Source organism: Haloferax elongans ATCC BAA-1513, from assembly GCF_000336755.1.
Taxonomy (GTDB): Archaea; Halobacteriota; Halobacteria; order Halobacteriales; family Haloferacaceae; genus Haloferax; species Haloferax elongans.
The window spans coordinates 112,493-166,191 of sequence record NZ_AOLK01000011.1 but is presented as its reverse complement, the minus strand read 5'-3'; the positions used below and the strand labels follow the sequence as shown (position 1 = coordinate 166,191).

General features: G+C 63.0%; 61 protein-coding genes, 1 pseudogene and 1 CRISPR repeat array (2 of these 63 running past the window's edge). Of the genes and pseudogenes, 27 read left to right on the top strand and 35 right to left on the bottom strand.

The window, feature by feature from the left end:
• The 3 genes from C453_RS03145 to larB form a co-directional block, all read right to left on the bottom strand.
• Positions 1-534, bottom strand: partial view of a phosphoglucomutase/phosphomannomutase family protein gene (locus C453_RS03145; RefSeq protein ID WP_008322656.1) — the 5' end (the start) only. The gene continues 840 nt to the left of window position 1, outside the view; the window shows 534 of its 1,374 coding nt (coding positions 1-534); its start codon is at positions 532-534; its stop codon lies off the left edge, out of view.
• A gap of 68 nt (positions 535-602) precedes the next feature.
• Complete coding sequence (locus C453_RS03140; RefSeq protein WP_008322655.1) at positions 603-845, bottom strand: GIY-YIG nuclease family protein; 243 nt, start codon at positions 843-845, stop codon at positions 603-605.
• Between the two features lie 5 nt (positions 846-850).
• Positions 851-1,606, bottom strand: coding sequence for a nickel pincer cofactor biosynthesis protein LarB (gene larB, locus C453_RS03135; protein ID WP_049907521.1), 756 nt, complete (start codon positions 1,604-1,606; stop codon positions 851-853).
• A gap of 184 nt (positions 1,607-1,790) precedes the next feature.
• Between larB and C453_RS03130 the strand changes: the two genes are divergently transcribed.
• Positions 1,791-1,958: a DUF1931 family protein gene (locus C453_RS03130; protein ID WP_007544286.1), complete on the top strand. Its 168-nt coding sequence runs from the start codon at positions 1,791-1,793 to the stop codon at positions 1,956-1,958.
• Between the two features lie 122 nt (positions 1,959-2,080).
• On the opposite strand, the gene rpiA is transcribed toward C453_RS03130, so the two are convergent.
• The 4 genes from rpiA to C453_RS03110 form a co-directional block, all read right to left on the bottom strand.
• Positions 2,081-2,767: a ribose-5-phosphate isomerase RpiA gene (gene rpiA / locus C453_RS03125; RefSeq protein ID WP_008322653.1), complete on the bottom strand. Its 687-nt coding sequence runs from the start codon at positions 2,765-2,767 to the stop codon at positions 2,081-2,083.
• A 114-nt stretch (positions 2,768-2,881) separates the two neighbouring features.
• On the bottom strand, positions 2,882-4,006 hold the full coding sequence (locus C453_RS03120) for an ORC1-type DNA replication protein (RefSeq protein ID WP_007544282.1): 1,125 nt from the start codon (positions 4,004-4,006) through the stop codon (positions 2,882-2,884).
• A gap of 178 nt (positions 4,007-4,184) precedes the next feature.
• Positions 4,185-4,889: an SDR family oxidoreductase gene (locus tag C453_RS03115; RefSeq protein WP_049907484.1), complete on the bottom strand. Its 705-nt coding sequence runs from the start codon at positions 4,887-4,889 to the stop codon at positions 4,185-4,187.
• Between the two features lie 123 nt (positions 4,890-5,012).
• Entirely contained in the window at positions 5,013-5,276 is a 264-nt protein-coding gene (locus C453_RS03110) for a hypothetical protein (protein ID WP_008322651.1), read from the bottom strand.
• A gap of 87 nt (positions 5,277-5,363) precedes the next feature.
• Here C453_RS03110 and C453_RS03105 point away from each other — a divergent pair, with 87 nt between their 5' ends.
• Complete coding sequence (locus C453_RS03105; RefSeq protein ID WP_008322650.1) at positions 5,364-5,918, top strand: GNAT family N-acetyltransferase; 555 nt, start codon at positions 5,364-5,366, stop codon at positions 5,916-5,918.
• Between the two features lie 9 nt (positions 5,919-5,927).
• Here C453_RS03105 and C453_RS03100 read toward each other — a convergent pair whose 3' ends face one another.
• The gene (locus tag C453_RS03100; protein ID WP_008322649.1) at positions 5,928-7,919 is read right to left on the bottom strand and encodes a MutS-related protein; all 1,992 of its coding nucleotides are present in this window, start codon (positions 7,917-7,919) and stop codon (positions 5,928-5,930) included.
• 139 nt (positions 7,920-8,058) lie between these two features.
• Here C453_RS03100 and larE point away from each other — a divergent pair, with 139 nt between their 5' ends.
• Positions 8,059-8,937 (top strand): ATP-dependent sacrificial sulfur transferase LarE, encoded by an 879-nt coding sequence (gene larE / locus C453_RS03095; RefSeq protein ID WP_049907483.1) that lies wholly within the window; start codon positions 8,059-8,061, stop codon positions 8,935-8,937.
• 17 nt (positions 8,938-8,954) lie between these two features.
• On the opposite strand, the gene C453_RS03090 is transcribed toward larE, so the two are convergent.
• Positions 8,955-9,599 carry a histidine phosphatase family protein gene (locus C453_RS03090; protein ID WP_008322647.1) on the bottom strand — a complete coding sequence of 215 codons (645 nt, stop codon included), beginning with the start codon at positions 9,597-9,599 and terminating at the stop codon, positions 8,955-8,957.
• 74 nt (positions 9,600-9,673) lie between these two features.
• Here C453_RS03090 and C453_RS03085 point away from each other — a divergent pair, with 74 nt between their 5' ends.
• A complete protein-coding gene (locus tag C453_RS03085; RefSeq protein WP_049907520.1) occupies positions 9,674-10,147 on the top strand; it encodes an SRPBCC domain-containing protein in 474 nt (157 codons plus the stop codon).
• Positions 10,148-10,264: 117 nt separating this feature from the next.
• On the opposite strand, the gene C453_RS03080 is transcribed toward C453_RS03085, so the two are convergent.
• Positions 10,265-11,689 (bottom strand): twin-arginine translocase subunit TatC, encoded by a 1,425-nt coding sequence (locus tag C453_RS03080; RefSeq protein ID WP_008322645.1) that lies wholly within the window; start codon positions 11,687-11,689, stop codon positions 10,265-10,267.
• 131 nt (positions 11,690-11,820) lie between these two features.
• On the opposite strand from C453_RS03080, the gene tatC reads away from it, so the two are divergent.
• From tatC to C453_RS03065, 3 genes are all read left to right on the top strand, one after another.
• Positions 11,821-13,974 (top strand): twin-arginine translocase subunit TatC, encoded by a 2,154-nt coding sequence (gene tatC, locus C453_RS03075; RefSeq protein ID WP_008322644.1) that lies wholly within the window; start codon positions 11,821-11,823, stop codon positions 13,972-13,974.
• Between the two features lie 99 nt (positions 13,975-14,073).
• Positions 14,074-14,250, top strand: a complete 177-nt coding sequence (locus C453_RS03070) for a ribbon-helix-helix domain-containing protein (RefSeq protein ID WP_007544261.1) — start codon at positions 14,074-14,076, stop codon at positions 14,248-14,250.
• Entirely contained in the window at positions 14,243-14,962 is a 720-nt protein-coding gene (locus tag C453_RS03065) for a queuosine precursor transporter (RefSeq protein WP_008322643.1), read from the top strand. Before C453_RS03070 ends, C453_RS03065 begins: the two co-directional genes overlap by 8 nt.
• Positions 14,963-15,279: 317 nt before the next feature.
• Here the strand turns inward: C453_RS03065 and C453_RS03060 are convergent, their stop codons facing one another.
• The 5 genes from C453_RS03060 to C453_RS03040 all read right to left on the bottom strand — a co-directional run bounded on the left by C453_RS03060 (position 15,280) and on the right by C453_RS03040 (position 18,589).
• Positions 15,280-16,053 (bottom strand): 23S rRNA (uridine(2552)-2'-O)-methyltransferase, encoded by a 774-nt coding sequence (locus C453_RS03060; RefSeq protein WP_008322641.1) that lies wholly within the window; start codon positions 16,051-16,053, stop codon positions 15,280-15,282.
• A gap of 170 nt (positions 16,054-16,223) precedes the next feature.
• A complete protein-coding gene (locus tag C453_RS03055; RefSeq protein WP_008322640.1) occupies positions 16,224-17,306 on the bottom strand; it encodes a hypothetical protein in 1,083 nt (360 codons plus the stop codon).
• A gap of 1 nt (position 17,307) precedes the next feature.
• Positions 17,308-17,745 carry an arsenate reductase/protein-tyrosine-phosphatase family protein gene (locus C453_RS03050; RefSeq protein ID WP_008322639.1) on the bottom strand — a complete coding sequence of 146 codons (438 nt, stop codon included), beginning with the start codon at positions 17,743-17,745 and terminating at the stop codon, positions 17,308-17,310.
• On the bottom strand, positions 17,742-18,200 hold the full coding sequence (locus C453_RS03045) for an arsenate-mycothiol transferase ArsC (protein WP_008322638.1): 459 nt from the start codon (positions 18,198-18,200) through the stop codon (positions 17,742-17,744). The genes C453_RS03050 and C453_RS03045 overlap by 4 nt, the downstream gene beginning before the upstream one ends.
• Entirely contained in the window at positions 18,197-18,589 is a 393-nt protein-coding gene (locus C453_RS03040; RefSeq protein WP_008322637.1) for an ArsR/SmtB family transcription factor, read from the bottom strand. The genes C453_RS03045 and C453_RS03040 overlap by 4 nt, the downstream gene beginning before the upstream one ends.
• 234 nt (positions 18,590-18,823) lie before the next feature.
• On the opposite strand from C453_RS03040, the gene C453_RS03035 reads away from it, so the two are divergent.
• Both C453_RS03035 and C453_RS03030 read left to right on the top strand, forming a co-directional pair.
• Complete coding sequence (locus C453_RS03035) at positions 18,824-20,569, top strand: histidine kinase N-terminal 7TM domain-containing protein (RefSeq protein WP_008322636.1); 1,746 nt, start codon at positions 18,824-18,826, stop codon at positions 20,567-20,569.
• Positions 20,570-20,593: 24 nt separating this feature from the next.
• Complete coding sequence (locus C453_RS03030) at positions 20,594-21,337, top strand: DNA polymerase sliding clamp (RefSeq protein WP_008322635.1); 744 nt, start codon at positions 20,594-20,596, stop codon at positions 21,335-21,337.
• 58 nt (positions 21,338-21,395) lie between these two features.
• Here C453_RS03030 and C453_RS03025 read toward each other — a convergent pair whose 3' ends face one another.
• The 3 genes from C453_RS03025 to C453_RS03015 all read right to left on the bottom strand — a co-directional run bounded on the left by C453_RS03025 (position 21,396) and on the right by C453_RS03015 (position 25,196).
• The gene (locus C453_RS03025; protein ID WP_049907482.1) at positions 21,396-23,093 is read right to left on the bottom strand and encodes a sensor histidine kinase; all 1,698 of its coding nucleotides are present in this window, start codon (positions 23,091-23,093) and stop codon (positions 21,396-21,398) included.
• A 73-nt stretch (positions 23,094-23,166) separates the two neighbouring features.
• The gene (locus C453_RS03020) at positions 23,167-24,531 is read right to left on the bottom strand and encodes an MFS transporter (protein WP_008322633.1); all 1,365 of its coding nucleotides are present in this window, start codon (positions 24,529-24,531) and stop codon (positions 23,167-23,169) included.
• 71 nt (positions 24,532-24,602) lie between these two features.
• Positions 24,603-25,196, bottom strand: coding sequence for a DUF7474 family protein (locus C453_RS03015; protein WP_008322632.1), 594 nt, complete (start codon positions 25,194-25,196; stop codon positions 24,603-24,605).
• A 120-nt stretch (positions 25,197-25,316) separates the two neighbouring features.
• On the opposite strand from C453_RS03015, the gene C453_RS03010 reads away from it, so the two are divergent.
• Complete coding sequence (locus tag C453_RS03010) at positions 25,317-26,378, top strand: DNA primase large subunit PriL (protein ID WP_008322631.1); 1,062 nt, start codon at positions 25,317-25,319, stop codon at positions 26,376-26,378.
• Positions 26,379-26,508: 130 nt separating this feature from the next.
• Here C453_RS03010 and C453_RS03005 read toward each other — a convergent pair whose 3' ends face one another.
• On the bottom strand, positions 26,509-26,712 hold the full coding sequence (locus C453_RS03005; RefSeq protein ID WP_008322629.1) for a DUF7472 family protein: 204 nt from the start codon (positions 26,710-26,712) through the stop codon (positions 26,509-26,511).
• Between the two features lie 211 nt (positions 26,713-26,923).
• Here C453_RS03005 and C453_RS03000 point away from each other — a divergent pair, with 211 nt between their 5' ends.
• Positions 26,924-27,571: an SWIM zinc finger family protein gene (locus C453_RS03000; protein ID WP_008322628.1), complete on the top strand. Its 648-nt coding sequence runs from the start codon at positions 26,924-26,926 to the stop codon at positions 27,569-27,571.
• 18 nt (positions 27,572-27,589) lie between these two features.
• Here the strand turns inward: C453_RS03000 and hjc are convergent, their stop codons facing one another.
• Positions 27,590-28,012: a Holliday junction resolvase Hjc gene (hjc, locus tag C453_RS02995; protein WP_008322627.1), complete on the bottom strand. Its 423-nt coding sequence runs from the start codon at positions 28,010-28,012 to the stop codon at positions 27,590-27,592.
• A gap of 95 nt (positions 28,013-28,107) precedes the next feature.
• Positions 28,108-28,896, bottom strand: a complete 789-nt coding sequence (locus C453_RS02990; protein WP_008322626.1) for a TrmB family transcriptional regulator — start codon at positions 28,894-28,896, stop codon at positions 28,108-28,110.
• Between the two features lie 111 nt (positions 28,897-29,007).
• On the opposite strand from C453_RS02990, the gene C453_RS02985 reads away from it, so the two are divergent.
• From C453_RS02985 to C453_RS02975, 3 genes are all read left to right on the top strand, one after another.
• Entirely contained in the window at positions 29,008-29,340 is a 333-nt protein-coding gene (locus C453_RS02985; RefSeq protein WP_008322625.1) for a DMT family transporter, read from the top strand.
• 257 nt (positions 29,341-29,597) lie between these two features.
• Positions 29,598-31,133, top strand: a complete 1,536-nt coding sequence (locus C453_RS02980; protein ID WP_008322624.1) for an ATP-binding protein — start codon at positions 29,598-29,600, stop codon at positions 31,131-31,133.
• A gap of 44 nt (positions 31,134-31,177) precedes the next feature.
• Positions 31,178-31,873, top strand: coding sequence for a hypothetical protein (locus C453_RS02975; protein ID WP_008322623.1), 696 nt, complete (start codon positions 31,178-31,180; stop codon positions 31,871-31,873).
• Positions 31,874-31,900: 27 nt separating this feature from the next.
• On the opposite strand, the gene C453_RS02970 is transcribed toward C453_RS02975, so the two are convergent.
• Positions 31,901-33,187 carry an adenosylhomocysteinase gene (locus C453_RS02970; RefSeq protein WP_008322622.1) on the bottom strand — a complete coding sequence of 429 codons (1,287 nt, stop codon included), beginning with the start codon at positions 33,185-33,187 and terminating at the stop codon, positions 31,901-31,903.
• 100 nt (positions 33,188-33,287) lie between these two features.
• On the opposite strand from C453_RS02970, the gene C453_RS02965 reads away from it, so the two are divergent.
• The gene (locus tag C453_RS02965; RefSeq protein ID WP_007544232.1) at positions 33,288-33,599 is read left to right on the top strand and encodes a helix-turn-helix domain-containing protein; all 312 of its coding nucleotides are present in this window, start codon (positions 33,288-33,290) and stop codon (positions 33,597-33,599) included.
• Positions 33,600-33,620: 21 nt separating this feature from the next.
• Here the strand turns inward: C453_RS02965 and C453_RS02960 are convergent, their stop codons facing one another.
• Positions 33,621-34,913: an amidohydrolase gene (locus C453_RS02960; RefSeq protein ID WP_008322621.1), complete on the bottom strand. Its 1,293-nt coding sequence runs from the start codon at positions 34,911-34,913 to the stop codon at positions 33,621-33,623.
• Positions 34,914-35,052: 139 nt separating this feature from the next.
• On the opposite strand from C453_RS02960, the gene C453_RS02955 reads away from it, so the two are divergent.
• The 3 genes from C453_RS02955 to hisG all read left to right on the top strand — a co-directional run bounded on the left by C453_RS02955 (position 35,053) and on the right by hisG (position 36,819).
• A complete protein-coding gene (locus C453_RS02955; protein ID WP_008322620.1) occupies positions 35,053-35,403 on the top strand; it encodes a DUF7471 family protein in 351 nt (116 codons plus the stop codon).
• Positions 35,400-35,912, top strand: a complete 513-nt coding sequence (locus C453_RS02950; protein WP_008322619.1) for a winged helix-turn-helix transcriptional regulator — start codon at positions 35,400-35,402, stop codon at positions 35,910-35,912. The genes C453_RS02955 and C453_RS02950 overlap by 4 nt, the downstream gene beginning before the upstream one ends.
• A gap of 61 nt (positions 35,913-35,973) precedes the next feature.
• The gene (gene hisG, locus C453_RS02945; protein ID WP_008322618.1) at positions 35,974-36,819 is read left to right on the top strand and encodes an ATP phosphoribosyltransferase; all 846 of its coding nucleotides are present in this window, start codon (positions 35,974-35,976) and stop codon (positions 36,817-36,819) included.
• Between the two features lie 11 nt (positions 36,820-36,830).
• Here the strand turns inward: hisG and C453_RS02940 are convergent, their stop codons facing one another.
• The 4 genes from C453_RS02940 to C453_RS02925 form a co-directional block, all read right to left on the bottom strand.
• Complete coding sequence (locus C453_RS02940; protein WP_008322616.1) at positions 36,831-37,781, bottom strand: CPBP family intramembrane glutamic endopeptidase; 951 nt, start codon at positions 37,779-37,781, stop codon at positions 36,831-36,833.
• A gap of 83 nt (positions 37,782-37,864) precedes the next feature.
• Complete coding sequence (locus tag C453_RS02935; protein ID WP_008322615.1) at positions 37,865-38,245, bottom strand: DUF7473 family protein; 381 nt, start codon at positions 38,243-38,245, stop codon at positions 37,865-37,867.
• A 49-nt stretch (positions 38,246-38,294) separates the two neighbouring features.
• A complete protein-coding gene (locus C453_RS02930) occupies positions 38,295-38,861 on the bottom strand; it encodes a TATA-box-binding protein (RefSeq protein WP_007544216.1) in 567 nt (188 codons plus the stop codon).
• A 58-nt stretch (positions 38,862-38,919) separates the two neighbouring features.
• A complete protein-coding gene (locus tag C453_RS02925) occupies positions 38,920-39,231 on the bottom strand; it encodes a DUF5658 family protein (RefSeq protein ID WP_049907481.1) in 312 nt (103 codons plus the stop codon).
• A 154-nt stretch (positions 39,232-39,385) separates the two neighbouring features.
• Here C453_RS02925 and C453_RS02920 point away from each other — a divergent pair, with 154 nt between their 5' ends.
• The gene (locus C453_RS02920; RefSeq protein WP_049907519.1) at positions 39,386-40,348 is read left to right on the top strand and encodes a methyltransferase domain-containing protein; all 963 of its coding nucleotides are present in this window, start codon (positions 39,386-39,388) and stop codon (positions 40,346-40,348) included.
• A gap of 63 nt (positions 40,349-40,411) precedes the next feature.
• Positions 40,412-40,708: direct repeats of the CRISPR family, unit length 30 nt; unit sequence GCTTCAACCCAACTAGGGTTCGTCTGTAAC.
• Positions 40,709-40,925: 217 nt separating this feature from the next.
• Here the strand turns inward: C453_RS02920 and C453_RS20520 are convergent.
• The 4 genes from C453_RS20520 to C453_RS02900 all read right to left on the bottom strand — a co-directional run bounded on the left by C453_RS20520 (position 40,926) and on the right by C453_RS02900 (position 43,490).
• Entirely contained in the window at positions 40,926-41,348 is a 423-nt protein-coding gene (locus C453_RS20520) for a hypothetical protein (RefSeq protein WP_241430657.1), read from the bottom strand.
• A gap of 123 nt (positions 41,349-41,471) precedes the next feature.
• Complete coding sequence (locus C453_RS02910) at positions 41,472-41,741, bottom strand: DUF7571 family protein (RefSeq protein ID WP_008322609.1); 270 nt, start codon at positions 41,739-41,741, stop codon at positions 41,472-41,474.
• A 120-nt stretch (positions 41,742-41,861) separates the two neighbouring features.
• Positions 41,862-42,464 (bottom strand): protein sorting system archaetidylserine decarboxylase, encoded by a 603-nt coding sequence (locus tag C453_RS02905; RefSeq protein ID WP_008322608.1) that lies wholly within the window; start codon positions 42,462-42,464, stop codon positions 41,862-41,864.
• Positions 42,465-43,490, bottom strand: coding sequence for an AAA family ATPase (locus C453_RS02900; RefSeq protein WP_008322607.1), 1,026 nt, complete (start codon positions 43,488-43,490; stop codon positions 42,465-42,467).
• 184 nt (positions 43,491-43,674) lie between these two features.
• Here C453_RS02900 and rnz point away from each other — a divergent pair, with 184 nt between their 5' ends.
• Together rnz and C453_RS02890 are read left to right on the top strand one after the other, a co-directional pair.
• Positions 43,675-44,607 carry a ribonuclease Z gene (gene rnz / locus C453_RS02895; RefSeq protein ID WP_193788052.1) on the top strand — a complete coding sequence of 311 codons (933 nt, stop codon included), beginning with the start codon at positions 43,675-43,677 and terminating at the stop codon, positions 44,605-44,607.
• A gap of 69 nt (positions 44,608-44,676) precedes the next feature.
• Positions 44,677-45,561, top strand: coding sequence for a PhzF family phenazine biosynthesis protein (locus C453_RS02890; protein ID WP_008322605.1), 885 nt, complete (start codon positions 44,677-44,679; stop codon positions 45,559-45,561).
• A gap of 28 nt (positions 45,562-45,589) precedes the next feature.
• On the opposite strand, the gene C453_RS02885 is transcribed toward C453_RS02890, so the two are convergent.
• Together C453_RS02885 and C453_RS02880 are read right to left on the bottom strand one after the other, a co-directional pair.
• Positions 45,590-45,934 (bottom strand): hypothetical protein, encoded by a 345-nt coding sequence (locus C453_RS02885; RefSeq protein WP_008322604.1) that lies wholly within the window; start codon positions 45,932-45,934, stop codon positions 45,590-45,592.
• A 2-nt stretch (positions 45,935-45,936) separates the two neighbouring features.
• A pseudogene (locus C453_RS02880) lies at positions 45,937-46,869 on the bottom strand (prohibitin family protein); the annotation flags it as partial.
• A gap of 161 nt (positions 46,870-47,030) precedes the next feature.
• Between C453_RS02880 and C453_RS02875 the strand changes: the two are divergent.
• On the top strand, positions 47,031-49,025 hold the full coding sequence (locus C453_RS02875; protein ID WP_008322602.1) for a DUF460 domain-containing protein: 1,995 nt from the start codon (positions 47,031-47,033) through the stop codon (positions 49,023-49,025).
• 44 nt (positions 49,026-49,069) lie between these two features.
• Positions 49,070-50,395, top strand: a complete 1,326-nt coding sequence (locus C453_RS19875) for a hypothetical protein (RefSeq protein WP_152418004.1) — start codon at positions 49,070-49,072, stop codon at positions 50,393-50,395.
• A 19-nt stretch (positions 50,396-50,414) separates the two neighbouring features.
• On the opposite strand, the gene C453_RS02870 is transcribed toward C453_RS19875, so the two are convergent.
• Positions 50,415-50,714 carry a hypothetical protein gene (locus C453_RS02870; protein ID WP_008322601.1) on the bottom strand — a complete coding sequence of 100 codons (300 nt, stop codon included), beginning with the start codon at positions 50,712-50,714 and terminating at the stop codon, positions 50,415-50,417.
• A gap of 191 nt (positions 50,715-50,905) precedes the next feature.
• On the opposite strand from C453_RS02870, the gene C453_RS02865 reads away from it, so the two are divergent.
• Positions 50,906-51,892 (top strand): tyrosine--tRNA ligase, encoded by a 987-nt coding sequence (locus C453_RS02865; protein ID WP_008322598.1) that lies wholly within the window; start codon positions 50,906-50,908, stop codon positions 51,890-51,892.
• A 27-nt stretch (positions 51,893-51,919) separates the two neighbouring features.
• Here the strand turns inward: C453_RS02865 and C453_RS02860 are convergent, their stop codons facing one another.
• On the bottom strand, positions 51,920-52,099 hold the full coding sequence (locus C453_RS02860) for a DUF7470 family protein (RefSeq protein ID WP_007544189.1): 180 nt from the start codon (positions 52,097-52,099) through the stop codon (positions 51,920-51,922).
• Between the two features lie 105 nt (positions 52,100-52,204).
• Between C453_RS02860 and eif1A the strand changes: the two genes are divergently transcribed.
• The 3 genes from eif1A to C453_RS02845 all read left to right on the top strand — a co-directional run.
• Positions 52,205-52,495: a translation initiation factor eIF-1A gene (gene eif1A / locus C453_RS02855; RefSeq protein ID WP_007544187.1), complete on the top strand. Its 291-nt coding sequence runs from the start codon at positions 52,205-52,207 to the stop codon at positions 52,493-52,495.
• A gap of 98 nt (positions 52,496-52,593) precedes the next feature.
• Complete coding sequence (rio1, locus tag C453_RS02850; protein ID WP_008322597.1) at positions 52,594-53,457, top strand: serine/threonine-protein kinase Rio1; 864 nt, start codon at positions 52,594-52,596, stop codon at positions 53,455-53,457.
• A gap of 3 nt (positions 53,458-53,460) precedes the next feature.
• Positions 53,461-53,699, top strand: the 5' end (the start) of a protein-coding gene (locus C453_RS02845) for a CPBP family intramembrane glutamic endopeptidase (protein WP_008322594.1). The gene runs 565 nt beyond the window's last position; only the first 239 of its 804 coding nucleotides appear in the window; it begins with the start codon at positions 53,461-53,463; its stop codon lies off the right edge, out of view.

Genomic DNA, 53,699 nt, shown 5'->3' with positions numbered 1-53,699 from the left:
GTGCATGGCGTCGTAGACGACCGTCAGGTTCGAGAGGTCGCTGCCGACGAGGTCGATGGCGTGGTCGGCGTGCGGCGAGACGATATCGACGCGCTCGATGGTGCCGCGCTCCGATTCGGGGAGCAGGTCCGGTTCGGCAAGACGGTCGGCGACGGCGTCAGTTATCTCCGGCAGGGCGGGTGCACCGTCGGAGGGGATGAATTTCACGCCGTTGTACTCGGGCGGGTTGTGCGACGCCGTGACCATGAGCGCCCCCGAGAGGCCGCGTTCGACGATGGCGTAAGCGACGAGCGGGGTCGGGCAGTCCCGCTCGGGAAGCAAGACGTCGAAGCCGTTTCCGGCGAGCACTTCCGCGAGCGACTCGGCGAATCCGGGCGACGTCTCGCGGGCGTCGTAGCCGACGAGAACCGGGTCGGTGTGACCCTCGTCCGCGAGATAGTCGGCGACCGCCTGTCCGACGATGCGAACGCGGTCGTCGGTGAACGTATCCAACGTGGCTCGCCACCCATCGGTCCCAAAGGAGATTTCGTCCATGTTCGCACGTCGCCGCCGCGAGGCAAAAAACTACGTTACGACGCCAGAGGGACCTGCCAAAAGAGTTGCTAGGACTGGTCGATGAGGTCGAGTTTCTGCCGTCTGGAGAGCTGTTTAATCTCGTACTCGCGGGACATCGCGGCCGACTTCGAGTCGTACGACTCGACGTGGACGAGTTCGACTGGCGTGCGCCCGCGCGTGTACTTCGCTCCCTCCCCGGCGTCGTGTTCCGCAACGCGGCGCTCGACATCGGTCGTGTAGCCGGTGTACAGCGAGTCGTCGCTGCACCGGAGCACGTAGACGAAGTGCACAGGTGTTACTCGGCTCTAGCAGCCGCCACAGCCCGCGCAATCAACCCAGCCTGCGAACCGGCGATGTATCCGGCGTCCGTGTTCACGACAGAGAGGACGGTACAGGACTGAATCATCCCGAGCAGTGCTGCCTCGCCGTTGCCGCCGTGACCGTAGCCGGTCGAGATAGGCAGCCCGATGACGGGCGTATCCACGAGTCCGGCGACGACGGTCGGGAGCGCGCCCTCGCGACCGGCGGCGACGATGAGCACGTCAACCTCGCGGAGCAAGTCGAGATGGTCGAGCACGCGGCCGAGGTGGGCCACACCCACGTCTTCGAGCAGTTCGACAGAGACACCCATCTGTTCGAGGACAACCGCCGCTTCGCCTGCGGCCTCCGCGTCGGAGGTGCCGCCGGTGACGACGCCGACTGTCGCATCGATATCGGGTGCTTCGTAGCCGGACTCGCAGGCGACGATAGTCCGAGCGCGGGCGTCGCGGTCGATGTCGCAGTTCGGAAGCGCGTCGGCGACGGCCTCCGCGTGGGCGGGACTCGCTCGGGTGACGAGCGCACGACCGCTCGTTTCGACCGCTGCGACGGCGAGCGTCGCCGTCTCGTCCGGCGTTTTCCCCTCGGCGAGGATAGCTTCTGGGAGTCCACGACGACTCTCTCGGGCGGCGTCGAACCGACCCGCGTCGGTGGTTGCGTATCCCGCGAGTTGTGCTTCGGCCTCGGCCGGCGAGAGGTCGCCCGCCGCGACAGCCTCCAGAATGTCGCGCATGGCCGTTCGTTGGCCCGAGGCGTACACATACCCGTCGTTTTACCCTCGGATACGGAAAACATATATAAGTGGATACTATCAGTCCGAAATTCGTCCTCAAAGAAGCGCCATAACCGCCGTATTCGGCGGTATTAACGTCCAATATAGGAACGTTTATTAAGGGAGAATCGGTAGGATATCCTGTATGGCAGACCTCATTGTCAAGGCAGCCGTCAAGGAAGCGCTTCAGGACAAGAACGTGGCCTCGGACTTCTACGACGCTCTCGACGAGGAAGTCAAGGAGCTTCTCGACGACGCTGCACGCCGTGCTGAGCAGAACGACCGTAAGACGGTCCAGCCCCGCGACCTGTAAACCGGTTTCAACTACTCTCTTTCATTTATTATCAGTCCAGAGCGGCAGCGCTCGGCACGACAGCAGACGACAGAAAACCCGCGAGCGGCTGCGACGAACGCTGCGCGAGCCGTAGCGACGGCCTACAGTTCGATTACGTCGACGCCGTCGTCGGTTCCGACGTAGATGACATCGGCGAGTCCGGCGAAAATACCGTGTTCGACGACCCCCGGAAGCGACGACAATGAGGCAGCGAGTGGCCCCGGGTCGTCGATGGTTCCGAAATCACAGTCGAGGACGAGGTTCCCGTTATCGGTGACGACCGGGCCGTCTTTTCGCTCGGCCAGGCGGAGTTCAGCGTCGCCGCCGAGGTCCGAAACAGCGGCCGCGACAGTGGTTCGGGCGTCTGGAAGCACCTCGACCGGGACTGGATGCGAGAGTTCGTCCGCCATCTTCGAGGGGTCTGCCACGACAAGGAACCGGTCGGCGAAGGCATCGACAATTTTCTCGCGGGCGTGGGCGGCTCCGCCACCTTTCACGAGTGCGCCGTCGGCGACTTGGTCGGCACCGTCGATTGCGAGGTCGATTGCGTCGACTTCGTCGAGGTCTGCAAGCGGGACGCCACAGTCGCGGGCGAGTTCGCGGGATGCGAAGGAGGTCGGGACGCCCCGAACGTCCATCCCGTCGGCGACGAGGTCGCCAATAGCCTCGATTGCGAAGGCGGCCGTACTCCCGGTGCCGAGACCGACGACCATCCCGTCTTCGACTGCTTCGACCGCGGCCTCGGCGGCGCGGCGCTTCTGGTCGTCGGTTCCGCCAGTCGTCTTCATGTCTGTGGCGACTCGGGCAGCGAGTAAAAATGAACCTGAAACGCAGGGCGGAGAGTCGAGGCGGGTGTCGGAGTCGGCGCCGAGCCTCAGAGTCGGTCAAGGTGGTCGGTGAGGTCAGAGCCGGTCGAGGACCGCGTCGGCGTCGTAGGCGAGCGAGATAGCGCGGGTTCGACCGCGACCCTCGATTTCGGTGTACCGGGCTTCGATGACGCCCAGTTGGTCGAGTTTGTTCACGAGTTCGGAGTAGCGCGTGTAGCCCAGACCGGTCTCCTCGTTGAACGCCTCGTAGACCGCACCGGCGCGTTCGCCGTCGAACTCGGCGACGACGCGGACCAGTTCACGCTCGGGGTCCGAGAGGCCGCGGAGACACCGCGAGAGGTGGACGTACTTCGACTTGTCGTAGGCGGCTTCGACGTCCTCTTCGTCCACGGTCCGCGAGGCGCGCATCTCGGCGTGGAGGCCGGCGCGCCGGAGTAAGTCGATGCCGACGCGCAGGTCGCCGCTGTCGGCAGTGAGTTCGGCCACCCGGTCGAGTTCGGGGTCGCCGATGACGTTCTCGTGGAAGCCGCGTTTGGTTCGACCGCGGAGGATGTCCACGATTTCGTTCACGTCGTACCGGGGGAAGAACACCTCTTCGGGGCGGAAAACGCTCTGGACGCGTCCGTCGAGTTCGTCGATAACGTCGAGCGAGAGGTCCGAGGAGATGATGATAACGCCGATGCGCGCCCCGGAATGTGCCTCGTGGGCGCGAAGCAGTGAATAGAGCGTATCGGAGGCCTCGTTCTCGTAGAACAGGTAGTTCACGTCGTCGAGCGCGACGACCAGCACCTCGTCGTCCTCAACGAGGCGGTCGGTAATCTGGCCGAACAGCTTCTTGAACGAGATGCCCGACGACGGGGGTTCGTACTCGAAGATGTGCTCGAAGACCCGTGAGAACACCGCGTACCGGGTCGAATCGACCTGGCAGTTCACCCGGACCGTGCGAACCCCCGACTGCGTGCCCAACTCGCCGAAGAGCTTCTGGACGGCGGTGGTCTTACCAGTCCCGGGTGGTCCGCGAACCATCGTGTTCAGGGGGCGAGAACCCCGGACTGCCGGGCGAAGCGCGTACTTCAGGCTTCGGAGTTGGCTCTCGCGGTGGTTGAACGTCTCCGGGATGTGGTCGATTTCGAAGACGTGCTCGTCGCGGAACACTGTCTCGTCCCACGACAACATCCCCTCTTCGGGGTCCTCCCTCATCGAGTAGAGTACCACGCGCCGGGGACTTAATCGTTTACCGCGACGCCGGACGGGAGTGCCACGAGCGAAGCGAGTGGAACGTCGTCGGGAGAGTGAGCGAAGTGAGCGGACCCGACGGGATTGCCACGGGTAGCGTGAGACGGCACCGCTGTCACCCCAGAAAAATCGGTTCCAGTCGTCAGACGTGTCGCGTCAGGCCGCCATCGACGCGGAGGTTCTGGCCGGTGATGTAACTCGACTCGTCGGAGACCAGAAACGCGACGGAGTCGGCGATTTCCTCGACGGAAGCGGGTCGGCCCATCGGAATTCGCTCGCGAGTCTCGTCGTCGACTTCGTAACTGTCGGCGAATCCCGGGAGCACGCTGTTCATCCGCACGCCGTCGGCCGCGAACCGGTCGGCGTAGAGTTTCGTGTAGGCACCAAGCCCCGCACGCAGGACCGACGAGACGGGGAAATCGGGCGACGGTTCGTACGCCGAGAACGTCGAGATGTTGACGACGCTTCCGCCGTCGCCTTCACGCAAGAGTGGCGTCGTGAGTCGGGCCATGCGGACGACGTTGAGCAAGACGAGGTCCATCCCCTCGCGCCACTCCTCGTCGGTGATGTCGAGCAAATCGCCAGTCGGTGGATGGCCGGTATTGTTGACGACGGCGTCGAGTCGACCGTACGTCTCCGTGGCGGCCTCGACCATCGCTGCGAGGTCGTCGGAGTCGGTCACGGAACCTTCGAACCCGACACCGCCGAGGTCTTCTGCGAGGTGGACGGCGGCACCGGACGTTGACAAGAGGACGGGCGTGTAGCCATCGTCCACGAGTCGGCGGGCGCACGCCGCGCCCATGCCACGACTACTTGCGGTGACAAGTGCGACTGGAGAATCGTGCATACAGTGGCGTCACGTCGATGGTGCAAAACGATTCGTGATGCAGAACTCGCTCGGGTCGATTCTCGTCGTAATCGTGGCGCTCGTCACCACGGTTCGCTGGGAACTGACGAGTCGATACGTTACCTACTGAACCAGTTGGTAGATACGATAGGAACCGAATCCCACGACAGCGAGGCCGAGCACCGCAACGCCGACGACGAACGGTTTCACGTCTCCAGTCGCGAGCGACCCAATCGCCGGGAATGCGATAGCGAACAGCGCAATGGCGACCGCAAAGATGAGAAACACTAGATACACCGCTGTTCCGAGCACGTCCCAGATGGCGTTTTTCGTCGCCTGATAGGTAATCTCGTACTGTTCTTCGGGTGAGAGCGAATCGGAGGGCACGGCCAAATGTGTCTCTAAAACACTATAAGTAGCGTGATAGGAGCGACGACACACAAAGCGTATTGCGCCTCCCTCGGCACTCCACCCATGCCCGGCGCAATTGTCACGAGCGGCGAGCGCGTCACGCTCCGAACTGTCGAAACCGAAGACGTCCCGTTCATCCAGCGGGCGGCCGCGAATCCCGAACTTCGGTACACGCTCGGGAACCCGGTCATGAACCGCGAGCAGTACGAAATATCGGACGACCGCAACGCGCCGGACCAGCTTCTCGTCTGTCTCGAATCCGCCGACGCCGACCCGGCGGACCCGGACGAAGACGACATCACGCGAATCGGACAGATAAGCGTCGCCGACGCCCACTACAAGCGCCCGGAACTCGGCTACTGGCTAATTCCCGACGTTCACGGCGAGGGGTACGGGAAAGAGTCCGTCTCACTCGCCATCGACTACGCCTTTCGGACCTACGACACCCCCGCAATCGGCGCTGGAGTGTACGCATTCAACGACGCCTCTCGCGGCCTGCTGGAATCGCTCGGCTTCGTCAAGGAAGGGAGACAGCGGAAGTTGATGTACGTCGACGGTGCCTACCGGGATTTGGTTCGGTACGGGCTGCTTCGCGAGGAGTGGCAGGCGGAGAAGTGAACGCGGACTTTAGAATTTTTTCAGGAGTCGGTCGTAGAACTCACCGTCGCTGTCACCAGCCAACTTCTCGACGATGAGTTCCGGGGTCGACCGGGCGAGGTGGTCCTTGACGGGCGAGCGATTCACCACGAGTTCGCCGTTTTCGAGGCCGACAGCCTCGATGCCGTCCACTGCGACCCGAACGTCCGCCGCCTCGCGGATGCCGCCCGCGAGGTGGGAGACGAACACGGCGGCCGCGCCCTGCTCGGCGAGTTCTTCGAGGATTCCGGCGATAATCTTCGCCGACGCACCGGGTTCGGTGATACTCTCCAGTTCGTCTACGAGGACGAGCCGGTCGGCCGCGCCGTCAGTCAGTGCAGCGAAGTCTCGAAGCGTACTCTCGAAGGCACCGGCGTCGAGCGTCCCCTGCGACTTGGCGTAGTAGTGGAGTTCGGAAAAGCGCGAGAGACGAACCGACTCCGCGGGGACGGGAAGCCCCATGTGGGCGAGGACGACCACGAGACCCACGAGGTCGAGTGTCGATGTCTTCCCACCGCTGTTGACGCCCGAGAGGAGCGTGACGCCCGAGACTTCGTAATCGACGGGGTCCACATCCTCGAAATCCACGTCGAGAAGCGGTGAGCGCCCGGCTTCGATGGCGAAGGTTCCGAGGCCGTCGTCGCCCGCAGCGCCTGTGAATTCGGGGAAGACGCAGTCGAAGTCGCGGGCGAACCGCGAGATAGCAAGGCGCACGTCGAGTTCGAGCGCGTCGCGGACCAGCGTCTCGACCGGCTCGCGGAGGTCGCCGAGGTCCGCGGCGAGGTCTGCTTTCAGTTTCGCGGCGCGGCGGTCGCGGGCGGCCTTGAGTTCGGTTCGGAGGCGACTGACTGCTTCTTCCTCGTGTTCGAGCGGGAACGAGGGGTTCTCCGGGAAGACGCGGTCCGTGAGGTCGGCTTCGCCGGGGCGGAGCCCCAGCGACTCCACGAAGTGGTCGCGCGCGGCCGCGAGTGCCTCGTCGAACTCGTCTTCGAGTTCGCGCGAGAGCAGGGAATCGACGCGCGCGCCCTGTTCGACCAACGAGAGGAAATCAGTCCCTTCGATAGTCACGTCGCGCTCGCGAATCACGTCGCGGAGGCGGTCGTTGGCGACTGATTCCGCGGTCGAGACGGCGGCGTCGATGTCGTCCACCGCGGCCGTGAGTCGCTGGAGTTCGTCGTCGCCAACGATGGTTCCGTCGTCGTCGAGACGAGAGAGCGCATCGCGGAGCGCGTCGAGGTCACACGGCGGGTCGATGCCCGCGGCGTCGTGAACCTCGGCCGCGGCGACGAGCGCCTCGCGGTTCTCGGCGAAGAACGTCAGGAGGCGCTCGGGAACGACTTCGTGTGTGCGCTCGGCAGCGTCCGGAAGCACGCGCACGTCGCCGTCCACGTCGATGCCCGCGAATGACTCGTCGAGGACGATGACAGTCGAGTACGACCGGGCGAGTTCGCCGATACCGCGCGCGTCTTCGACGACTTCGATAGAGAGTTCGGGAAACGCCTCCTTCGCCGCGGCGTAGCGCTCGGCGTCGGCGGTGGCGAGACAGCGCTCGCGGACGCGACGCGGTTTCGGGTCCGAGAGCGGTTCGACGCCCGAAAGCGCCGCCAGCACGTCAGGGTCGGGGCCGATGTCGGCGGCGTCGCGGGCGAACTCGCGGACCTCTTCGATGCGCGAGGCGGAGCCTGTCGGAAACAGCGTCTCCAGTCGTTTCTCGGCGTAGTCGGTGACCGTGCGGTCTTGCAAGAGGCCGAGTGCGTCGCGATACAACTCCGAGGCCCGGTCGGTAGCGAGGAAGCCGCCGGGGTCGTCGTGGTCGCGGCGGATGGCTCCGCGCGCGATAGCTGCTGCCCTTCCCTCCGTCAGCCCCGGTGCTCGTGCGAGCGCCGCGACGTCGCCGTCTGTCAGCGCTCGCTCGGCGTCGTCGAGTTCCGCGAGCGCCGCTGCCGTCTTCTCGCCGACGCCCGGGATGGTCTCGAAGTCCATTCGGGCGCACCTATCGCGGCAAGGGACAAAAAGTGGTACGTCGTCTCCGCCGTCGGTGGGTTCCGCGCCGATTCGGAAAGTTGCGGCCGAGCGCGCCGGTGACGAGGGGCTTTTGCCACTCGACTTGGAAGGAGGGCGCATGAGCGAGCGAGACGCCGCGGCGAAGGCAGACGCAGCACGCGAGGCACTCGCGGAACGAGACAGTGCCCTCGTCGCCTTCTCCGGCGGCGTAGACTCCAGTGTGGTCGCCGCCCTCGCGTTCGACGCCCTCGGCGAGGACGCGGTCGCCTGCACAGCCAAGAGCGAGACCCTTCCCGAAGCCGAACTCGAAGACGCGGCGCGCGTCGCCGACGAAATCGGCATCGAACACGTCGTCGTCGAATTCTCCGAACTCGACAATCCGGACTTCGTGACGAACGACGACGACCGGTGTTACCACTGCCGGACGATGCGCCTCGGCCGGATGTACGAGGCCGCCCGCGAGCGCGACATCGAGACGGTCTGTGACGGAACGAACGCCTCGGACCCCGGGGAAGGCCACCGCCCGGGGCTTCGCGCTGTCGAAGAGTTAGAAGTCGTCTCACCGCTTCTCGCACACGACATCACGAAAGACGAAGTCCGCGAAATCGCCGACGAGTACGGTCTCTCCGTCGCCGACAAGCCCTCGATGGCCTGTCTCTCGTCGCGTATCCCGACCGGTCTCGAAGTGACCGAAGAACGTCTCTCGCGCGTCGAGCAGGCAGAACGCATCCTCCGAACGTGGGGCTTCGAGCAGTTCCGCGTCCGCGACCACGACGGCCTCGCGCGCATCGAAGTCGCCCCAGACGAACTGGAGCACGCGCTCGACCCCGACTTCGTGCGCGCCGCCCGTGACCACATCAAAGATGTCGGCTTCGACCACGTCACCCTCGACTTACACGGCTACCGAACCGGCAGCGTCAGCCCCGCCGCCGACGAGGACGAAGACGACCTGCTCGTCGACGACGTGTTCGCACAAGACTACCCGATGCGAAAGTAACCAGCCAGCGACCCGCGTCAGTCCGCGTCGAACTGCGACAAATTCTCCGTGACGACAGTCACGGTTGGCTCGTCGGCCACGTCGTCCGTCGCGACTGCGACGTCGAGTTCACACAGACACCCGTGGTCGAGTTCTTGCGCCAGTATCGCATCGACAGTATCGAGTTCTTTCACCGCCCCGAGGACGAGGCGAACCGGCGTCCCGTGGGTGACGACCACGACCGTCTCGTCGTCGTGCAGTGAGCCGACGAGTCCATCGAACGCCGTGACGACGCGGCGGCGCGCCTCGACGAGACTTTCCCCGCTCGGGGGTCGCTCTCGCGTCGCCGGAACGCCGACATCTCTGAGCGCGTACTGCGGGTACTTCGCAAAGACGCCTCTGGCGTCGAGTCCCTGAAGCGACCCTGCGTCGCGGTCGCGCCACGCTGGGTCGAACGCTGGTTCGACACCGACCGCGTCGGCGACGAACTGTGCCGTCTCGCGTGCGCGTTCGATGTCCGAGGTGACGATACGGTCGACGCCGTATGCCCGTTCGACGTGGCGTGCGAGCGCGTCTGCTTGTCGCCGTCCGTCGTCGGACAGCGAAACGGGTGCCCACCCCTGCACACGCCCCTCGCGGTACCACGTCGTCTCGCCGCTCCGGGCGAGAAGAAGGGTTGCCATGTTTCCGTCTCTCGTCGCACCCGCAATGAACGTTCCGCGCGAGATTCACGGTGCTGGCCGACGAAGATGTCTCTATGACGCGTGAACTGACTACGAGCATCGAAATCGACGCGCCGCCCGAGCGGGTGTGGGACGTACTCGTCGGTTTCGACCACTACCACGAGTGGAATCCCTTCATGCGCGTCGCGGGCCGAGTCAACGAGGGCGCGACGCTGACCGTTCATCTCATGCCGCCGGGCGAGCGCGAATCGGTGTTCGAACCCGACGTGACGCACTGTGAGAAACACCGGGAATTCAGGTGGCTCGGCCACCTTCTCGTTCCCGGCCTCTTCGACGGCGAACATCGGTTCCACCTCGAATCGCTCGATGGCGGCGAGCGAACGCGGTTCGAACACGCAGAACAGTTCTCCGGCATCCTCGCCGGAGTTATCCTCTGGCGTATCGGCGACCAGACGCGCGAGGGGTTCGAAGCGATGAACGAGGCGTTGAAGGTACGCGTCGAAGGGCTCGTCGAGGCTGAAGAGCGAGAGGCGACCGAGTCAGCCTGAAAAGATTAGTCCAGCGAGTCGCCGCAGACCCGGCAAGAGTCACGGCCGGGGTCTTCCAGCGACTGGCAGTTCGAACAGGTGACGAGCCACACCAACGCGGGAAATGATAGACGGGGGTTAGTTTCCAGTCCAGCGTAAGAGCGCGAGCGTCCCCTCGAAGAGGACAATCATCGTCGCGCCGACGATGATTGGTGCCATCCCGGTCGGGTCGGGGCTGACGAGGAACGCAAGCCCGAGGAACGCGCCCCAGAAGAGGAGGCGGCGGTCTTCGAGCCACTGTCGCGTGACCAAGTTCATCATGATGGCCAACTGGACGAACAGCGGAATCTGGAAGACGATTGCCATGTAGCCCATCAGGATGAGGATGAGGTTGAACGTCTCTTTCAGGCCGAATGCGATGACCGCCGTCCCCTCAGTGTACGAGGTGAAGTACGCGAAGATAGCCGGGAGGACGACGAAGTGAGCGAACGTGACGCCGATGATAGCGAGGACGAGGCTCGTCGGGACAGCCGCGAGGTAGTACTTGCGCTCCTTGGGGAACAGCCCGGGGCGCATGAACAGATACGTCTCGTAGACGAACACCGGAAGCCCGATGACCGTCCCAGCGAGACCCGCGACTTTGAGTTTGGTGAGGATGAGTTCGAGCGGGCCGTAGAGGCGCGGGCGACGGTCTGCCATCTCGGCCGCCGAGGGGATGTGCGTGTTCCAGAGGAAGTTGATGACGTCCGTCGCACTCGGCAGGCCGGTATTGACGTACGCGTTGAGCATGTCCGCGCCAGGGAACAACAGGAGTGTGATGGTCCCAGCGACCGCGAAGACGACCGCCAACCGACGAATCATCTCCTCGATGTGGTCGGTCAGCGGCATCTCCTGGTCGCTCTCGGGCGCGGAGCCCATCACGCCGTCGTCGACAAGACTGTCGGCTTCGGGGCTCGGCACCGGCGAGTCCCCCTCTGCGTAGGGGAGTTCGGACGAATCGACCGGGTCGTCACCGCCGGGAGCCGTTTCCGCGTCGATTGCAGTGGGCGTCTCGATGTCGTCGCCCGAGTCGTCCTCGATTTCAGCGTCTGAATCTGTCTCAGATTCGGGGACCATCCGAGACACGTTGCTCGGGACCGACTCCGTGTCGTCGTCTTCGGAATCGGCGTCCGAATCGGAGTCGGCGTCCGGTTCGGTGTCCACGTCGCTGTCGGAGTCAGAGTCCACGTCAGCGTCGTCCGCGTCAGTGTCTGAGCCCGACTCCGACGCCGACTCTGCCTCTACGTCGGCGTCAGCGTCCGGTTCAGCTTCGGCGTCAACGTCAGCCTCGGCGTCTGCATCGGTCTCGGCGACAGCACCGCGTTCTGTCTCGTCAGACGCGTCGCTCTCCGTCTCGTCGCGTGATTCCACGCGGCCGTAGACGAACCCGCTTTCCGTCGACTCCTCGCCGTCGCCGTCGGCTGTGTCGTCCGAAGGTTCCGAGTCGGCATCGACGATGTCGTCCGACGCGTCGGCCTCGTCGTCGTCCGGAGACCGTTCCGCGTCGCGCGCCTCGTCCGCCATTCAGGTGACCTACGCTTCCGGCTTGTTATAGGTCTTTTCGGATTGGGCCGTCGGAACGCGTCGAGACCCCCGACTGTGACGGGTTCGGTGAAAAAGATTGATAACCGCCAGACTGCTTTCGCCACGTAGGTATGTCCAGCGCCCTCGACGACGACACCCAACAGGCACTCGCCGCAGGCCGTGAGACCGCGGGTGCGATGCTTCGAGCGGCGCAAAAAGACCTCCAGAAAGTCTTCATCGTCTTCCTCATCGGCTTTCTGGGGACGTTCTACGCCCTCCGACTGTACGTCTGGGACTTCTTCAAAGGCGTCACGGTCGCCCAGATGGACGCGTCAACCGAGGGAGTCCTCGAAATCATCGCACAGACGCCGTTCGACGTCATCCTCCTCCAGGCGAAAATCGGGCTCGTCGTGGGCATCATCATGGCACTCCCGCCGTTTATTTACTTCGCGAGGGACGCGCTGAAAGCCCGCGGCGCGTGGCCGAAGTCACCCGTCGCGCCGTGGAAACTAGTCCTCATCGGCCTGACGATGGTCGTGTTGTTCGCGGCGGGCGTCGCCTACGGCTACTTCGTGTTCTTCCCGTTCACGTTCGCATTCCTGGCGAAGAACGCCTTCTCCGCGGGGTTCACGCCGACCTACTCCATCGTGAAGTGGTCACAGTTCATCTTCCTGCTCACGCTCTCGTTCGGTCTCGCCAGCCAACTTCCGCTGGCGATGACCGGCCTGTCGTACGCCGAAATCGTCCGCTACGAGACCTTCCGCGACAAGTGGCGGCACGCCGTCGTCGGCATCTTCGCGTTCGGCGCGTTGTTCACCCCGCCGGACCCATTCACGCAGATTATGTGGGCCGTGCCGGTGATTTCGCTCTACGGCTTCAGCCTCTATCTCGCCAAGGTCGTCGTCACGGCCAAGCGCGGCAGCGAGAAGATGGACCTCAAGTCGACCGCAACGTCGCACTGGAACCTGCTCGCCGGGATCGGCGTGGTCGCAGGGCTGCTCGTCTACGCTTTCTACGAGTACGGCGGCGTCGAACTCGCGAACGCCAGCCTCGACGCGGCGGGCAGCGATTACGTGTTCTACGACGCCGGGTCGCAACTCGTCTTGGGTGCGTTCGTCGTCGCTGGCGGTCTCGTCGGCCTTGTCTTCGCCCTCGGGTACTTCGTCTACCGCGACATCGAACGCCTCGAACGCACCGAGGTCGGCGTCGGTGACCCGACGAAACTCGACCTCTCGGCACTCGACGCCAACGGCGTCCGCGCGGCACCACCCGAGGTCTTCGTCGACCTCGAAGAAGACGACGCGATGGCGCTCGCGTCCGCCGCTATCGACGACGACGACACGGAGAAGGCACAGGCCATCCTCGACCGCTTCGACGAGGCGGAGGCCGACAGAGAGGCCACCGAATCCGACGAGGAAGAGTCCAGCGAACTCGAAGAGCGGACGACTCGCGCTGGCGGCGCGTTCTTCTCAGAGCTTACTGACGGCGAAACCGACGAGGACGATATCGGTGGCTACTACACCGACATCGCGTTCATCGTCGAGTCGCTCACCTCGCGAGCGTTCTGGCTGGTCGGGTGGTTCATGCTCGTCCTCGCGGGCACGTTCGGCTGGCTCTACACTGGTGGTATCCGGGACGTGTACGAGGACTTCCTCAGCCGTCTTCCCGCCGCAGTGACGCCCGAAGAGGTGCTGAACGTCGTCGCCCTCCACCCGATGGAGGCGCTCATCTTCGAGGTGAAGTTCTCGACGATTCTGGCCGCGATGGCGACGGTCCCGCTGCTTGCGTACTTCGCGTGGCCCGCACTCCGCGAACGAAACGTCATTCACCAGCGCCGTCGCAGCGTCTTCCTGTGGACGGGCGCGCTCACCGGCGGACTCCTCGGTGGCTTCGCGCTTGGCTACAGCTACATCGCGCCGACGGTCATCACGTTCCTCGTCGAGGACGCCATCGCGGCGAACATGATTGTCGCCTACCGCATCACGAACTTCTTCTGGCTCATCTTCTTCACGACGGCCGGTATCGGCCTCCTCGCCGACGTGCCGATTCTGATGATACTCCTGAACACGGCCGGTATCACCTACGAGACGATGCGGAGCCGCTGGCGCGAGGTGACGGTCCTCATCCTCTCGCTGTCGGCAGTCTTCACGCCCGCGAGCATCACGACGATGTTCATGGTGACGATTCCGCTGATGGCCGCCTACGGCATCGGTCTCGGAATCTTGTTCGTGGTAACACTCGGTGGGCGACGGAACCTCGCTCCCGCACGCGGCGCGGCAGAGTAGGCCGCCGTCAAATTTTCTTGTCAAAATCTGCTGTCAGGAAGGTTCTCAGGGCTGAGAGCCGTTGAAAAGGCGTAAGTATTATCGTAATAATCCTCAGGTATGGCCAAGATAAGCGTCGAGATACCCGACGAGTTGCTCACGGACTTAGACGAGCACGTCGGCGACGACAAGAAGTTCGTGAATCGAAGCGACGCGGTTCGAGCGTCGATTCGGAAGACACTGGACCTCCTCGACCAGATCGACGACCGCCACAATCGACTCGCAGAAGATGAGTGACGGGCGTCTGAACGTCGGACAGGTCGCACTCATTGGGCTGTTCGTCACGGCCCTGACGACCGCGCAGTTGACCGCGTCGAAGGTGCTGGCGATTCCCCTCCCGTCGGCACTCGGCGAGTTGCCGGTCGTGGGTGCGTCGATTATCATGCCCGGTGCGGCACTGGCGTACGCAGTCACCTTCTTCGCGTCCGACTGCTACTCGGAACTGTACGGTCGCCGCCCGGCACAAGTGATGGTCAACGTCGGCTTCGCGATGAACTTCATCCTGCTCGGTCTCGTCTGGAGTACTATCGCGGCCCCCGCCGCCAACCCAGAGTTCGCCGGGAAGTTCGCCGACGTGCTCGGGTCGGGGACGAACATCATCGCTGGCAGCCTCCTCGCGTACATCGTCAGTCAGAACTGGGACGTCATCGTCTTCCACAGCATCCGCGACCTGACCGACGGGTCGTTCCTGTGGCTCCGCAACATCGTCTCGACGGCGACGAGTCAGGCTATCGACACCGTCATCTTCGTCGGTGTCGCGTTCTACGTCGCCCCGACGGTTCTCGGAATCGGGCAGGCACTCCCACAGAACGTCCTCCTCGCGCTTATCGCGGGACAGTACCTCTTGAAACTCCTCATCGCACTGGTCGATACGCCGTTCGTCTACGCCGTCGTCGCCCTCCTCGGCGACGGTGCCAAGGCTGAAGACGACGGCTGGGTCGCCGACTGAGTCTGAGAATCGTCGCGCGCCTTATCTCTTTTGGTATCATACCACACACCATGGCCGGTGAGCAGCGGGTGCGTCTCAACGAAATAGACGCTATGGAGATGGGGATACGCTGTCCGAACTGCAAGACGTACACGTCGTTTGGGGACATTCTCGCAACGGGACAGTGCCGAGGGGTGGAGTGTACGACCGGACTCGAACTCGAACTCGTAATCAGCGAGTAGTCGAGAGAGGCAGTCCGACGCGAGCACCGAGAGAAGCGAAGAGAAAACGAGAGCTGGTGCGTTGCGGTCTAGACTCTGCCGAGAGGACTGTCCGGTTCAGTCGTCGACGCGCTCTGCAAAGGCGAACCGCGGCTTCACGTCCGTGATGCGAACCAGCGGCGTCTCGCCCGTTTCGGTCCCGGGGACGAACACGGTGAAGTCTTCGACTTTGGCGATGCCGTCGCCCTCGCTGCCGACGTCGACGATTTCGACTTCGACTTCGTCGCCCTTTCGGACGGGCGCGGTGAGGAAGTGCTTGCCGACGAGGTACTGCTCGGACGAACTGTCACGGGAGGCGTCGGGGCGAATCGACCGGACGTACTGGAACTCCGGTTCCATGTCGGCGCGGAAGTCCGCGAGGTCCTGTCCGTCGAACACCTTCACGGCGAAGTCGCCGCCGGTCGCGAGCAGTTCCTGTGCGACTTCGAACGCCTGCCGAGCGAGATAGATAGAGCGGGCGTGGTCCAGCGAGTACTCGCCGGTCATGTTCGGAGCCATGTCAGAGACGACGGCGTCAGCGCCCTGCTCACCGACGATGTCCTTCAGTTTCTCCTTCGTGTCGTCTTCGGTCATGTCACCGCGAACCGTCTCGACGTTGTGGTGGTCGATGTCGCGGATTCGCTGGAGGTCGACACCGACGACTTTCCCGTGGTCGCCGACCTTCTCGGAGGCGACTTGGAGCCACCCACCGGGGGCGGCACCGAGGTCGACGACCGTGTTGCCGGGACCGAACAGTCCCGTCTCGCTGTCGAGTTGTTTGAGCTTGTAGGCCGAGCGAGCGCGATAGCCCTCTTGTTTGGCCTTGTTGTAGTAGTGGTCTTTTCGTGCCATGGTTATCTCAGTGCACCCCTCAGTCGGTCTCGAACGTCGGAATCGTGCGAAATGTCGCTCATATCGGTATCGACGGCGTCAGCGCTGAAAGGGGTGCCGACTCGGGACCGTACGAACACGGCGCGGTCGATTCGAAAGCGGTTGTTCGGCCGGGAGTCGGCGAGAGCCGCTTACGGAAGCGGCACCCATGCCGACCCAGGGAAGACGCCGACGAGCGCAAGCACGCCGATGACGAACGACGTGACGACGATACTCGCCGCAGGCGGGTCGAGGTGGGTGTCGGCGTGTGCGTAGAAGATTCGTTGTGTGACCTCGCCGAAGAAGCCACCGAGCGCCCCGAAGACCGCACCGAGAAGCAGCGCCTCCGAAAGCGGGAGTGCGTTAGCGACCGCAGTGGGCGTCAGCGAGCCGAGCGGACTTCCGACAGCCGCGAGGACGGCAGTACTGGCGGGAAGCGACATGTGATGTGTCACAGGAATCTTCGGGGTGCCGGCGTTGATGTAGACGAGCGCGACGACACTGAGTCCAAACGCGAGAAACGCGCTCCCGGTCAGATACGCGATGTAGGCAGCGAAGATGCCGACGACGGCACCGAGTCCGACCACGTCGGCCCAGCGGTACTGATACGGAAGCCACGGTTCGACCGCGAATCGGCCGGTGTCCGACGTGTGCTCGCTGTCGACGTGGCCGCCGTCGGTCTGTGCGCTGTGTCTCGGCTCGCCGCGTTCGAACGGTGACATATCCATCAATCGGTCGGGAACAGTGCCGATGAGGCTGTACCCGAAGACGAGACGGTGGGCCAACGCCGAGACGACGACGGCGAGTGCGACAGGGTCGGTTGGGAGACCGAGCGTCCCAGCGAGGGTCGCAACCCAGTAGCCGAAGATACCGAAGACGCCGCCGACGAACAGCACGTCGGGAGCGCTGCCGAGTCCGCGAGTGACATCTTTCGCGGGGTGGTACTCGGAGTCGAAGTCGAGGGGCTCGTGCTTCGCCGCGTAGGCAACTGCCGCCGCCCCGCCGCCGAAAGCAACGTGGGGACCGAACACGACGCCCAAGCCGACTGCACCCGTGAGGTCGACAGCAGCGAACCCCACGTCGGTCGTCCGCCGGACGAGACCGTAGAGTTCGCCGATGACGACGACGAGACCTGCGAGCGTGAACGATGGAAGTGCGCCGATGGCAGCACCGAACGCGCCGCCTGCGAATGCCGCGAGCACCATTTCGAGTGCCCAGAGCTCTGCAATCGCCACGCTACTGTGTCGTATCCGCCGAGTCGAGGTCGTCGAATAGGGCGGTCACGCGACCCGCGATATCGTCGCGAATCTCGCGCACCGTGTCGAGGTCTTGGCCGTGTGGGTCGTCGAGCGCCCAGTCGTGCACCTCGACGCCAGCACTGGTGTCGAGTTCGAGCGTCGAACACCCCATCGTGGCGACGATGTCGCACGATTCGAGCGCCTCGGTGGAGACGGCCTGCGGTTCGCGGTCGCCGAGGTCGAACTCTTCCTCGCGCATCACGTCGACGACCACGTCGTGGACGTCGTCGGCGGGATGAGTACCGCCAGTGAGAATTTCCACGTCGTCGTCGAGGCCACGGCGTTCGCGCTCGCGTTCGGCGAAGGCGGTCGCCATCTGGCTGCGCCCGGCGTTCTGGACGCAGACGAACGCGACGCGTGTCGGGTCGTCGCTCATCGGTCGACACCTCCGTCGTCGTCGACGAGTTCGTCGAACAACGCCAACACCCGAGATTCGATGTCGTCGCGAATCGCCCGGACCTCGTCGGGGTCGCGGCCGTCGGGGTCGTCGAGGTCCCAGTCGCGGGCGTCACCGCGCCACGTCATCGGGCAGATTCCCTCTGCCGAACAGCCCATCGTCACGACGATGTCCACGTCCATAATCTCGTCTTGCGAGATGGCTCGCGGCGTCTCGTCGGCGAGGTCGAACCCCTTCTCACCCATCACGTCGACGACCTCGTCGTGGACGTGGTCGGCCGGGTCGGTCCCGCCAGTGACGATGTCGATGCGGCCGTCGAGGTCGCGGGCGGCCTGTTCGCGCCGGGCGAACGCGGTGGCCATCTGACTTCGGCCGGCGTTCTGGACGCAGACGAACGCGACGCGTGTCGGGTCGGTCGGAGTCGCATCGCTCATTCGTCGTCACCTCGTTCGGCGTCGAGAGCGGAGACGAGGCGCTCTGCGAGTGCTGTCGACTGGTAGTAGCGCCACGTTCCCTCCTTACGCCGGGTGACGAGTCCCGCATCTGTGAGGTCGGAAAGCGCGTGACTGACGGCACTCTCACTCACGTCGACGAGTGGCGTAATCTCGCAGACACAGAGTTCGTCGGCGGCGGTGAGCAAGCGAACGACCTGGTAGCGCGTGTCGTTTCCGAGCGCTTTCATCGCCGCCAAGTCGGCGTCGTAGTCACTCGGAACGTGCGTGACAAGCTCCGAGAGTCGGTCGAGGCGCGCTTCGACGTCGGCGTCACAACACGACCCGACTTCGTCTTCGATGAGGTTTCGGAGTCTCGTGGACTCGGACATACCTGAATGATTGAACAGCTGTTCATATGAATGGGCCGGAAAGTTAGCTGTCACGAATAGACAGCAAATAATCAATTCGGGAGAGAAGTTATGATTTAGCGACTGTTCTAGTCGAGAGGGTATGAACGGCGTACGTTCGGCGACAACTCCCGACGAGCGGCCGCGACTAGACCAGCGGCCACAACTGGACCGACGGCCGCAACTGGACCAGCGGCCACAGAGTGTACTCGGCGGATGATTCTAGCCGAACTCTTCATCGTGGCGTACTTCGTCTCCGGTGGTGTCGAGTTCCTGCTCGCCGGAATCTCCTTTCGCTACCGCGACTCGGCGGCGTCCTGGTGGTTCGTCGTCCTCACCACCCTGAGCGGGCTGTGGGCGCTTTTCGTCGGCGTCGCGACGCTCGGGTACGCACCGTGGATAACGACGACGGCGACAGCGGCCGGTCTCGTCCTGAGTTCAGCACTGCCCGTCGTATGGGTCCTCTTCGTCGGGGAATACCTCGGCCTGCGACTCACTCAGCGCACCACTGTCGTCGCCGGTCTGTGTAGCGTTCCCATCGTGACCATCGCCGCAGTACTGACGAACCCAGTGTTCGAAGTTGCCTGGACCGACGTGTCCGTCGTCTCTCGGCAGGGCCTCTCCATCGCGACGTTCTCCTTCACGCCGTGGATACTCGTCCAGTACCTCTACACGAACCTCGTCTTTCTCGGCGGTATCGTCGTCATCCTCGGGTCGGTTCGAAATTACGAACACATCTACGAACGACAGGCGGTGGCGATGCTCCTCGGTGCACTCATCCCACTGGCCGCTGGAGCCGTCGCGTTCACCGATGTCCCGCCTATCGAGGGGCTGGAATATATCCCGATGGTACTCGGCCTCAGCGGTCTCTGTTTCGCGTACGCACTCTTCGAGTCACGCTTCCTCGAAGTGGACCCGTCCCACCGACGCATCGGCGAGGAAAAAGTCATCGAGGGGTTCGAAGACGGCGTCGTCGTCGTCGACAAGCGAGGATGCGTCCTCAGCCTCAACGGCCAGGCGGCGGCGCTCTTCGACGTCGATCAGCGGACGGCGTTCGGCAAGCCGCTCGAAGCAGTCGTCCCGGACTTCCCCCACCGTGAGTTGGGACACACAAACTACGTCGGAAACGACGGCCGCCGGTACGATGTCGTTCGCTCGGCGTTCGAAGACCGGCACGGCAGACGCATCGGCGAGTCGTTCGTCTTCCGCGACGTGACGCTGCGTGAAGTCCAGAGACAGCGGTTGGAGGTGCTGAACCGCGCCCTCCGACACAACGTCCGCAACGAGATGAACGTGGTCACCGGCTACGCCGAACTCATCGCGGAGGACGCGGAGACGAGCGAACGCTCACGAACATTTGCGACGCAGATTCACGAGGCTTCGACACGGCTCGTGTCGCTGAGTAAAAAGGCCCGGACCGTCGAGACGGTCTTGACCGAAGACGACGCAGCCGTCACGGACGTTTCGATTCGAACCGTTGCCGAAGAGAGTGCACAGACGGTTCGCACCCAATACGAAGACGTCGACGTGACCGTGACCGTCTCACCGGAGATTAGCGTGAAGACAGACCGCCAGATACTGAGCGCAGTCCTCGACGAACTCGTCGAAAACGCCGTCGTCCACCACAGCGACGGCGACGTGCCGCAGGTAGTGATACGGGCGACCATCGACACGACCACAGAGTCCAGAGAACTCGTAATCGAAGTCGAAGACAACGGTGACGGAATCCCAGAAGGCGAACGGCACGTCATCGACAGCGGAACCGAAGACGACCTCCGTCACGGAAGCGGCGTCGGGCTGTGGCTGGTCCGGTGGGGGATGACGATACTCGGGGGAGACATCACCTTCGACGAGCCGGCCGAGGGGGCGCTCGTCCGGCTTCGGATTCCGCTCGGCGCTGACGCACACACGCGGGGAGGCGTGCGGGAAGAACATACCGTTGCAAATCAGGAGTATTTTTAAGACCGCTGTCGTACGACGGCACATATGTTCAAGGCCATCGTGAGTGCCGCGACGCTCCGGGACGCGCTCGATTCGGTGAGCGTGCTCGTCGACGAGTGTAAGATTCGACTCAACGAGGAGGGCCTCGCCATCCGCGCCGTCGACCCCGCAAACGTCGGTATGGTCGACCTCTCGCTCGACGCGTCTGCGTTCGAGTCCTACGAAGCCGACGGCGGCGTCATCGGCGTCAACCTCTCGCGTCTCGAAGAAGTCGCAGGCATGGCAGGTGCCGGCGACCTCGTCCACCTCACGCTCGACGAGGAGACTCGGAAGCTCAACATCCGTATCGACGGACTCTCCTACACCCTCGCGCTCATCGACCCCGATTCCATCCGTCAGGAACCGGACATCCCGGACCTCGACCTTCCCGCGAACATCGTCCTCGAAGGCGCGCACCTCGACCGCGGTATCAAGGCGGCCGACATGGTCTCTGACCACATCCGCCTCCGCGTCGACGACACCGAAGAGACGTTCCACATCGAAGCAGAGGGCGACACCGACGACGTCGACCTCTCGCTTCCCCCGGCAGACCTCATCGCTATCGAAGCGGGCGCGGCCGACTCGCTGTTCTCGCTCGATTACCTCAAGGACATGAACAAGGCGATTCCGTCCGACGCAGAGGTCACCGTCGAACTCGGCGAAGAGTTCCCGGTCAAGCTTCACTACCAGATTGCCGAAGGGATGGGCGAAATTACCTACATGCTCGCCCCGCGTATCCAGAGCGACTAACCGAGCGTCCCACCACTTTTCTGCGGCATCGACACTCGTGAGCGACTGGACTCTCGACTTACTCGTCAGATACGTCCGTGGCTCTCCCGCACCACCGCGGGAGTCGAACCGTCGCCGTCGTTCCGTCTTCGACATCGAACGAGAGCCGACCGCCGAGCGCATCGACCGTCCAGTGGGCGGCCCACAGTCCGATACCGCTGCCGTGTTCCAGTGCGGACTCACCACCCGTCTCGACGACGCTGCGTTCGTACTCCGGGATACCGGGACCGTCGTCTGTGACCGTCACGACGAGGTCCGACTGGTCTTGGCGAATCCCGACGCGAACGTTCGGGTCGTCGCCACCGTGGTCGAACGCGTTCTCGACGAGTTCACGCACGACGAGTTTCGTCGCCGATTCGCTGCCCACGACCTGCAGCGTCGGTGGCGCGTCGATAGTTACCGACCCGGTATCGGACGACGACTGCACCTCGTTGACGACGCCTTCGACCGTCTGTACCGCGTCGAAGTTGTGTTCGGCGTCGATGTTCGCCATGACCTGCTCGACAGACCGCGCCTTCTCGCCGAGCGAGAGCAGGGCGTTCGACCGGGAGCGAATCGTCTCCGCTGCGTGTTGTTCGCCGTCCGGGAGGCGGTCTTCGACCATGTCGGCGTACCCGATGACGACCGTCATGTCGTTTCGGAGGTTGTGCCGGAGGACGCGGTTCAACACTTCGAGGCGCTGTCGGCGTCGAACACGGGCGGTCACGTCCGAGATGGTGACAGTTCGGCCGAGCGTTTGGTCATACTGGTCGGTCACTGGCGAGACAGTCACCTCGTACGTTCGGCGACGGCGGTCGACAGTCACGTCGACGAGTTGGCGGTCCGAGTCGAGGTTGACGCCCGGGAGGACCGCCGAAAGCGGTTCGAGCGCCGCCGACGCACCATCGATATCGAGGAGTGACGTCGCGGCCGCGTTTGCGTCGACGACGCGGTTCTCGCGGTCGAGGACGAGAATGCCGACCGCAACGTCGTCGATGGCGGAGCGGCGACCCAACCGACCCGTCGCTGGCGAGAGGCCGAACAGTTGGAACTGATAGAGTGCGTAGCCAAACGTCGCACCCGTCACCGAGAGCGCGATGGGGGTGAAGTTAATCATCGTCAGCGGGCCGAGTTGGAAGGTGTGGGCGACGTGTGCGACGGTCGGCGCAGTCGAGCCGATAGCGAGCGCGACAGCCTGTTCGCGGTAGTGAGAGAGTCGTTCGACCAGCATCTCCACCACGAGCACCAACCCGGTGCCGATGATGACGTACCCGTAGACGGCGTGGAGGAGGTACCAAAACGTCGGGTCGAACCGGACCGTCGCCGCGCCGAGAATCGGGTCGAGTCGGTAGTTCGTCCAGAGGAGGTTACTGGCCGGGTCGGCCAGCATACTGGCGACGACGAAGGCCGGAAAGATGAGCAACACGCCGACGGTTCGCTTCGTGAGCAGGTCGCCGCGGCCAGTGTACGCGAGCGAGAAGGCGAACCACGCCGGAGCGATGATTGCCTGTGCGATTTCGATTGGGATTTCGAACCACGCGCGAGTGCCGAGGTCGAACGTCGTGAGTGCGACCGCGTACGACGCAGCCCAGAGGGTCGCGGCGAACAGGAGGACAGAAAGCGACTTCGAGCCTGGTTCGGTCCCTTCGCGCCACGCAATCACCGCGATGGTTCCCGAGACTGCGGCTGCAAGCGCACACAGAACTACGAGGGGCGAAAGTACGCTAGCCGAGACCACGAGTAGCAATCCAAGTCCGCGGGCCTAACACTTGTGGGTCCACGGCTGCCTGCGATACGTCGTGTGGTCACGGTCACGACAGCACTCGACGCGGGCGACGAGCGACCGCGGCGAGGATGTAGATGACGGGGATGACCAAGACTGCCCCGGCGACGAACGGCGACCAGTACGCGAGGACGTAGAGCGCTGCCATCGCCGGCGGGCCCACAGTACGCCCGAGGCTGCCTGCGCCCTGCGTGACGCCGAAGGCGTTTCCCTGCTGGTCGTCCGAGGCGGAGGTCGAGACGAGCGTCGAAAGCGAGACGTTCAACATCCCGTTGCCGAACGAGAGGAGCGCACCGACGAGGAGGAGCGCGACGAGTTCGCGCGTGAGCCACGCCGGTCCAGCGATAGCGGGGAGGAACCCACCGAGCGTCGGCGAGAAGGGAAGGAGGGCAAGTGCGAGCATCAACCCGAATGCACCGACGACGGCCAGCACCGCTTCGGAGTACCGCCGAGCGAGTTGCCCGACGACGACGCCCTGATTCAGCGTGCCGAGAATACCGATGTACGTCAAGAACAACGCTGTCTCCGTCTCGCCGTAGCCGTAGATGTCGGCGGCGAAGGGAATGAACATGACCTGAATCCCCGAGAAGGCCACCGAGACGACGAAAAACGCCACGACCAGACCGCGGAGTGCGTCGTCGGCGAGCGCCCCCCGGAACTGTGAGACGAGGGTCGTCGTCGACGATGCGGCAGTACTGCGCTTTCTGTCCGGTTCGCGCAGGAAGACAAACGCGAAGCCAAGACTGACGAGACTCAACGCGGCAGCGGTGAAACTCGGCAGCGAGAAGCGCGTCGCCGGTACGACCGCTGGGAGAACGTCGCGAGCGCCAGCGACGACCGGGTCCGAAGCCATCAAGCCGCCGATAGCCGGGCCGAAGATGAACCCGAGGCTGAACGAGGCACCGATGAGTCCCAGCGCGCCAGCACGGCGTTCTGCGGGCGTGATGTCTGCGATGTACGCCTGTGCGGTGGCGATATTCCCGCCCATGGCTCCCGCAAGCATCCGTGAGGCGAAGAGCGTCGCCACCGCGGCAGTCGTCCCGAGTGCGAGTTCGACCTGTCCGGCGAGGCCGAAGACGGTCCACGCGAGGACGCTGCCGACGAGCGACAGCATGATGACCGGTCGCCGACCGCGCTGGTCGGAGATGCGACCGAGGATTGGTGCGGCGAGAAACTGCATGATGGAATACGACGCCGCGAGTAATCCGATGAACACGTCGCTGATGGCGAAGCTCCGCACGTAAAACGGGAGAATCGGGATAACCACCCCAAAGCCGAGCAGGTCGATAAACACGATTGCGATGACGACGGCGAGAGCGCGTTTCGACCCCGAACCCTCCTCGTCCGCCGGTGGGGGTGCTTCAGTTACAACTGCCGATTCCGGAACACTCACGACTCATCAATGGAGCGAGACGTTCCTAACCATTACGGCCAAACGCCGGAGAGGAGATTCGAGAGACCGACTCAGGCGTGGTAGCGGTCGATAACGCGTTTCGCCGCCGTCGCTTTCTCTTTCCACCCGTAGCCCGCCTCGTACACGTGGCGTTTCTTCTCGACGAGTTCCTGCGGCGTCGTCTCCTCGAAGCCGCCGCGGTCCCACGCACCCGTCTCGCGAAGCCAGTTGACGACGTTCTCGCGCGTCTCGGGCCACGAGAGACCGACCATCTCGTACCACGCAATCATGGCAAAGACGGCGTTGTCGTGACAGCCCGGGACGCTCCCTTTCAGGTAGAGCGTCCGCATCGGTTCGCGAGTCGGTTCGGAGACTTCTTCTCTGAACTCCTCGGCGGTGAGCAGTCGCAAGACGCCGGAGTTCGCCTCCGACACCCGTTCGTCGCGTGTGAGACGGTCCAGAGCGGCCTGCTGGAGGGGCCCCCACTCCCCCGGGGCTTCCTGGCGAAGCGTCTCTTCGTCGCACGGGCCGCCGGTGAGGACCGAGACGATATCGACGTATGCGCGTTCGACCTCGACCCACGGCGTCCCCTCGAACCGGCAGTCGGCGTCGTGGAGACTCGTCGTGGCGCGACAGTCCGGACACGGGTAGTCGAAGTGCGGCACGAGAGTGACTGATGGCGTGGTCCGTAATAGGTCGTGTGATGCGTCGGCGGCGCGGGTGGTCACCCGACCGGGAGATTCGTCGCGTTTATCGGTGGGCACCCGGAAGGAGGCGGTATGCGGATGCGCCCGCTCCACGCTCGCTACCCGTTCTTCGCCGCGGCCAGAGAGGCGGTCGAATCGGCAGACGTCGCTATCGCGGCGCTCATCGCCGAAGACGCCCCGGCCGTCGAGCGTGGCGTCGAGCGCGTCGAACGAGCCCTCATGGAGGGGACCGTCGAACCCGACGACCCCTACGCGTGGGACACACAGGAAGAACTGCTTTCGTACCCAATCGCCCGCATCCTCGTCTCGCTTATCGAGACGCCCGCGGCGGTGGACAAATACGCCCGCGCCGAGGCCGACACCGCCTACGAGCGCATGGTCGACGACTTCGGCGCAAACGGTGATGGCGTCGAAGGCGAGGCCCGCGCCTCGTTCGACGAGGTGCTTCAGGAGTTCGACCTCGACGGGGCGGTGCGAACCGAACGACAGGAGAGTCGACACCGTGCCCCGGACCACTACTGGGTCGATGTTGGCCCGTATCTCACCTACTCGGACCCCGACTGGGGCGACGAGTGGCGGCTGGTCAACCGAGCACTCGCCGACGGCGCGGTTCGCGTCGCCCGAAAGGAACTGTACAGTATCCTCCGCGAAGCGACACGTCGCCGAGTCTCCGAGGGTCTTCCCTTCGCCGTCCGCGGCAGCGACGCAGGTGACCAACTCGCGGCGGCGCTCGACTCCCACGTCCAGCGTATTCGGAATCTGCTTTCTGACCGCGGTGCTATCAACGCCGTCTACGCCGACTCGGTCGAACCGGACCTGTTTCCGCCGTGTATCTCGGCGCTCCTCGAACGGACCCAAGACGGCGAATCACTGCCCAACGAGGCGGCCTTCTCCCTTGCGGCGTTCCTCGTCGGCGTCGGCCTCGACCCCGAAGAAGTCGGCAGCGTCGTCGGCGACGCGAGCGCGGAGGCACTGGAAACGCGAGCAACGGTGCTCGCAGACTCCAGCGGGTCACAGTTCGCGCCGCCCTCCTGTGAGACGATGCAGGCGTACGACCTCTGTGTGAATCGCGACGACCGCTGCGACACCATCGCCCACCCGATGGCGTACTACGAGACGGCGATGGAAGACGCCGAGTGAGCCGGATGCAACGTTTTCCAACGGTTTCGAATGCTGTCAGCCGCCGTTAGCGACATCGTCACGACAGCGTCGTCACTCACTCGGAAACCGGACGAGAGGAGAGAGAAACCGCTTGCGTTCTTCTGCCGGCTTAGGACGACCGGGACAACCAGATGCCGATACCAGCCATCACGAGCACGAACGCCGCGATAGCTCCCACGAGAGCGAGACCGCCCGTGGCGACCAGTCCAGTCTGATTGTAGGTCGCGCCGATGCCGACGATGAGGGCGATAAATACCCCGACCGCGACGATGGAGACGGCAATCTTCCGACGCATCTCCGCTTCGATAGCCATGCGACGACGTATCCGTGGCCATTCTAAAAGGGCTTCGATGGAGCGCTCCCGAGACGGGCACTCTGGCGGGTGAATTCCACCCGAAACGAGGGTTTAGGTCGCTCGGGGCCGTATATCTACGTACTGGGAGCCACCGGAGGACAACCACTGGAGACTCCCCGGCACCACCATGACGCACACCGTACACACACCCGCGTCGACTCGCCGCCCGGTGCGCCGAAAGACGACGCTTCCGCCCGATGGACTGTCCGGTCGTTCACGCCGCGCACGCGTCGAACCAATGGCCGTGCGACCGCTTCGCGACGGCCGCTACGTCGTCGAAACCGACGGCGGCACCTACGTCGTCGACGTTGACGCCCGCACCTGTACCTGCCCCGACAACGCCATCCGACACGCTCGCTGTAAGCACCTGCGCCGCGTCGCTATCGAGATTACGCGCGGCGAAGTCCCGCCACCGGGTCGCCGTAGCGCCACCTGTGCCGTCTGCGGTGACAAGACGTTCGTCCCGATGGAGGCGACCGGGCCGTACCTCTGTTCTGACCACGAGCACCACCCCGGTGACCTCGTCCACGACCGCGAGACCGGAAGCCTACTCGTCGTCACCCGCGACCTCGGCACCCGCGCCGACGAGACCCGAACTGAGACCGGAGACCTCGTCTCCGACTACGAGACCAACGCCGACTACGGCGACCACGAACCGGTCTTCGAGGCCGTCTACCTCGGGTCGCTACCGGCAGACGCTGGACTCGCTGACCTCGGAGAATTGCGGGCGTACCGATTCCCGGCCTCTCGTCTCCGGCGGGTCGAACAGGGGTTCGTCGGGGTGCAGTCACTCGGCGAGCGATTTGCGCGGGTGTGAATTCGAAATAAGAGACAGCTACGAGTCGCCCAGACGCGTCTGCGTCGGCCCGCCGACGAACGAGTCGAAGTCTTCGCCCTCCGAGAGTGCGGTTTCCTTCTTGACGCGGTAGTTGCCGCCGTCGGTCACATAGAGGTCGCCCGGGTGGAAGAAGTACCAATCTTCACGGTCGAAGCGCACGGCGATGCGGGCTTTCGCCCCGAAGTTCTGCGAGAAGTAGATGAGGGCTTCGACCTCTTCGCCGTCGAGATAGATGGGGCGGCCGCTGGACGCCTTCGCCTCGATGGCGTAGAACACGTCGCCGTTGCCCGCGAGCACGTCGGGGAGTTCCCGGGTCGTCGCGCTCCCGGACGCGGGGGCACGCATGACCGCGAACCCGGCCTCGTCGAGTCTGTTGACGAGTTCGCGCTCGCGCCGGTCGCCCTTTCTGTTCGAAGACATAGTCGTGAGTCGGGGAGTGGCCGTGATAAAAGAGACGAAGCGACGTCTCGGCGAACCCCGTCGGTACGATGCTGCGAGTGGACCTGCGCATCTCGCTACTCGGTGAGCGGCGTCGCCGCAGTCCACAACTGCTGAAACTGCCGTTCGAATTCGTCGACGACGGCCTGTTCTTGCACCGCGACGATGCCGAAACGGTCGGCGGCCGACTGCGGGTGCGGGATGTCGACCGACGCGACCGTCCGGTCGACGACGTCGAACGAGACCGGAATCTCCGGGTGGGCCCTGAGTTCGACTGTCGGCGACTGCGACCCAATCAGACTCGGGAACTCCTCGGGAAGCACGTCGAGAACGCGGTCGCTGAGGAGTATCGACACGTCGAGGTCTGCCTGTGCGCCGTCGAAGAACGCGTCGAACTCGGTCTGGAGCGTCTCCCACGAAGCCTGCTCGTAGGGCGGTCCGACAGCAGCGTGAAGCGTCGAAGTCGCCGTCCGAACGTGTTGCTGCATCGCCGTCTGCATCTCGTCGCTGCCGAGCGACCCGAGCCAGAGGTTGCCGTCTGCCGGGGGCGTCGGCAGGAGATTCGACCGAACCGTGTCGGCGACATCGAGATAGCGCGACCACTCTTCGGACAGTTCCGCGGCGCGCTCTGCGAGCAGTCGCTCGACCGCAGTCGGCGGGTCGACGGGGACGTACCGCGTCGGCTGTGTCGAGTGCGTCCGAACGAGTCGTCTGGCTTCGAGGCCGTTGAGAACGTCGTAAATCCGACCTTTGGGAACCTCGCTCGCCTCCGAGAGCGCCGTTGCAGTCGCCGCGCCCGTGACGAGGAGCGTCCGGTAAACCTTCTCTTCGTAGCTCGACAGGCCGAGTTCGCCGAATTCGGTCATTGTCGCGTACTGAACGATTCGGTGGCGGATGCTTGGTAATTCTGGAACAACGCCCCGCAAGTGGCGGGATATTTCAGAATCATCATACGTCGAGTAAGACGACCGACTGACATGAATCCGTACGTACTGCTCGCTGCCGCAATCGTCTCAGAACTCGTCGGAACGACCGCCCTCAAACTCTCGGCGGGCTTTTCGAAGCCAGCACCAAGTATCGGCGTCGTCGTCGGTTACGGAGTCGCGTTCTACTTGGTCTCGCTGACGCTGGAAGAACTCCCAATCGGCGTCGTGTACGGGACGTGGGCCGCACTCGGTATCGTGGGCGTGGCAGCTATCGGCATCGTCGTGTTCGACGAGCCAATCGACCTGACCGGCGTCGTCGGCATGCTTCTCATCCTCGCGGGCATCTACTGTGTCAACGTCCTCTCCGAGATGAGCGCTCACTAGCGGCTCTGGACGCTGACGGAGCGCACGGCACCGACCACTAACCGACCACCAACCGGCCACCAGCCAACCACTAACCGACCACTAACCGGCCACCAGCCAGCCATCAACCGACCACCCACCAACCCGGCTATCTCCCCCGCTTCGGCCCCCACACGGCTTCCTGCGCCTTCGAAAACGAGTCAATACAGACCACATTCATCTCATCGTAACAGTCACCAAAAGGATAAGTCTCGTGTCGTGTGAACTATATACATCACATGGTGGGTCTCCACGAAAGCGACGTGAAGTACGGAGGGTTCGTAGTCGCTGCCATTGGCTTTCTGGGGACCCGATACACAGTGTTAGAGTCGATAGATGCCAGTTCGACCCTCAGCGAGTTTCTCATCGGACAGGCAGCGTTTCTCGTCCTCGGTCTGGGGTTGACCGTCTTCGGCATCGGGCTTGTGGTGAGTTCGTACGACGAGACGTTCGTAAACACCGTCGCCGCGTGGAGCGTCCTCGGCACGCTTTCGATGGTCATCGTCCTTGTATTGACTCTGACCGGAACCGAAGACGCCACCAAACTGACCGAGTTCACCCGGTCGGCGCTCGTCGCGAACGTCCTCATCGGCGGGTCTGTCGGCGGCGTCCTCACCGGCGTTCGCGCGGCGATGAACAAACGCCACCGTCGCGAGTTGTCGAAACAGGCAGACAGACTGACCGTTCTCAACCGGATTCTCCGCCACGAAGTGCTGAACAAGGTGAACGTCATCCGTGGCTACGCAGACCTCGACGTGGCCGAACAGACGACTGGCTCGTCGAATTTGCAGGTCATTCAACGAAACGCCGACCGCATCAACACGTCCATCTCCGAACTCCGAGCCATCGTCGGCCCGGCGAGTGAGGGGTCGGTTTCGACGCGAGTGTACCCGAGACTCCGGTCGGCAATCAACGATGTCCGAACGTCGTACCCGGACGCGAGCATCTCGCTTGACGCCGACGCACCGGCAGAGACGCGCGTCGTGGCCGACGCACACCTCGATACCGCGTTTCGACACCTCCTCGAAAACGCAGTCGTCCACGCCGACATCGACGACCCGCACGTCTCGGTTCGGGTGTCGTCACACGACAACCACGTTACCATCGACATCACCGACGAGGGGCCGGGAATCCCAGAGAACGTCGCTGCAGTCGTCGAAGAGCGCGACCTCCCCGAGTACGACGACCCGACCACGGGCTTCGGACTCACCCTCGTGCGACTGCTCGTGGTTGACAAATACGGTGGCAACGTCGACGTGGAGACTACCGAAGATGGGTCTGTCGTGACCGTCTCGCTTGCGCACTCCACAGAGAACGTGGTCGACGACTCGTCTGGATACGGAATCCCGCCGTGGGTGCTCGGCATCACCACTGTCGCAGCCATCGTCTCGGGTGTCGCGATGGGTGCCGTCACAGAGTTACTCACCGACTCGTTCGCCATCATCGGTGCACTCTACGGCGTGATGAACGTCGGCGTCGGGTGGGTGACACACCTCTTTCACAGCGTCGTCTTCGGCATCCTCTTCGCGGCGGCCGTCTGCAACAGTGACCCGTGGAGTGTAACCCACCGCCCAGCGGTGATGGCCGGTCTGGGTGTGGTGTACGGCCTGTTTCTGTGGTTCTTCGCGGCGGGGTTCGTCATGCCGCTTTGGCTCCAGTGGGTCGGTATCGACGCGACCGTCCCGACACTCTCTGTGCCGAGTCTCGTCGCACACGCCGTGTGGGGTGCTGTCTTCGGGAGCCTCTTCGGACTCGGTGTGAAGAAGCGCCGGTAGCGCGTGCCACCAAGCCTTTTGTCTGCTGTCGAAAAGCTCGACGCATGAATCGCCAGAACAGACGCGCCCTCGTCTGTCTCCTCGTCGGAGTCGCACTACTGGCGAATCCCTTGTACGTCTATCCAGAGAGCGTCTCCTACGAAACGACGCTCACGTACGAGGCCGAGGCGACGAACGAGATTCCCGAGTACGGGCACCACGACATCGATATCCGCTGGTGTCCGGGCGGCCGCGACTGTGCAGTCGCGTCGGCACTCGCCAGCGGGCAGACGCTTCGTGTCGACCTCCCGACGGGCAGTACCGCCGAGGAGTACGACGAACCGCTCGCCCACGACTACGACTACGTTCGTCTGGCCGAGGGCGACGCCCGGTTCTATCGGCTCGTCGAACGATTCGACGACGGCTCACTCGTTCTCACGGTCGAACCCGTCGCTGACGAGGCGATGCGGAAGGCGGCCGCAGAGGAGTCCGAAGACGTGCCCGAGTACGTCCAGTCGGCCATCGAAACCGGCTCTGCGACCGTCACCGAGTCCGAGGCGAGGGAACACACCTGGTTCGTCGAGCACGACGGCCAGTACTACGAAGTTCGGAACACGGGACAGACCCGCACCCCGACCGGGTGGGGCTGGAAAGCACCACCGGATATCGTCGTCGAGGCGATGCGTCTCACTGGATGGATAGGCGGCATCGCACTCGTCTGGCGGGCGGGCGAGTGGACCGAACGTGGTCGAAACGCGTAGAAAACGGTCGTCTGGGTGTGGTCGGGCTTACGTCCCGTGGGCCCAGCTACCCATGTATTCGCGCTGTTTGTCGGTCATCGAATCGAACTCGATGCCCTCGGCTTCCAGCTTGATTTCGGCGACTTCGCGGTCCAGTTCGTCGGGAACCTCGTGGACACCGGCGTCGTAGTCGTCGCCGTTCTCGACGAGTTCGCGCACGACGACAGCCTGCACGCCGAACGACTGGTCCATGACCTCGACCGGGTGGCCGAGTGCGATGGGCGACGCGAGGTTGACGAGGCGACCCTCGGCGAGGACGTTGAGGCGGCGACCGTCTTCCATCTCGTAGGCGTCGACACCGTCGCGGGCCTCGTACTGGTCGACCGCGAGGTCGGAGAGTGCGTCGAGGTCGATTTCGATGTCGAAGTGACCGGCGTTGGCGAGGAGGACGCCGTCTTTCATCTGCTCGAAGTCCTCGCGGGTGATGACGTCGCGGTTGCCGGTGGTCGTGATGAACACATCGCCGACCTTCGCGGCCTCTTCCATCGGCATGACCTCGTAGCCCTCCATGTGGGCTTCGAGTGCGCGCCGGGGGTCAACCTCGGTGACGATGACGTTCGCGTTCTGTCCAGCGGCCTTCTTCGCGACACCCTTGCCACAGTGGCCGTAGCCGCCGACGACGACGTTCTTCCCGGCGTACGAGAGGTTCGTCGTCATGGCGATGGTCGCCAGCGAGGATTCGCCCGTGCCGTGGACGTTGTCGAAGAGGCGCTTCATCGGCGTGTCGTTGACGGCGAAGACGGGGTACTTCAGTTCGCCGTCTTCGTCCATGGCGCGCAGGCGGTGGACACCCGTGGTCGTCTCCTCAGCGCCGCCGACGATGGTCTCGATGAGTTCGGGGTACTCCTCGTGGATGGTGTAGACCATGTCCATCCCGTCGTCGACGGTGATGGTCGGCTCGTGAGAGACGACCGCATCGATGGCCGCGTAGTAGCCCTCTTCGTCGACGCCGCGGACGGCGTAGGAGGTGATGTCGTCGTGTGCGTCGAGTGCGGCGGAGACGTCGTCGTGGGTCGAAAGCGGGTTGCAACCGGTGATGGCGACTTCCGCACCACCGAGAGCCAGCAGTTCGACGAGGTTCGCCGTCTTCGCTTCGACGTGCATGGCCATGCCGACGACCTCGCCAGCGAACGGCTGGTCGGCCTCGAACTGGTCGCGGAGTTCCTGCAGGATAGGCATGTGCTGGAGCGCCCAATCCATCTTGCGTCGTCCCTCTTCCCGGGCAGCCTCGACGTCGTCGAGGTGCTCGGAGACGGGAGCGTAGTGTTCGCTCATATCGGGTCTTCGGCGAGGCGTCCGAAAACCTTACCGAAGGCAGTCGGGGTCCCGCCCGAACCTACAAGTGTCAATGGAAAGATTACCACAGTGATGCCAGATGCTCGTCGTAGACAACGGGACCACGGTCGCAGAACAGGAGTTGTTCGCCTTGATGAGCGCCCCTGCGGTCCCGGACCTATTGCGTGTCGCCGACGAACCACTGACGGTGAAAGAACTGAGTAACCGCGCTGACGTTCCGCTCTCGACGGCGTACCGGGAGGTAAACAGACTGCACGAGGTCTCACTTCTCGAAAAGTCAATCGTCGTCAACCACACCGACGGCCGCCACGTCTCGCAGTACTGCCGAACGTTCGAGTCGATGGAAGTGACGGTCACCGACGACGGGTTGCGCGTTGAGTTAGACGAATAAGCTGTTCTTCGGTGTGGGAGTCTAGATACGGTCGCGGAGCTCTGTGACCGCTTCCCGAGCGCGTTCCATCACTGAAGACTCGTCGAGCGTCAGGACTTCGCGGTCCTGCATCAACACCTGTCCATCGCAGACGGTGTGCCGAACGTCGGACCCGCGGGCAGCGTACGCGAGGTGGCTCACGAGGTCGTTGGCAGGAGTCAGGTGGGGTGCGTCGAGGTCGACGACGGCGATATCGGCGACGCCGCCGACTTCGAGTGCGCCACCCGGAAGCCCGATTGCATCTGCGGACCCGGCGGTTCCCATGCGAACCACATCTTCCGCAGCCACCGCGCTGGCGTCGTCCGCGGCGAGTTTGCCAATCATCGCGGCGTCGCGCATCTCGTCGAACATGTCGAGGTCGTTGTTCGAGGCGGCTCCGTCGGTTCCGATACCGACCGTGACGCCCGCGTCGAGCATGTCCTGTACGGGTGCCATGCCCGAGGCGAGTTTCATGTTCGACGCAGGACAGTGGACGACGCCCGTTCCGGACTCGGCGAGCAAGGAGATTTCCTCGTCGTCGACGTGGACGCCGTGGGCGATGAAGTCGCGCTCGGTCAGCATACCGAGGTCCTTGGCGTACGAAAGCGGGTGCTCGTCGCGTTCCTCGACGATTGGGTCGACCTCGTCGGTCGTCTCGTTGGCGTGGTAGTGGACCGGAATATCGTCTTCGTGCGCCTCGGCGGCGGCCTCGCGGAGATACTTCTCGCCGACCGTCGTCAGCGAGTGCGGCATCACGGCCGTTCGGATGCGGCCGTCGGCAGCGCCGTCGAACTCGCGGGCGATTTCGATGCTCTCTTCGATGTCGTCCCACGCGTCGTCGTCGTCCTTGCCGATGGTGACAGACCCGTGGCCGAGTCGGGCGCGAAGGCCCGCATCCTCGACTGCATCGACGATTTCGGGCACGTCGAAGTACATGTCCGCGAAGGTGGTCGTTCCCGACCGAATCATCTCGACGAGACCGAGTTCGGCACCGACGCGAATGTCGTCGGCCGTGAGCGCCGCTTCGGCCGGCCAGATGTCCTCGCGGAGCCACGCGTCGAGTTCCTTGTCGTCGGCGTAGCCGCGGAGGAGGGTCATCGAGACGTGACAGTGGGCGTTGACCAAGCCGGGCATCACCAGACAGCCGTCGGCGTCGAGTGTCTCCGACGCGTCGGCGTCGAGGTCCGTGCCGATGTCGAGAATCGTACCGTCGTCGCGGTCGACGAGGACGTCCGCGCGCTCGACCGTCATGTCGGGGCGGAGTACCTGTCCACCCTCGATTCGGAGCGTATCCATGCCGGGCGTTTTGCTCGGGGTGCCGTGAATCCTCCGTCTCAGCGTCGCCGATTCCCCAGACCTCTCTGAAAGGAGATACTTTCCCGAAATACGAGAATCGGCTGCCGGGCTTACGTACACCCCCTTACTATCGAGGGTCATGGAACCCCCGTTGGAGTTCGCGCTCGCTCCGGGGCACGTCCAGACGGCCGCTGGCCCGCTCGTCACCGCCATCGTCACCCTTTCCGGAGTTGCATCAGTCACGCTGGCGGTGCTCGGGGTCGCGGTGTTCTACCGCCGACGGACGCGGTCGCACCTGCTCATCGCGTTGGCGCTTCTCGCCTTCGCGTCGCGTGCAGGGGTCGTGGCGCTCACGTTCGCCGGTGTCATCTCGGACGTCGACCACCACGTCGCCGAACACGTCTTGGACCTCGTGATGGCCGGACTCGTCCTCGCGGCCATCTACTACGCCCGGTCTATCGAGCGCGAGACGGGGGCACACGAACCATGAGCGAGACACGAATCCGCGTCGCCGACCATATCAAGCACAACCCGGGTATCCACTTCAACGAGCTCGTGCGCACGCTCGACCTCGCACCCGGTCAAGTACAACACCACATTCGCCGACTCCTCTCCGAACAGTCGGTTCGACGAAGCGAGTTCTACGGCCGGACACACTACTACCCGCCGGACTTCGACGCGTGGGAACGCGGCGCGCTGGCACTCGTCCGGCGCGAGACCGCCCGCGACATCCTCGGCCACCTGCTCGAACACGGCGACGCCCGCCCCGACGACGTGGCACAGGATATCGGCGTCGCCCGCAGCACGCTGGAGTGGCACCTCGACCACCTCGTTGAGCGCGACCTCGTGGAAAAAGAACGCGACCTTCACAACCGCGTGACGCTCGTCCTCACTCACCCGAGCCGGACGACGAAGCTCCTCGACGACGTGTCGCCCTCGCTGCCCGAGCGGTTCGTAGACCGGTTCGACCGACTCATCGACACGCTCGTCGAAGGGTGAAAGACCCCGAGGCGTTTGCGGCGGGCGAAAGCCAGTTAGCCCCCCAGTGTGAGGTGACTGTATGAGAATCGCCGTTCCCAACAAAGGCCGCTTGCACGAACCGACTATCGACCTTCTGGAACGTGCCGGCCTCCATCTCGACAACGGCGCCGACCGGAAACTCTACGCCGATACGGTCGACCCCGACGTGACCGTTCTCTTCGCCCGCGCCGCCGACATCCCCGAATACGTCCGTGACGGGGCGGCCGAAGTCGGTATCACAGGACTCGACCAGGTCCGTGAATCCGGCCACCGTCTCGCCGAACTCCTCGATTTAGAGTACGGAAAGTGCCGACTCGTCCTCGCCGCCCCCGAAGACGGCGACATCGAGTCGGTCGAAGACGTGGCTGGAAAGACCGTCGCCACCGAGTTCCCGAACATCGCCCGCACCTACTTCGACCGGCAGGAAATCGACACCGACGTGGTCGAAGTGACCGGCGCGACCGAACTCACCCCGCACGTCGAGATGGCCGACGCCATCATCGACATCACCTCGACGGGGACGACGCTCCGAGTCAACCGCCTCGCAATCGTAGACGAAGTGCTCTCCTCGTCGGTTCGGCTGTTCGCCCGCCCGGAAGTGGTGGACGAGCCGAAGGTCGCACAACTCGTGATGGCCCTCGAATCCGTCCGCTCGGCCGAAGGCAAGCGCTACCTGATGATGAACGCCCCGCGAGACAAACTCGACACCGTCAAAGACGTCATCCCCGGACTGGGCGGCCCGACAGTGATGGACGTCGCGGGCGACGAGACCGTCGCTGTCCACGCAGTCGTCGACGAACGCGACGTGTTCGAGGTCGTGAGCGACCTGAAGAACGTGGGTGCGAGCGGTATCCTCGTCACCGAAATCGAGCGATTGGTCGAGTAGTCGTTCCGTCTCTACGACTCGGTTTCTTTCCAGCGCAGTTCCGGCACCGACACCGACGAGTCCAGCCCGAGCGTGCCGTACCTAAACTGGACGTACCACGCGATACAGAGCGCACCGACGACCATCGCGCCGACACCGAGCAAGCCAGCCTCGGGGCCAAACGGTCCGCCAGTGACCACGTCCGGGCCGCGCTCTGTCGTCTCGACGAGTGACGTACCGAAGTCGAGGCCGCTCACTGCGAAGCCGTAGACGCCGCCCTGCACGAAGTTCCACGAGATGTGGATGCCTGTCGGAATGGCGAGGTCGCCGGTGAGAACGTAGCCGAGACCGAGCATGACGCCCGCGAGCGTGATACTGAGCGTGCTGGCGAGACTCGAATTCGGGTTCTGGAGATGCGCGATACCGAAGACGGCCGACGAGACGACGAGCGCGGTCGTGAGCGCCGTTGGCACGTCGAATCGCCAGCGAAGCCCTTCTGCGACGTTCGTGAGGACGACGCCGCGCAAGAGGAGTTCTTCGGAGATGCCGACCGCGATGAAGAACACGAAGAGCGCGACCACGCCGAGTACGCGGTCGACACCGAGTTGCACCGGGGTGACCGCAATCCAGTCGGTCGCCAGTCCGACGAGGAAGATGAGCGTCATCAACACCCCGCCAAGGGCGAGGCCGAACCCGAGGTCGAGGAGCCAGTCGCGGTCGATGCCGAATCCGAGGTCCGAGACGGTTCGTCGGTCAATATAACGAGCGACGAGGAAGCCAGCCAGCCCGGTCGTACTGACCGAGACGAGCGAAATTACGAGTCGTCCGAATCTGCTCGTCCCGAGGAGGGCGGAAACGGTTCCACCGACGGCAATGCCGACGATAATCGCGACGAGAATGACGACGAGAGGAGTAGCGAGGAGTCGAAGCGGCGCACGAGGGCGGCGTTCGGTACTGTTCCAGAGGAGTGTTCGAGGGGACACACTCGGCGGTTGTCTGTCCAAACTAATGAAGCTACACAGGACGAACCACCGACAAATCAACCTCCGTCACGGAGTTGGCCGGCTCAGACCGGCGCAGTCGAGAGGATGACGGCGAGTCCGAACAGGACGACGCCGAGGATGACCGAGACGACGAAGTGGATAAAGACCACGTAGGCCGACAGGCGGTTCGACTGGCCGTAGAGGAATTTGACGAGTCCGAAGTCGAACCCGATGGCGAGTGCGAGTGCGAGAAACGAGTTCAACTGAAACGTCGTAAAGACGACGGCGATGGCTGCCGGAACAGGACCCACGGCGAACGCCTTCTTGACTTCGACGTCGCCGAGGACGTTCCGTGCAGCGATGTGTGCGGTGAGAGAGAGAAACAGCGCGAACAGCGCGAAGGTTCCGGCGACGGCGGTTATCGGCGCGCCGTCGGTCGCCGTCTGCAGGGAGAGCACGTCCATATCGGCCGAATGGACGCGACGAACTTAGGTTCGGTCGATTCGTGCCCGGTCAGAACGAGCCGAGGAGACCGAGGTCCGAGAGACGCGAGATGATGACGTCGACCGCGGCTGCGGCGTCTTCCGGCTTCTTGCCACCCGTGATGACGAGTTTGCCCGACCCAAAGAGGAGCGCGACCACGCTTGGTTCGTCGAGGCGGTAGACGAGACCGGGGAACTGCTCCGGTTCGTACTCGATGTTCTCCAGACCGAGCCCGATGGCGATGGCGTTGAGGTTCAGGTTCTCACCGAGGTCCGCGCTCGTGACGATGTTCTGGACGGTGATTTCGGGGTCGTCGTCGACCGGAATCTGAAGCTCTCGGAGCTTGTCGAAGACGATACCGAGGCTCTCGTGAACGTCGTCTGTCGACTTCGCGCCGGTGCAGACAATCTTCCCGGAGCGGAAGATGAGCGCCGCAGACTTGGGGTTCTGGGTACGGTAGACGAGACCGGGAAACTGCTCGGGGTCGTAGTCTGCGCCCTCGAGGTCCATCGCCACGCTCTGGAGGTCCAACTCCTGGCCGATTCCCGTGGAGGCGACGACGTTCTCGATGTTAATTGTGTCCTTGGGGTCGGTCATGTAACGGTTTAAGTCACGTATTTAACCTTTAAAAAGATTGGTGCAGGAGACTGACAACTTACACCCGCCGCCGGATGATTTGGACGTTCCGGGCGGTGACCACCACGCCCAGAAATGTCAGCGCTCCAGGTATTGCGAGTCGAGCAGAGGCTGGTCTGAGAACCCAGTAGGTCGCGAAGAACAGCGCCACAGAGACGATTTTCAAGACGGCGAACGAGCCCGGTCCGGGGTCGCCACCAGAGAGCAGTCGAACGATTGGATTGCCTTCCTGAATGCCCGCGAATCTGACGCCGAGGACGGTCGTGACGTAGTCTCCGAGACCGTAGGCGAGCGCCGCCGCGCCCCAGAGCATGGCGTCGAGAGAAGCCATGCGAGTGGATTCTATCCAGTGATAATAAATTTCGTCGTCGCCGAACTATCACGTTCGGACGACTACTGGTGCTGTTCCCATCCAACTCCAAGACGGGCCCACCGGCGACCGATATCCTCATTTTCGCGGGCCGTCAGTTCCGAGCGTGTACGGATTGGAACTCGCCGGCGAAGAAGACGACTTCGCCGCCCGCGAGGCCGAGTCGGCGGCGACAGGCGTCGAAGTCGTCGCGCCCGGCCTCGCCACCGCCCGCGGCGTCGATGCCGACCGAGCGGCGCATCTCGCATACACCCGCCGCGTCGTCGAACTCGTCGGCCACTGCGACCCGGATATCGAGGCCGCCCGCGCTATCGTCGAGGGAGCCACCATCGACCGCGAGGGAACCGTCGCTGTCCGCGCCCGCGACGTTCGCGCCCTAACGGGCATCAGCACCACCGACGCGGAGCGCCGACTCGGCTCCGCACTCGTCGACCGTGGCTTCGGCGTCGACCTCGACGACCCGGACCACGAACTCCGCGTCTACTTCTCCGAAGACGCCTGTCTCGTCGGCTGGACCGTCGTCGAGGGCGTCCGTGGCTTCGGCGACCGAAAACCCACCGACCGGCCGTTCTTCCAACCGGGGAGCATGGCACCCATGGACGCCCGCGCCTTCGTCAACATGGCCGGTGCGGAACCCGGTGCTCGGATTTTGGACCCGATGTGCGGCACCGGCGGCGTCCTCCTCGAAGCCGGGTTAGTCGGTGCCGACGTGGTCGGCGTCGACGCACAGGCGAAGATGGCCCGCGGTGCGCAGGTGAACGTGGACCACTACGTCGGCTCCGGTGCGGTCATTCGCGGCGATGCGACGGCACTCCCACTCTGCGACGATTCGATGGACGGCGTCGTCTTCGACGCCCCGTATGGTCGGCAGTCGAAGATTGCTCAGCACTCGCTCGCGGATTTGGTCGGTGGAGCACTCGCGGAGGTTCACCGGGTCGCGCCGCAGTGCGTGATGGTCGCCGATAGGTCGTGGGTCGATGAAGCCGAAGACGCTGGCTGGGAGGTCGAACAGGTGTTCGAACGGCGGGTGCACCGGTCGCTAGTGCGGTACGTGCATCTGTTGCATCGAGCAGACTAGATTTCAATCGATGCAGGTCGTCTGTAACGACGACACGTCAACGACTGCATTGGAGCCGTTGTAGCTTCAACCCAACTAGGGTTCGTCTGTAACTCGCACGAGACCTCGTTATGGGCATCGACGTACCGATGCTTCAACCCAACTAGGGTTCGTCTGTAACAAGGTGCTCGCTCCTGGATTGGGGGGTCATCGCAGCTTCAACCCAACTAGGGTTCGTCTGTAACTGTCGGTAACGATGCCATCGGTCACCCACGCACCAGTGGGCTTCAACCCAACTAGGGTTCGTCTGTAACAATCAAGTCACCGGCAATGCCGTCTAACTCAAAGATTGCTTCAACCCAACTAGGGTTCGTCTGTAACCATATCCAATTCGTAGGCGTAGAGTCCTATATCCACCGCTCTCACTCATCAGTTTCCGTCGACCCTCAGTACACCTCTCAGCCCCGGGGGGTCGACTGTAGTTTGGAGAGCACCCGAACAGGTCCAAGACGGGTGTCCGCAAACGCCCACCACGGCCGAGTCGCTGTCGTATCACCGAGTACAGTTCGTCAGAGTGTCATCAGTCGAAAGCACCCGGTCAGAAACTCGGCGCACCGACTCGCTTCCCGCGCCGGTAGAGATAGAACGTCAACAGCGGCAGGGACACGGCGAAGGCCGGGGAGAAAAGCGGCCCTGCGATATTGACGACCCCGGGGACGACCCACGCCCAGTGGGGGTGCCACGAGTCGTCGGTCTTCTGCAACTCGTGGATATCCAAGACGAGCGCCCCTAACACGATGACAGCGAGGAGCATCGCGGCACCCTGTGCGAAGAGAAACACGCCGAGCAAAAGCATGTAGACACTCGGGTTTTCGGGACTGACGAGACGGTGAACGCCGATGAACCCGACTACCGGAAGCAGGCTGGTGATGAGCGTGAGTGGGAACATGGCGACCCCGTACCACCAGTCCGACGGCGAGGAGGAAGTGGTGGTGGAAGAGGCGGAAGCTGTGGAGGGCATACGAAGACCGACAGCGCCGAGGAAGAAGACAGTTGTCAAGTTGCTGTCCCGAGACTGGATGCGTTGCTACTCAGGGTGCCAGAGTCAGTCAAAAAGCGCAAACGGTGAGAGCCGGGGTGCCGTTTACGTTGAGATGGTGTCGCAGTTCCAACCCGGGTCCTGACCGGTCCGAGCGATGAGGTCAGACCGGCACGCCGGGCAGTAGTCGGGAACGTCCGATTCGTTTTGCGGGACGTACACCCCGCCGCCGCACTCCACGCACGCATCGTCGACGATAGTCACGCAATCCGCACAGATGTTGAAGTCGTCCACTGTGAGGTCGCGCAGCGTTTCGAGTTGTTTGTCCAGGAAATACTCGTCGATGACCGACCGACAACTGTGACATGGCTTCATAGCGGTACAGAATGTGGGTTGGTAGCATAGTACATATATCTATCGCCGCGAAAGTCTCAAAATTGGAACAGCACGGAGAGAGTGAAAGAAAGAGGTTGCAGGGGTTAGGAGACGCGACAACTACTTCGCAACGACCGTCTCGCCCGCCCGCACCGACTCACCTTTCTCGACAACCACGTCCTCGACACCAAACTCGGGCGGCAACAACACGTCCGCACGAGAGCCAAAGTCGATGTGGCCGATTTTGTCACAACGGGCGAGTTCGTCGCCGGGCGCGACGTAGGGGTGAATCCGCCGGGCGAACGCCCCGGCGATGAGGGACACCTCGTACTCGTCGCCGCGGTCGCCTACGACCTCGATATCGACGCGCTCGTTCCTATCAGAATCCTTCGAGAACGCCGGTTTGTGGGCACCGGGGCGGTGGGTCACGTCCCGAACCTCGCCCGCGACGGGTGCGCGGTTGACGTGCACGTCGGTGACGTTCATGAACACCCCGACGCGAACGCGGTCGCCCTCCTCGCGAATGACGGAGACGTGGCCATCGGCGGGTGAGATAACGCCCGATTCGGCTGGTGGCGTTCGCTCGGGGTCGCGGAAGAACCAGAGGACGAACGCACCGATGCCGAGGAGCACTGCGCCTGCGGGTGGGAAGACGAACGCCGCGACTGCCGCGCCGAGGAACGCCGGAAGGGCGAACCGTCGGTAGCCGGGAGCGAACTTCATTCAGGCCTCGTCGCGGACTTCCGCGCCCCAACTCGTGAGGAGATGGGTGATGTGTAGGCGGTCGTCGATGCCGGTCACGAGGTCCAAATCAACCCCCCCGGCGAGTTCGTGGAGGCGAGCGAGTTCGCCGTCGGCGAATCGCTCGGGCGTCGCGTCGGCGACCCGGAGGATGCCACGGAGGAGTTCCTGGCCCTCGTAGCCCTCGTCGTCGAGGAGGGTCGTGACAGTCTTTCTGGCGTCGCGGATGTCGCCCTCGCGGGCCTGAATGAGGAGCGTCTTCAGTTCGTCGTCGAAGCCAACGTCGCCGAGGGCGGCGTGGACAGTAGACATCGTCACCTCGTCGGCTTCGGTGGCGGTGCGCTGCGCCGAGAGGATGGCCTTGCGGATGTTGCCACCCGAGGCGTCGGCGAGGAACTGGAGTCCACTCGCGTCGTACTCGACACCCTCGGCGTCAAGGATGTCGGCGAGGAGCGCTTCGAGGTCCTCGTCAGCCGGTGCGGACATCGGCACCGGGAAGCACCGCGAGCGAATCGGTGGGATGAGCTTCGAGGGCTGACGCGTGGTGATGATAAACTGCGTCGTCCGGTGGTGTTGTTCCATCACGCGGCGAAGCGCCTGCTGGAAGTCCTCGCGGATAGATTCGGCGTTGTCGAGAACGATGGTCTTGTAGGTCCCCGACATCGGGGCGTAGCTCGCCGACTCCTTGAGCACGCGATTTATCATGTCGCGTTTGGCCATGCGGCTCCGACCGTCGAGGAACTGCTCGAACCGGGGGTCCTGTCGAATATGCTTTTTCGTCCGGTTGAAGAAGTCCGCGACGTTGAGTTCGATGAGGTCGTTGTCGGGGTCATCGTGGGCGGCTTCGGCGAGCGCGCGGACTGCGGCGGTCTTGCCGACGCCCGGCGGCCCCTGCACGACGAGATTCATCGGCTCGTCCACGGCGCGGCGGAAGCGTTCGCGAGCCTCCGGCTGTGGGAGTTCGTCGAGTGTCGGCGCGTGCGTCTCGGTCCACAGCGGCGCGTCCATTGGACTGCCGTAACAGACGGTCGGGTAAGAATCGGTCGGTCCGTGTCGTCGTCAATGTGTGTCCCCCTCGTCGCCGACGCGACACGCCGTCTCGCTACGTTGGTACAGCGCCGGCGCGGGACTGTTGCCGCGCCGCAGATTCGACGCACGTTTACCCCCGCCGCCACGAGTTTCGTTCATGTCCATGCGTGCAACCTTCCTCGGGACCGGCGGGGCCGTTCCCACCACGGCGCGAGCGCCGAGCGCGTTCCTCGTGAACCGCGACGGCGAGCGCCTGCTGTTCGATTGCGGGGAAGGAACCCAACGTCAGATGATGCGGTTCGGGACCGGATTCGGTATCTCGCACCTATTCGTCACGCACCTCCACGGCGACCATATCCTCGGTATCCCCGGCCTGATTCAGACGCTCGACTTCAACGAGCGCGACGACTCGCTGGCCATCCACGGCCCGCCGGGAAGCAAGCAACACCTCAAAAAGCTCGTCCACGCCGGCGGCTACCAACCCGGCTTTCACGTCTCGGTTCACGAAACCCGTCCCGGAAACGTCGCCTACCGCGGCGACGACTACGAAATCCGTGCCTTCGAGACCGAGCACCGAACCTCGTCGGTCGGCTACGCCCTCGTCGAGGACGACCGACCCGGCCGGTTCAACCGCGAGAAGGCAGAGGAACTCGGCGTCCCGGTCGGACCCGCATTCGGCCGCCTCCACAGCGGCGAAGATGTCGAACTCGAAGACGGGACAGTCATCAAGTCCGAGGACGTCGTCGGCGACCCGCGACCCGGCCGGAAGGTCGTCTACACCGGTGACACGCGCCCGCTCGACGGAACTATCGAGATTGCCCGAGACGCCGACCTACTCGTCCACGACGCGACGTTCACCGACGAGGAAGCAGAGCGCGCAGCCAAGACGGCGCATTCGACCGCCCGCGAGGCGGCTCGCGTCGCCCGCGACGCCAACGTCCGCCGGTTCGCACTGACGCACATCTCGGCGCGCTACGCCGCCAACCCGCGACCACTGCTCGAACAGGCGAAGGAAGTCTTCGACGGCGAGGTATTCGTCGCCGAGGATGGCCAGAAAATCGACATCCCGTACCCCGACAGCGACGCGGACGAGTAAGTCACAGGGCCGCGTGTTTCATGTCGGCCAGCAGATACGCTTTTCTCACCACCCGACGCACCACGGGGTATGCCCTCGAACGACTTCCACATCCTCGACGTGTTCGCCACCGAGAAGTACGCCGGAAACCAACTCGCCGTCTTCGAAGACGCTGACACGCTTTCGGACGACCAGATGGCGACGCTCGCAAAGGAGATGAACTACTCCGAGACGACCTTCATCGAAGGTGGAAGCCCGGAGACGGGGTTCGACGTTCGAATCTTCACGCCTGCGGGCGAAATTCCGTTTGCCGGACACCCGACTCTCGGGACCGCAGCCACCCTCCGAGAGCACTTCGAGGCCGGAGACGACATCACGCTGAACCTCGGTGTCGGGAAAATACCAGTCGAAGTGCGCACAGCGGGCAGCGACGAGGTGTACTGGATGACCCAGAACGCACCCGAGTTCGGCGAGAAGTTCGCACACGAGACGCTGGCAGAAGTCCTCTCGCTCGACGTGGACGACCTCGACACTGACTGGCCCGTACAGGCCGTTTCGACTGGGCTCCCAGCACTGATGGTTCCCCTCCGCGACCGCGATGCCCTCGGCCGGAGTGAAGTCGACCTCCCCGCATACCGCGCATTCCTCGACGATGGCGGTCCGGAGAACCTGCTTCCCTTCTGTCCGGACCCGCGCGACGACGCGAACGACCTCGCGGCGCGGATGTACGCACCCGGTCACGGCGTCGCCGAAGACCCTGCCACCGGAAGCGCAAACGGCTGTCTCGCGGGCTATCTCGCTCGGCACGAGTACTTCGGTGAGTCGAGCGTCGAGGTGACGGTCGAGCAGGGCTACGAGATGGGCCGCCCCTCGCATCTCCACCTCGAAGCCAGCGACGAGGGTGGCGATGCCGGAGAGGTGACTGTTCGCGTCGGTGGTCGCGTCGAATTCGTCGCGGAAGCGAACCTAGTCTAAAAACGGTTCTCGGTGGCCGACCCTCGATTCAGTCGCGGTGGTCGTCGCAGATGGGAATCTGCCCGTCGTCGAGGAGGACGACAGGAACGCCGAGAATCACCCACTCGCGGACGTAGCGTCTGACGGTCGTCGCGGGCGACCCGCATTCGACGCAGACGGCGTCGGCATCCGGTGAGAGCGATTCGAGAATCCGCGTTCGCGGGCCGAACGTCGTCCGCGTGTAGGCTGGTCGTCGCGTAAGGAGGACGACGACGCCCGCGACGACACCCAAAGCCACGACTGGGAGGACGAACCGCCCGACACCGGTGCGGACGAGTGCGCCGACGAGAGCGAACACGATGACGACGGCGACGAGTTCGCGACCGAACCGCATCAGTTGGACGTGCTGTTAGTGTCGGAGTCGGTCGACGAGTCAGACGAGCTATCGCTGTCGAGCGAACGCACGAACTGCGGGTAGCCGCCGTCACCGACCGGGATGTACACCGTGTCCGTCTCGTCTAACTTCTCGATGTACTTCTGGGCGAGCACCTCGTCAGAGAGTGATTCGGCGAGGATGCGGTTCGCGTCGGCCTGCCCCTGTGCCTCGATGCGCTTGCGCTCGGCTTCGAGTTCTTCGACGGCGAGTTCGTCTTGCTTCTGCTGGCGACGCTGCTCGGTGATTTCCTTCTGTTCGACTGCCTGTGCGTATTCACTCGGGAGTTCGACGTTCCGAACCTGAACGGCTTCGAGGATAATACCAGCCTCGGAGAACTCGTTCGAGAGTTCCTTCTCGGCGGCGGCCTTCAACTGCGTCTGACCTTCGCCGGTGTAGATGACGGTGACGGGGAGCCGACCGGCCTCGGTACGGAGGACCGAGCGAATCGACGGGCGAATGAGTCGCTCTTCTGCAGTGTCGAGGGTGCGGTAGTTGCGGTAGAAGTTGACCGCCTTCGACTGGTCGACGCGGTAGCGAACGGTCACGTCGATGTCGGTTCGCAGTCCGTCTTGTGTGAGGACGGTGATGGCGTCGTCACCCCGCTTGTCGCCCTCACTAGTCGACGAAGACATGGTGTACGACTGCGGGCGGACCGAGAGGGAGACGGTCGATTGTGCGACTGGGTTCACGAGGTGCGCGCCGGGTTCGAACACCGTTCCGGTCGTCGCGCCCCACTTCTTGACGACTTTCACGTTCCCCTCTTCGACTGGCTCCCACGCGAGGAGTCCGGCGATGGGGGCGGCAATGAGGAGGAGGGCGATACCTGCAATCAGGGCAATCCGCGTCAGTGACCGCGGGGTCATAGACGGCGGTGATGGAGAGTCTGCACTCATCGGTCAGAAATTTCACTCTGGTGAGTTGTTTGTTTCGTATTGAGTCTTTCAGCCGACACGAGAGCACGTTCGTTCTGGCGAAGAACGCAGACACGTGCTGGCGAGGAGAGCAAACCACCTCCGGCGTGGAGTATATATTCGGCGCGTCCCTACTCGCCGCCGTGAACGACCGGACGAGCGCGCTTGACTCGGTCGTCTTCGGCGTCGACATCCAAAGCGGCGACGTTCGAGGGGATTCCCCGTCGTACGCGTTGGTCGTGTTGGACACCCGAGACACCGAGTCAGACAAGGTCCGAATCGAACGAGACGTTGTCTCCTTCCGCAAGTTACGTCGCCTCATCGAGAGCGAGGTCCCCGCGATGGTCGCGACCGACAACATGTACGAACTCGCGACCGACAAAGACGACCTCGTCCGCTTCCTGCAGTGGCTTCCCCACGAGACGAAACTCGTGCAGGTGACTGGTGCCGAGCGACCGGAACCCCTCTCGCGAGTCGCATCGAGACACGGCGTTCCGTACGGCAAGAAGCCGATGAAGGAGGCGGAGGCCGCTGCCAGACTCGCCCTCGCGAACGTCGGCCACGAGGTCGCCGCCTTCGAGAACACGACGACCGTGAAGGTCTCTCGAGGGCGCTCGACCGGCAAAGGTGGCTGGAGTCAAGACCGCTACACGCGTCGTATCCACGGGTCGGTCAAACGCGAGTCCCGCGAAGTCGAGTCCGCACTCGACGAAGCGAATCTGGCGTACGAGCGCGACGTGACCGAAAAGTACGGCGGCTACTCGAAAGCGGTGTACACGGTCGAAGCGCGGCCGCAAGACATCCCCGTCTCGACGCACCGCTCCGGTGACACCCGCGTCGAAATCGAGCGCGAGCGCCGCGACGGCATCGAGTTCGAACCCCTCGTCAAGCGCCGCGACCGAGTCATCGTCGGCATCGACCCCGGCACGACCACGGCAGTCGCCGTCGTCGGGCTCGACGGACGCGTCCTCGATATCCACTCGACTCGCACCGCCGACACCGCCGCCGTCATCGAATGGCTCATCGAGCGCGGTCGCCCAGCACTCGTCGCGGCCGACGTACACCCGATGCCCGAGACGGCCGAGAAGTTCCGCCGAAGTTTCGACGCCGCGGGCTGGGCACCGCCGAAGGACATCCCGGTCGACGAGAAACTCCACCGCACCCGCGAGGTGAACTACGAGAACGACCACGAGCGCGACGCCCTCGCCGCCGCTTTGTTCGCCTTCGACGACCACGAAGACCAGTTCGAACGCATCTCGCGGAAGGTCCCAGCCGAAATCGACCGCGAGGAGGTCATCGCTCGCGTCCTCTCTAGCGAGGAGTCCGTCGAAGCCGTCCTTCGAGAGATGAACGACGACGGGGACGAGGAGACTGACGACTCCGACGAGGAATCCCCGACCGAACCCGACCTCTCGCCCGAGGAGCGCGAAATCCGGTCGCTGAAATCCCGAGTCGAACGCCTCGAATCCCACGTCGAAGACCTGAAAGCGACCATCGAGGAGAAAGACGAGACCATCGAGGAGTACAAACAGGAACTCTCGGACGCCAGACGCGAAGAGCGCCGGAAGGCCCGCGAGCGACGCGAGGTGTCCAGACTCGAACGCGACAACGACAGACTCGAACGGAAAGTCGAGTCCTTAGAGGCCGAAAACGAGGAGTTAGCCGACAAACTCGACCGCCTGAAGTCGCTGTGGAAACTCGACCACTCGAACTTCGCGGACGTGAACACCAATGGGAACCTCGTCCCGGTCAAAATCGTCGAGCAGTTCACCAACGGCGCGCTCGACCAAACCGTCGAAGAGTACGGCATCGCCGCAGGGGACGTGGTCTACCTCCGCGACGCCAGCGGCGCGGGACGAACGACCGCCGAGCGCCTCGCCGAGTTCGACCCCAAGGTCGTCCTCCGGTCGGGCAACCTCTCGGAAGTCGCAGACGAGGTGCTGTTCGAAGCTGAGGTTCCGGTCGCTCCCGCCGACGGCGTGACGATTCAGGAGATAGACGAACTCGCGGTTGCCAAGGAGTCAGCAGTCGAATCTGCAATTGCTGATTGGGAAGAGCGCGCCGCGGAGCGTCGAAAGGAGCAACAGGAGTCGATGGTCGACCAGATTATCTCCGAGCATCGCGCCGATAGGCGATGAAAAATATGACAAATGATATGTGATTTGGCAAAATCTCATGCATCATGCAAACGGTTAATTGGGATGTTGTAATTGTTTTGCTATATTCTTTATTCCTAGGCATCATATACTACATGAACCATGGGATTATTTCCCCCTTTAACTCGGTTAAGATTCGTGCATATTTCAGAATATGGAGTCCGACAAATATTTTCAGAAGAGCAAGACAAGGGATAAAAACACCCAATCCGATTGTCAAAAATTTTGCTATATTGTTGTCGTATTCTCTTATAGTTGGTTTTGTAGTCTTGATCTGGAAGCCGGTGAATTTGGTTCCTGGCGAAGCTATTCTTAGATTTCTCTCAGGGCCATTAGATCTAGACTCGTTACAATGGACCGCACCAATCCTAGGTGTAGTTATTAAAATTATATATGATTTGGTGACTGACGATTCAAATAATAGGTTGAGGAACACGATAAATTCAGGGTATTTTGTAATCACCGGTATGTTCATTGTAATTGGATTCTTGGTTCTTGGGGTTTCAGTCCCATATTATTCTCAGGCCGCAGAACAGATATCTAACATAGCGTCAACAGCAATTTTGGTCATTATTTCACCTACAGTGATTACGGTACTAATTGGATTAATACGTAGACCACCTACTAAAGAGAAGAAGACGTATAGACAAGCAGAAAAGGCCCTGTATAATACGATCCACCAAAAGCGCCATTTGAAACGGGTTTGTGAACTTGTAGAATCTGATAAATTGGCAACAGACTGTTCTCATGAAGCAGTTTCAATATCAAAGTCCGAACTATCCACCAACTCATTTGCAATTGACCTGTCACTCAATTCATACCAAGAGTTAATTGAGAAAGATGGTGTTGTCAGTGTGGAATGGAATACATTCCCAAATGACGAGATGAAATATAACCCAGAACCTGCAGCAACTATTCAGTTTGATTCTGACAATATCTCAAAAAAAGAGATTGAACATTTGACATCAGACGTGATTAAGCAGGGAAGAGTTCAACCAAGCATAGATAGCTACGATATATTTGAACAAAGAATCACTGAAATCAGAAACAATATATTACTGTCAATGGATAGGAATGATATAAGTAACGTAGTTAGACAGATCGGATACATAGAGCAGCTATCGGTGAACTGTTGTGAACAATGTGCTATCTGGGAGCTATCTGAATCAGAACAAGTGAAACTATTCAAGCCGATTGTAGGCGCGATAGATGCGTTAAAAGATGCTGAGTCAGACATAGTAACAACGAAAATTGACTCAGTTCTACTTAAATTGCTCACGTGTTCGAAGGAACATGATCTGGACGGTGTAGAAAATCAGTTAGCAAAACTAACTGACGCTCAAAATACCTGATTCTAGTTTAATCAAAGTTCTAATTTTTTGATTGAAATTGCCAAGATAGAACGTACAGTGCAGGCCCCAGAAGCGGCACGAAGAACGCGAGTGCTGCCCAGAACGTCGCGTTCCGCTCTTTGAACGTCGCGTCCTTGTGAACCCGGTACGGGAGGTAGACGTGGAAGGCGAGGAAGTAGACGGCGAACCCGAGGATGTACGGAAGGAGGTTGCCGCCGCGGACGGAGGCCCACATCGCCGCCAGCAGGCCGAAGACGGCGAGCATGAGCGCTCCGAAGATAACCATCGGCGCGCGCGTTCGAGTGCCTGAGTCGGACATCACCCGGAGTTAGGACCGCGGTGTGTTGTCCGTTTCGCCCGCGGGCGGCGTTTCATAGGGACTATCGTAGCCAGCCGACGGGTTCGCGACCCGAGGCTGACGACGGAGTCCCTTCTCACGGAGGGAGATGACGAACGACTACGATAATCCCTATCAGAAGTCATATCCCACCTCCCCGACACCAGACACGTATGGACGCATACGACCTGATCACTCGGAACGCCTCCGAAGTGGTCACGGAGGACGAAGTGCGCGCGCTGGCCGACGACCCCGAGGGCAAGCGAGCGTACGTGGGCTACGAGCCCTCCGGCGTCCTCCACATCGGTCACATGCTCACCGCCAACAAGCTCATCGACCTCCAAGAGGCGGGCTTCGAGGTAGTCGTACTTCTCGCTGACGTACACGCCTACCTCAATGGCAAGGGCACATTCGAGGAGATTCGGCAGACGGCCGAGCGGATGAAAGAACAGTTCATCGCCTACGGCCTCGACGAGAGCCAAACCGAGTTCGTCCTCGGCTCCGAGTACCAACTCGACGAGAGCTACATTCTCGACCTCCACGCGCTCGAACTGGAGACGACGCTCTCGCGTGCCGAGCGTGCGATGGCCGAAATCAAGAGCGGTGACAGCGTGACCGTCGCGCAGGCGGTCTACCCAATCATGCAGGCGCTGGACATCGTCTACCTCGATGTCGACCTCGCCATCGGTGGGATGGAACAGCGAAAGGTCCACATGCTCGCCCGCGACACGCTGCCGAGCATCAACGAGGACTCGCCGACCTGTATGCACACGCCGCTTATCGCCGACCTCGCGACGGGCATCGGTAAGATGTCCTCGTCGAAGGGCGTCACCATCTCGATGGAAGACACCGCTGAGGATATCGAAGACAAGGTCAACGACGCCTACTGCCCGCCGACGGCGGACCCAGAGCCGACAGACGACGGCGACGAACGCGAGAATCCCGTCCTGCAAATCTTCGAATACCACGTCTTCCCGCGCTTCGAGCAGGTCGTCGTCGAGCGCCCCGACGAGTACGGTGGCAACCTCGAATACGACGAGTACGAGTCGCTCGAAGCGGACCTCGAATCGGGTGAACTCCACCCCCTCGACGCGAAGGGCGCACTGACGAGCTACCTCGACGAACTCATCGCGCCCGGCCGCGAGAAAATAAACGGCTGAGTCCGTCTCGGCCGACGACACACCGTTTCAGGCCATTCCGAACATCTTCATCACGCCCTCCGCCAGACCGCTCGCCACGAGGCCCATCCCCGCGACGACGAGCGCGATACCGGCAGCGACGATTGGCGCTTGAACGGCGACGATGCCGATACCGGCGAGCAGGCAGACGATTCCAACTATCCCTTTTGTTCCAAGTTTATCGAGCATACCACCAGTGCGAGTGGGGACTCCCCTAAACGCGTCGCTTGGTGCGACGGGAAACGTCAGATATACGTCGGCGGGTTTAAACATGACGCCGTCAAACGCTCGCGCATGAGCGACGACGAGAACGAGAGCCGCCGAGACCTTCGAATGCCGAACGACGACGAAGAGTTCGCCGTCGTGACCAACATGCTCGGTGCCAATCGTATCCGCGTCCGCTGTGCCGACGGCGTCGAGCGGACCGCTCGCATCCCCGGACGAATGCAGAAACGCATCTGGATTCGAGAGGACGACGTCGTCCTCGTCGAACCGTGGGATTGGCAAGACGAGAAGGCCGACGTGACGTGGCGCTACGAGAAGTCCGAAGCGGACCAACTTCGGCGCGAAGGTCACATCCAGTAATCGCCCGCACATCGACTGCGATACGTATCGTGTGCCGATGAGACACAGCGCAACAGCACCTGTGCCCTTTTCATCTCGTCTCCCGTAGGAGCAGACGAATGAGTGACGACTTCGGCATGGTCGAGCCCCAAGAGGGTGAAGCGTTCGGTGACGAGTGGGAAGAGATAGACGTCACCGACGACGCGGCGGACCGCATCGCGCGGCGACGCGACCGCGACTTCGACGAGTTCCGGATTCGGATGAAAGACGCCGACCAGTTCAAGGTCGAACAGTCGGTGTTCGACGACGCCACCTTCGCGGCGATATACAAACTGGTCCAAGACGGCCACATTTCGGCCTTCGGCGGCCCCATCTCGACCGGGAAAGAGGCGAACGTCTACGAGGCACTGGGTGCCGACGAGACGGACGTCGCGGTCAAGATATACCGCATCAACGCCTCAGACTTCCGGCACATGCGCGACTACCTCGAAGGCGACCCGCGATTCGAGAGCATCGGCAACGACAAGGGGCAAGTCGTCCGCGCATGGGTCAGAAAGGAGTTCGCTAACCTCGAACGCGCCCAACGCGCCGGAGTCAGAGTTCCCTCCCCAATTGCAGTCCAACGAAACGTCCTCGTCATGGAGCTTGTTGGACTGGTCGAAGACCGGGCACGACGACTCTCGGAGGTGAACGTCGAAAATCCCGACACCGCCTACGAAGTCGCCCGCGAGTATATGCGCCGTCTCCACCGCGCCGGACTCGTCCACGGCGACCTCTCGGAGTACAACCTCATCATCCACGAGGGCGAACTTGTCGTCATCGACCTCGGACAGGCCGTGACGGTCCACCATCCGAACGCCGAGGAGTTCCTCCGCCGCGACTGCCGAAACATCGCGAAATTCTTCCAGCGACAGGGGGCTGACGCCGACCCCGACTCACTGTACGAGTTCGTGACGGCCGACGAAGCGACCGACGAGGAGTAGTCGATGGCAGGGAGCGTCGCCCGCCGGTTCACCGCGTTCGTCGGTCTCGCGGCCCTGTGGGCGTGGCCGTTTTGGCTCCTCACATCTGTTCTTCCCGACACCGTCGACGTCGCTGCCATCCTCGTCGGTGCGTGGGGACCGACTGTCGCGGCGTCCCTGTTGACGTGGCGGACCGCTGGCCGAAACGGCGTCAAAGCGCTCCTCTCGAAGTATCTCGCGTGGCGGCCCGGCCTGTGGCCCGC

Bases quoted from the DNA above. Each gene is read 5' to 3' on its own strand.
- larB (WP_049907521.1), bottom strand. From the start codon at position 1,606: ATGCGCGACATTCTGGAGGCTGTCGCGGCGGGCGACCTCTCGCCGGCC.
- C453_RS03130 (WP_007544286.1), top strand. From the start codon at position 1,791: ATGGCAGACCTCATTGTCAAGGCAGCCGTCAAGGAAGCGCTTCAGGAC.
- rpiA (WP_008322653.1), bottom strand. From the start codon at position 2,767: ATGAAGACGACTGGCGGAACCGACGACCAGAAGCGCCGCGCCGCCGAG.
- C453_RS03120 (WP_007544282.1), bottom strand. From the start codon at position 4,006: ATGAGGGAGGACCCCGAAGAGGGGATGTTGTCGTGGGACGAGACAGTG.
- C453_RS03115 (WP_049907484.1), bottom strand. From the start codon at position 4,889: ATGCACGATTCTCCAGTCGCACTTGTCACCGCAAGTAGTCGTGGCATG.
- C453_RS03105 (WP_008322650.1), top strand. From the start codon at position 5,364: ATGCCCGGCGCAATTGTCACGAGCGGCGAGCGCGTCACGCTCCGAACT.
- C453_RS03100 (WP_008322649.1), bottom strand. From the start codon at position 7,919: ATGGACTTCGAGACCATCCCGGGCGTCGGCGAGAAGACGGCAGCGGCG.
- larE (WP_049907483.1), top strand. From the start codon at position 8,059: ATGAGCGAGCGAGACGCCGCGGCGAAGGCAGACGCAGCACGCGAGGCA.
- C453_RS03090 (WP_008322647.1), bottom strand. From the start codon at position 9,599: ATGGCAACCCTTCTTCTCGCCCGGAGCGGCGAGACGACGTGGTACCGC.
- C453_RS03085 (WP_049907520.1), top strand. From the start codon at position 9,674: ATGACGCGTGAACTGACTACGAGCATCGAAATCGACGCGCCGCCCGAG.
- C453_RS03080 (WP_008322645.1), bottom strand. From the start codon at position 11,689: ATGGCGGACGAGGCGCGCGACGCGGAACGGTCTCCGGACGACGACGAG.
- tatC (WP_008322644.1), top strand. From the start codon at position 11,821: ATGTCCAGCGCCCTCGACGACGACACCCAACAGGCACTCGCCGCAGGC.
- C453_RS03070 (WP_007544261.1), top strand. From the start codon at position 14,074: ATGGCCAAGATAAGCGTCGAGATACCCGACGAGTTGCTCACGGACTTA.
- C453_RS03065 (WP_008322643.1), top strand. From the start codon at position 14,243: ATGAGTGACGGGCGTCTGAACGTCGGACAGGTCGCACTCATTGGGCTG.
- C453_RS03060 (WP_008322641.1), bottom strand. From the start codon at position 16,053: ATGGCACGAAAAGACCACTACTACAACAAGGCCAAACAAGAGGGCTAT.
- C453_RS03050 (WP_008322639.1), bottom strand. From the start codon at position 17,745: ATGAGCGACGACCCGACACGCGTCGCGTTCGTCTGCGTCCAGAACGCC.
- C453_RS03045 (WP_008322638.1), bottom strand. From the start codon at position 18,200: ATGAGCGATGCGACTCCGACCGACCCGACACGCGTCGCGTTCGTCTGC.
- C453_RS03040 (WP_008322637.1), bottom strand. From the start codon at position 18,589: ATGTCCGAGTCCACGAGACTCCGAAACCTCATCGAAGACGAAGTCGGG.
- C453_RS03035 (WP_008322636.1), top strand. From the start codon at position 18,824: ATGATTCTAGCCGAACTCTTCATCGTGGCGTACTTCGTCTCCGGTGGT.
- C453_RS03030 (WP_008322635.1), top strand. From the start codon at position 20,594: ATGTTCAAGGCCATCGTGAGTGCCGCGACGCTCCGGGACGCGCTCGAT.
- C453_RS03010 (WP_008322631.1), top strand. From the start codon at position 25,317: ATGCGCCCGCTCCACGCTCGCTACCCGTTCTTCGCCGCGGCCAGAGAG.
- C453_RS03005 (WP_008322629.1), bottom strand. From the start codon at position 26,712: ATGGCTATCGAAGCGGAGATGCGTCGGAAGATTGCCGTCTCCATCGTC.
- hjc (WP_008322627.1), bottom strand. From the start codon at position 28,012: ATGTCTTCGAACAGAAAGGGCGACCGGCGCGAGCGCGAACTCGTCAAC.
- C453_RS02990 (WP_008322626.1), bottom strand. From the start codon at position 28,896: ATGACCGAATTCGGCGAACTCGGCCTGTCGAGCTACGAAGAGAAGGTT.
- C453_RS02985 (WP_008322625.1), top strand. From the start codon at position 29,008: ATGAATCCGTACGTACTGCTCGCTGCCGCAATCGTCTCAGAACTCGTC.
- C453_RS02980 (WP_008322624.1), top strand. From the start codon at position 29,598: ATGGTGGGTCTCCACGAAAGCGACGTGAAGTACGGAGGGTTCGTAGTC.
- C453_RS02975 (WP_008322623.1), top strand. From the start codon at position 31,178: ATGAATCGCCAGAACAGACGCGCCCTCGTCTGTCTCCTCGTCGGAGTC.
- C453_RS02970 (WP_008322622.1), bottom strand. From the start codon at position 33,187: ATGAGCGAACACTACGCTCCCGTCTCCGAGCACCTCGACGACGTCGAG.
- C453_RS02965 (WP_007544232.1), top strand. From the start codon at position 33,288: ATGCTCGTCGTAGACAACGGGACCACGGTCGCAGAACAGGAGTTGTTC.
- C453_RS02960 (WP_008322621.1), bottom strand. From the start codon at position 34,913: ATGGATACGCTCCGAATCGAGGGTGGACAGGTACTCCGCCCCGACATG.
- C453_RS02955 (WP_008322620.1), top strand. From the start codon at position 35,053: ATGGAACCCCCGTTGGAGTTCGCGCTCGCTCCGGGGCACGTCCAGACG.
- C453_RS02950 (WP_008322619.1), top strand. From the start codon at position 35,400: ATGAGCGAGACACGAATCCGCGTCGCCGACCATATCAAGCACAACCCG.
- hisG (WP_008322618.1), top strand. From the start codon at position 35,974: ATGAGAATCGCCGTTCCCAACAAAGGCCGCTTGCACGAACCGACTATC.
- C453_RS02935 (WP_008322615.1), bottom strand. From the start codon at position 38,245: ATGGACGTGCTCTCCCTGCAGACGGCGACCGACGGCGCGCCGATAACC.
- C453_RS02930 (WP_007544216.1), bottom strand. From the start codon at position 38,861: ATGACCGACCCCAAGGACACAATTAACATCGAGAACGTCGTCGCCTCC.
- C453_RS02925 (WP_049907481.1), bottom strand. From the start codon at position 39,231: ATGGCTTCTCTCGACGCCATGCTCTGGGGCGCGGCGGCGCTCGCCTAC.
- C453_RS20520 (WP_241430657.1), bottom strand. From the start codon at position 41,348: ATGCCCTCCACAGCTTCCGCCTCTTCCACCACCACTTCCTCCTCGCCG.
- C453_RS02910 (WP_008322609.1), bottom strand. From the start codon at position 41,741: ATGAAGCCATGTCACAGTTGTCGGTCGGTCATCGACGAGTATTTCCTG.
- C453_RS02905 (WP_008322608.1), bottom strand. From the start codon at position 42,464: ATGAAGTTCGCTCCCGGCTACCGACGGTTCGCCCTTCCGGCGTTCCTC.
- C453_RS02900 (WP_008322607.1), bottom strand. From the start codon at position 43,490: ATGGACGCGCCGCTGTGGACCGAGACGCACGCGCCGACACTCGACGAA.
- rnz (WP_193788052.1), top strand. From the start codon at position 43,675: ATGCGTGCAACCTTCCTCGGGACCGGCGGGGCCGTTCCCACCACGGCG.
- C453_RS02890 (WP_008322605.1), top strand. From the start codon at position 44,677: ATGCCCTCGAACGACTTCCACATCCTCGACGTGTTCGCCACCGAGAAG.
- C453_RS02885 (WP_008322604.1), bottom strand. From the start codon at position 45,934: ATGCGGTTCGGTCGCGAACTCGTCGCCGTCGTCATCGTGTTCGCTCTC.
- C453_RS19875 (WP_152418004.1), top strand. From the start codon at position 49,070: ATGCAAACGGTTAATTGGGATGTTGTAATTGTTTTGCTATATTCTTTA.
- C453_RS02870 (WP_008322601.1), bottom strand. From the start codon at position 50,714: ATGTCCGACTCAGGCACTCGAACGCGCGCGCCGATGGTTATCTTCGGA.
- C453_RS02865 (WP_008322598.1), top strand. From the start codon at position 50,906: ATGGACGCATACGACCTGATCACTCGGAACGCCTCCGAAGTGGTCACG.
- C453_RS02860 (WP_007544189.1), bottom strand. From the start codon at position 52,099: ATGCTCGATAAACTTGGAACAAAAGGGATAGTTGGAATCGTCTGCCTG.
- eif1A (WP_007544187.1), top strand. From the start codon at position 52,205: ATGAGCGACGACGAGAACGAGAGCCGCCGAGACCTTCGAATGCCGAAC.
- rio1 (WP_008322597.1), top strand. From the start codon at position 52,594: ATGAGTGACGACTTCGGCATGGTCGAGCCCCAAGAGGGTGAAGCGTTC.